This is a genomic window from Pantoea sp. RIT-PI-b (assembly GCF_001187905.1).
GTDB classification, from domain to species: Bacteria; Pseudomonadota; Gammaproteobacteria; order Enterobacterales; family Enterobacteriaceae; genus Pantoea; species Pantoea nemavictus.
The window spans coordinates 576,713-623,809 of the sequence record NZ_LGIS01000033.1 but is presented as its reverse complement, the minus strand read 5'-3'; the positions used below and the strand labels follow the sequence as shown (position 1 = coordinate 623,809).

Annotated in this window: 44 protein-coding genes (1 of these 44 running past the window's edge); 18 read left to right on the top strand and 26 right to left on the bottom strand. The window is 55.1% G+C overall.

Annotated elements, in window-relative coordinates; all coding sequences use genetic code 11:
* Nucleotides 1–284: 284 nt before the first annotated feature.
* Complete coding sequence (locus AC790_RS23630; RefSeq protein ID WP_049853453.1) at nt 285–794, bottom strand: GNAT family N-acetyltransferase; 510 nt, start codon at nt 792–794, stop codon at nt 285–287.
* Nucleotides 795–973: 179 nt separating this feature from the next.
* On the opposite strand from AC790_RS23630, the gene AC790_RS23625 reads away from it, so the two are divergent.
* Both AC790_RS23625 and AC790_RS23620 read left to right on the top strand, forming a co-directional pair.
* Complete coding sequence (locus AC790_RS23625) at nt 974–1,315, top strand: helix-turn-helix transcriptional regulator (RefSeq protein ID WP_049853452.1); 342 nt, start codon at nt 974–976, stop codon at nt 1,313–1,315.
* Nucleotides 1,312–2,586 carry a type II toxin-antitoxin system HipA family toxin gene (locus AC790_RS23620; protein WP_049853451.1) on the top strand — a complete coding sequence of 425 codons (1,275 nt, stop codon included), beginning with the start codon at nt 1,312–1,314 and terminating at the stop codon, nt 2,584–2,586. The genes AC790_RS23625 and AC790_RS23620 overlap by 4 nt, the downstream gene beginning before the upstream one ends.
* 57 nt (nt 2,587–2,643) lie before the next feature.
* On the opposite strand, the gene AC790_RS23615 is transcribed toward AC790_RS23620, so the two are convergent.
* From AC790_RS23615 to AC790_RS23565, 11 genes are all read right to left on the bottom strand, one after another.
* Nucleotides 2,644–3,339: a GntR family transcriptional regulator gene (locus AC790_RS23615; RefSeq protein ID WP_009127977.1), complete on the bottom strand. Its 696-nt coding sequence runs from the start codon at nt 3,337–3,339 to the stop codon at nt 2,644–2,646.
* A 47-nt stretch (nt 3,340–3,386) separates the two neighbouring features.
* Entirely contained in the window at nt 3,387–4,610 is a 1,224-nt protein-coding gene (locus tag AC790_RS23610; protein WP_049853450.1) for an amidohydrolase, read from the bottom strand.
* On the bottom strand, nt 4,603–6,093 hold the full coding sequence (locus AC790_RS23605; protein ID WP_049853449.1) for a chlorohydrolase family protein: 1,491 nt from the start codon (nt 6,091–6,093) through the stop codon (nt 4,603–4,605). Before AC790_RS23605 ends, AC790_RS23610 begins: the two co-directional genes overlap by 8 nt.
* On the bottom strand, nt 6,093–7,283 hold the full coding sequence (locus AC790_RS23600) for an amidohydrolase family protein (RefSeq protein WP_049853448.1): 1,191 nt from the start codon (nt 7,281–7,283) through the stop codon (nt 6,093–6,095). The genes AC790_RS23605 and AC790_RS23600 overlap by 1 nt, the downstream gene beginning before the upstream one ends.
* A gap of 17 nt (nt 7,284–7,300) precedes the next feature.
* Nucleotides 7,301–8,308: an ABC transporter ATP-binding protein gene (locus AC790_RS23595; RefSeq protein ID WP_049853447.1), complete on the bottom strand. Its 1,008-nt coding sequence runs from the start codon at nt 8,306–8,308 to the stop codon at nt 7,301–7,303.
* Nucleotides 8,305–9,300 carry an ABC transporter ATP-binding protein gene (locus AC790_RS23590; RefSeq protein WP_009127967.1) on the bottom strand — a complete coding sequence of 332 codons (996 nt, stop codon included), beginning with the start codon at nt 9,298–9,300 and terminating at the stop codon, nt 8,305–8,307. The genes AC790_RS23595 and AC790_RS23590 overlap by 4 nt, the downstream gene beginning before the upstream one ends.
* Before the next feature lie 9 nt (nt 9,301–9,309).
* A complete protein-coding gene (locus AC790_RS23585) occupies nt 9,310–10,278 on the bottom strand; it encodes an ABC transporter permease (protein ID WP_082204313.1) in 969 nt (322 codons plus the stop codon).
* 9 nt (nt 10,279–10,287) lie between these two features.
* Nucleotides 10,288–11,250 carry an ABC transporter permease gene (locus AC790_RS23580; RefSeq protein ID WP_049853446.1) on the bottom strand — a complete coding sequence of 321 codons (963 nt, stop codon included), beginning with the start codon at nt 11,248–11,250 and terminating at the stop codon, nt 10,288–10,290.
* Nucleotides 11,251–11,306: 56 nt separating this feature from the next.
* On the bottom strand, nt 11,307–12,893 hold the full coding sequence (locus AC790_RS23575) for an ABC transporter substrate-binding protein (RefSeq protein ID WP_049853445.1): 1,587 nt from the start codon (nt 12,891–12,893) through the stop codon (nt 11,307–11,309).
* Nucleotides 12,894–12,997: 104 nt separating this feature from the next.
* A complete protein-coding gene (locus tag AC790_RS23570; RefSeq protein ID WP_049853444.1) occupies nt 12,998–13,402 on the bottom strand; it encodes a nuclear transport factor 2 family protein in 405 nt (134 codons plus the stop codon).
* A complete protein-coding gene (locus tag AC790_RS23565) occupies nt 13,393–14,331 on the bottom strand; it encodes a polysaccharide deacetylase (protein WP_049853443.1) in 939 nt (312 codons plus the stop codon). Before AC790_RS23565 ends, AC790_RS23570 begins: the two co-directional genes overlap by 10 nt.
* A gap of 427 nt (nt 14,332–14,758) precedes the next feature.
* Here AC790_RS23565 and AC790_RS23560 point away from each other — a divergent pair, with 427 nt between their 5' ends.
* The 3 genes from AC790_RS23560 (at nt 14,759) to AC790_RS23550 (ending at nt 17,930) form a co-directional block, all read left to right on the top strand.
* Nucleotides 14,759–15,751, top strand: a complete 993-nt coding sequence (locus tag AC790_RS23560; protein WP_049853442.1) for a sugar phosphate isomerase/epimerase — start codon at nt 14,759–14,761, stop codon at nt 15,749–15,751.
* Between the two features lie 266 nt (nt 15,752–16,017).
* Nucleotides 16,018–16,941, top strand: coding sequence for a substrate-binding domain-containing protein (locus AC790_RS23555; RefSeq protein WP_049853441.1), 924 nt, complete (start codon nt 16,018–16,020; stop codon nt 16,939–16,941).
* A 164-nt stretch (nt 16,942–17,105) separates the two neighbouring features.
* The gene (locus tag AC790_RS23550; protein ID WP_049853440.1) at nt 17,106–17,930 is read left to right on the top strand and encodes a creatininase family protein; all 825 of its coding nucleotides are present in this window, start codon (nt 17,106–17,108) and stop codon (nt 17,928–17,930) included.
* Nucleotides 17,931–17,988: 58 nt separating this feature from the next.
* Here AC790_RS23550 and AC790_RS23545 read toward each other — a convergent pair whose 3' ends face one another.
* Entirely contained in the window at nt 17,989–18,888 is a 900-nt protein-coding gene (locus AC790_RS23545; RefSeq protein ID WP_009127948.1) for a LysR family transcriptional regulator, read from the bottom strand.
* Nucleotides 18,889–18,997: 109 nt separating this feature from the next.
* Here AC790_RS23545 and AC790_RS23540 point away from each other — a divergent pair, with 109 nt between their 5' ends.
* The 10 genes from AC790_RS23540 (at nt 18,998) to AC790_RS23495 (ending at nt 29,324) form a co-directional block, all read left to right on the top strand.
* Nucleotides 18,998–20,005 carry a BMP family protein gene (locus tag AC790_RS23540; RefSeq protein ID WP_235440772.1) on the top strand — a complete coding sequence of 336 codons (1,008 nt, stop codon included), beginning with the start codon at nt 18,998–19,000 and terminating at the stop codon, nt 20,003–20,005.
* Between the two features lie 16 nt (nt 20,006–20,021).
* Nucleotides 20,022–21,575, top strand: a complete 1,554-nt coding sequence (locus tag AC790_RS23535; RefSeq protein ID WP_049853438.1) for an ABC transporter ATP-binding protein — start codon at nt 20,022–20,024, stop codon at nt 21,573–21,575.
* The gene (locus tag AC790_RS23530; protein ID WP_049853437.1) at nt 21,559–22,674 is read left to right on the top strand and encodes an ABC transporter permease; all 1,116 of its coding nucleotides are present in this window, start codon (nt 21,559–21,561) and stop codon (nt 22,672–22,674) included. The genes AC790_RS23535 and AC790_RS23530 overlap by 17 nt, the downstream gene beginning before the upstream one ends.
* Nucleotides 22,671–23,609: an ABC transporter permease gene (locus AC790_RS23525; protein WP_009127939.1), complete on the top strand. Its 939-nt coding sequence runs from the start codon at nt 22,671–22,673 to the stop codon at nt 23,607–23,609. Before AC790_RS23530 ends, AC790_RS23525 begins: the two co-directional genes overlap by 4 nt.
* A 3-nt stretch (nt 23,610–23,612) precedes the next feature.
* Nucleotides 23,613–24,035, top strand: a complete 423-nt coding sequence (locus AC790_RS23520; protein WP_009127937.1) for a cupin domain-containing protein — start codon at nt 23,613–23,615, stop codon at nt 24,033–24,035.
* Nucleotide 24,036: 1 nt separating this feature from the next.
* Nucleotides 24,037–24,810: a cysteine hydrolase family protein gene (locus AC790_RS23515; protein WP_049853436.1), complete on the top strand. Its 774-nt coding sequence runs from the start codon at nt 24,037–24,039 to the stop codon at nt 24,808–24,810.
* Entirely contained in the window at nt 24,807–26,192 is a 1,386-nt protein-coding gene (locus AC790_RS23510) for an amidohydrolase family protein (RefSeq protein WP_049853435.1), read from the top strand. Before AC790_RS23515 ends, AC790_RS23510 begins: the two co-directional genes overlap by 4 nt.
* Before the next feature lie 179 nt (nt 26,193–26,371).
* Nucleotides 26,372–26,833 (top strand): helix-turn-helix domain-containing protein, encoded by a 462-nt coding sequence (locus tag AC790_RS23505; protein ID WP_049853434.1) that lies wholly within the window; start codon nt 26,372–26,374, stop codon nt 26,831–26,833.
* A gap of 9 nt (nt 26,834–26,842) precedes the next feature.
* Nucleotides 26,843–28,123, top strand: coding sequence for a type II toxin-antitoxin system HipA family toxin (locus AC790_RS23500; protein ID WP_049853433.1), 1,281 nt, complete (start codon nt 26,843–26,845; stop codon nt 28,121–28,123).
* A gap of 97 nt (nt 28,124–28,220) precedes the next feature.
* The gene (locus AC790_RS23495) at nt 28,221–29,324 is read left to right on the top strand and encodes an NADH:flavin oxidoreductase/NADH oxidase (RefSeq protein WP_049853432.1); all 1,104 of its coding nucleotides are present in this window, start codon (nt 28,221–28,223) and stop codon (nt 29,322–29,324) included.
* Between the two features lie 456 nt (nt 29,325–29,780).
* Here AC790_RS23495 and AC790_RS23490 read toward each other — a convergent pair whose 3' ends face one another.
* From AC790_RS23490 to AC790_RS23460, 7 genes are all read right to left on the bottom strand, one after another.
* A complete protein-coding gene (locus AC790_RS23490) occupies nt 29,781–31,424 on the bottom strand; it encodes a GMC family oxidoreductase (protein WP_049853431.1) in 1,644 nt (547 codons plus the stop codon).
* On the bottom strand, nt 31,421–31,939 hold the full coding sequence (locus AC790_RS23485) for a sugar dehydrogenase complex small subunit (protein WP_049853430.1): 519 nt from the start codon (nt 31,937–31,939) through the stop codon (nt 31,421–31,423). Before AC790_RS23485 ends, AC790_RS23490 begins: the two co-directional genes overlap by 4 nt.
* On the bottom strand, nt 31,929–33,338 hold the full coding sequence (locus AC790_RS23480; protein WP_049853429.1) for a cytochrome c: 1,410 nt from the start codon (nt 33,336–33,338) through the stop codon (nt 31,929–31,931). Before AC790_RS23480 ends, AC790_RS23485 begins: the two co-directional genes overlap by 11 nt.
* A gap of 116 nt (nt 33,339–33,454) precedes the next feature.
* Nucleotides 33,455–34,162, bottom strand: coding sequence for a hypothetical protein (locus tag AC790_RS23475; RefSeq protein WP_049853428.1), 708 nt, complete (start codon nt 34,160–34,162; stop codon nt 33,455–33,457).
* A gap of 84 nt (nt 34,163–34,246) precedes the next feature.
* Complete coding sequence (locus AC790_RS23470; RefSeq protein WP_049853427.1) at nt 34,247–35,395, bottom strand: beta-propeller fold lactonase family protein; 1,149 nt, start codon at nt 35,393–35,395, stop codon at nt 34,247–34,249.
* Nucleotides 35,396–35,431: 36 nt separating this feature from the next.
* On the bottom strand, nt 35,432–36,070 hold the full coding sequence (locus tag AC790_RS23465; protein WP_049853426.1) for an aldolase: 639 nt from the start codon (nt 36,068–36,070) through the stop codon (nt 35,432–35,434).
* Nucleotides 36,071–36,081: 11 nt separating this feature from the next.
* Nucleotides 36,082–37,389, bottom strand: coding sequence for an MFS transporter (locus AC790_RS23460; RefSeq protein ID WP_049853425.1), 1,308 nt, complete (start codon nt 37,387–37,389; stop codon nt 36,082–36,084).
* 263 nt (nt 37,390–37,652) lie between these two features.
* Between AC790_RS23460 and AC790_RS23455 the strand changes: the two genes are divergently transcribed.
* Nucleotides 37,653–38,687, top strand: coding sequence for a LacI family DNA-binding transcriptional regulator (locus tag AC790_RS23455; protein ID WP_049853424.1), 1,035 nt, complete (start codon nt 37,653–37,655; stop codon nt 38,685–38,687).
* Here AC790_RS23455 and AC790_RS23450 read toward each other — a convergent pair.
* Both AC790_RS23450 and AC790_RS23445 read right to left on the bottom strand, forming a co-directional pair.
* Nucleotides 38,684–39,373: a substrate-binding domain-containing protein gene (locus AC790_RS23450; RefSeq protein WP_049853423.1), complete on the bottom strand. Its 690-nt coding sequence runs from the start codon at nt 39,371–39,373 to the stop codon at nt 38,684–38,686. The two genes, AC790_RS23455 and AC790_RS23450, sit on opposite strands and share 4 nt — an antisense overlap.
* A 2-nt stretch (nt 39,374–39,375) precedes the next feature.
* Nucleotides 39,376–40,623, bottom strand: a complete 1,248-nt coding sequence (locus tag AC790_RS23445; protein WP_049853422.1) for an alpha-hydroxy acid oxidase — start codon at nt 40,621–40,623, stop codon at nt 39,376–39,378.
* A gap of 207 nt (nt 40,624–40,830) precedes the next feature.
* On the opposite strand from AC790_RS23445, the gene AC790_RS23440 reads away from it, so the two are divergent.
* Both AC790_RS23440 and otnK read left to right on the top strand, forming a co-directional pair.
* Nucleotides 40,831–41,496 carry an aspartate/glutamate racemase family protein gene (locus AC790_RS23440; protein WP_049853421.1) on the top strand — a complete coding sequence of 222 codons (666 nt, stop codon included), beginning with the start codon at nt 40,831–40,833 and terminating at the stop codon, nt 41,494–41,496.
* Nucleotides 41,490–42,770 carry a 3-oxo-tetronate kinase gene (gene otnK / locus AC790_RS23435; protein ID WP_049853420.1) on the top strand — a complete coding sequence of 427 codons (1,281 nt, stop codon included), beginning with the start codon at nt 41,490–41,492 and terminating at the stop codon, nt 42,768–42,770. The genes AC790_RS23440 and otnK overlap by 7 nt, the downstream gene beginning before the upstream one ends.
* Before the next feature lie 52 nt (nt 42,771–42,822).
* Here otnK and AC790_RS23430 read toward each other — a convergent pair whose 3' ends face one another.
* From AC790_RS23430 to AC790_RS23415, 4 genes are all read right to left on the bottom strand, one after another.
* Nucleotides 42,823–44,043, bottom strand: coding sequence for an aromatic amino acid transporter (locus AC790_RS23430; protein ID WP_049853419.1), 1,221 nt, complete (start codon nt 44,041–44,043; stop codon nt 42,823–42,825).
* A 128-nt stretch (nt 44,044–44,171) separates the two neighbouring features.
* Nucleotides 44,172–45,182, bottom strand: coding sequence for a Gfo/Idh/MocA family protein (locus tag AC790_RS23425; RefSeq protein ID WP_049853418.1), 1,011 nt, complete (start codon nt 45,180–45,182; stop codon nt 44,172–44,174).
* 21 nt (nt 45,183–45,203) lie between these two features.
* Nucleotides 45,204–46,025, bottom strand: a complete 822-nt coding sequence (locus AC790_RS23420; protein WP_049853417.1) for a TIM barrel protein — start codon at nt 46,023–46,025, stop codon at nt 45,204–45,206.
* Between the two features lie 132 nt (nt 46,026–46,157).
* Nucleotides 46,158–47,097 carry the 3' portion of a sugar porter family MFS transporter gene (locus AC790_RS23415; protein ID WP_049853416.1) on the bottom strand. 497 nt of this gene lie beyond the right edge of the window, so 940 of the gene's 1,437 nt are visible here — the last part of the coding sequence; the start codon falls outside the window, past its right edge; the stop codon is at nt 46,158–46,160.

The following is a 47,097-nucleotide window of genomic DNA, read 5'->3' as shown; positions in this document are numbered from 1 at the left end:
GCCGGTTAACTTCGTTCATCGTGAAAAACTCCGCACCAGAAGCCGTCATATCAGGATCCTCAGCAGGTAGCCCGAAGCGGCCAGGTAAGCTTAGCTCAGAACGGCCAGGTCAGCTTTGCTTCCATAAATCAAAGTGCATGTAATGTATATTATGTTAAATAAGATATCTAAACGCGTACTCTAAACTTGTTCAGTCCTATCACCTGCTCTTTTGAAAAATCGCATTGGTAAATGTTCAACTAGCCAGTAAGCCTGCTGGCTAGTTGAAATGGCCTTCAAGCGCCTCACTTTGTCATCTGCAACTCATACACCACGCAAGGTACATCGTAATGTCGCTCAATGCCTTTGTAGGTCATTCCCAGCCGCTGCATCACCTTGTGCGAAGCGCTGTTTTCTGGATCGGCAACGGCGACTAAATAGTTCACGCCGATATCCTCAACCGCAAACTTAACGATCGCCTGCGCCGCCTCTGTTGCATAGCCTTTGCCATGATGATTGGCATTGAGACGCCAGCCAATTTCCAGCGGTGCGCCATCCTGATTGGCCAGATGCTGAAGGCATGCTGCGCCAACTACCTCACCGGAGGCTTTTTCCCGCATTGCCCACCATGAAAATCCATACTGCTGCCAGCGTGCCTGCACGCGCTCAATCGTGGCTAATGTCTCTTCCGGTGTTTTTACCACGCCATTACTGATGTAACGCATGATCTCAGGATCGTTTTCCATCGCATGCAGGCCATCAAAATGGGCGAGTTGAAAAGGTTCCAGCCGCAGCCGAATGGTCTCTAATTCCATGGTTCCTCCAAAGAGCGTCGATAGCTTTAAAAGGTTTTTAAAACAACCTTATCATTGAATTGAGCTTATAAAGTTGCTTTAAACAGCTCTAATTTTATGCAGATCTTTCATGGTAATGCTACTATAATAGCTTAATTTGAAGCCCTTAAGATGGTAATTGAAACACAGGAGCTCTTTATATGTCCCTTAATCTATATTCAGAATCTGCTATGGTAGCTGCGCTGGGGCAACGCCTAAAAGATCATCGATTGCGACGTAACATGCTACAGAAAGAGTTGGCTCATAAGGCGGGAATTTCGGTGTCAGCACTAAAAAAGCTGGAAAATGACGGCAAGGTGACGCTGGAAAACTTTATGAAGGTGGTTTTTGCGTTACGTCTGGAGAGAGAGATGATGACCTTATTCTCTGCACCGGCGCTGAGCATAGCTCAGGTTGAGGCTCTCAATGCACCGATTCGTCAGCGGGCCGCACGGCCAAAAGCAAACTCCTTAACCCTCAATAAAGGTGATAAGGCGGAATGAGAAAATCAAACGTTAGCTTCGCGCCACTGCAACGAATGGAGGTCATCTATGAAGGCTGGGGTGAAAAGTGGTGTTTAGGCATACTCGCGGCGGGTAGACAACGCGGCGAGTGGTTATTCGAATTCTCAGAACAGAGCATTCAGCGCGGCATTGAGTTTTCGCCTGTGCTTCATCCACCGGCCAACACCACTTATAGCGATTTCGAGCGCCATCAGGAAGGTATCCCAGGATTTATTGCCGACTCTCTACCTGATGGTTGGGGACGTTTGTTGATGGATCGACTGCTGCGCCGCAATGATATTGAACCTGCTACCTTGTCTCCACTGGATCGGTTAGCGATGCTAGGCAGCAATACCATGGGTGCGCTTACTTACCGCCCGCTGTTGGACGTGCCAGGCCACGAAACGAATCCACATAGTATCAGCGACCTGATGGTGCTAGCTCGGGAAATTGAGATTGAGGTAGCGGGCCAGGACTCCGATGTGCTGCCTGAACTGGTACGCCTTGGCGGTTCGCCGCACGGTGCTCGACCCAAAGTCCTGGTGGAGTTTGATTCTGCTAGCGGACGCATAAATTCATCGGCCTTTTCCGGCAGCGATCCCTGGCTGATAAAATTCCCCGCAGCGCAGGAATCGGCTTGGGTCTGTGCTTTGGAAGAGGTTTATGCGCGTATGGCGAGACAAGCCGGTATTGAATTCCCGGAAAGCCGCTGGTTTCCGCTTGAAGATGGCCTCGCGGCCTTTGGCGTTAAACGTTTCGATCGCTATCAGGGAATGCGTGTGCCGACACTGAGTATGGCGGGCGTACTGCAGGCAGACTTTCGACTTCCCTGCCTCGATTACAGCGATATTTTGCAAGCGACAGCGATGGTCACGCGATCTGCCGTGGAGCGCGAGGTCCAGGCGCGTCGTATGGTATTCAATGTGATCATGAATAACCAGGACGATCATGCGAAGAACTTCGCGTTTACCCTTAACCAGAATGAAGAGTGGCAAGTTTCACCCGCCTACGATCTCACCTTACAAATGGGGCCTGGTGGGCAGCATCAGTCATCAGTCGCTGGTTACGGCACGAAAATCAGTCGTAAAGCACTCATAAAGGCCGGGAAATCCGCTGATATTAGCGAGAAAATCATTAATACCATTATTGAGGAAGTGTGCGACGTTGCCGCCACATTTACCACGATGACTAAAACATTAGACGATGCAATTCCTAAAGCGGCCATAAAGTCTACAGCTGCAAAAATTGAAGCTGCCATCAAGGCACTTTAATCGAAATATCACTTAGCGTGGCACGGGGAAAATTAAAGATTCCCCGCACAGGTTAAATCAATTGACCTTATGCAGCGCCTGCACCAGCGTCATGGCGTAAGGCGAGGCTTCTGAAATATCCAATTGCTGCTCAAGTTCAATAAGATGATCGCGCATCAGCTGCTGTGCATTGGCGGTATTACCGGCGTTGAGTTGATCAATGATGTGCTGATGCTCATCACATTGGCACACCGGCATCTCATTACGCTGATAAAGCATGACAATCAGCGAACTTAGCACCATCAAATTATGCAGAATATCTTCCAGCACTTTGTTATCGGCAATTTTGCCCAGCAGCAGATGAAACGCGCCAAGCTGATACACCACCCGTTGCCGCTCCTGGCTATGAATCGCCTCGTGTTCCTCTTTTTGCTGCTGTTGCAATTGCCAGGCAAATGCCGCCATTTTTTCCGGCGTTATGCAGGCAATAATCGCCGATTCAATGGCGTGGCGAGCGGTGAAGATTTCACGCGCTGTAGTGGCGGATGGCTGTGCAACAATCGCACCTACATTGGGCTCAATGGTGACAATATGCTGCAGCGCCATGCGCTGCAGTGCCGCCTGCACATGGTTGCGGTTTGCCGTAAGTGCATCAACAATCTGCGCTTCAATCAATCGCGTTCCCGGCCGTAGCTTATGCTGGGCAATGGCCATGGTAAGCGAATCATAAATGCGGGTGATCTCTTTTTGTCTGGGGGTTAATTTCGCGCCCATACTCAATCCTGTATCGGTCATGTCGGTCCCCCTGAAATATACATCATTTAGGCGCGGTAAACGCGTTGGCCGCGGAAGTAACTGGCTGAAATTGCTGGCAGACGCGCCACCGCTTCGGCTGAGCAGCTGGCGTTGAGCAGGATAAAATCAGCCGCGTCGCCCGTCATTGGCCAGACGCGTGCGCCCTGCTCATTCAGCGGCAGTATATCGCCGGTGGCAATCGCCAGCGCCCGGTTAAGCGCAAACTCGGTACCGCGCCCATAAAGTTGAGCCCACAAGTTGGCTTTTTCCAGCATGCTGCCGCTGCCAAATGGCGACCAATGATCAATCACGCTGTCGGTACCGGTCATCAGCTTTACGCCACATTGGCGCAACAACGGCAACGGCATAACGTTTTTCCCCAACGGTAAACCGGACGCCAGACTAACGCCCAGCGCCGCTATACGTTCACCCAGCGCCTGCACTTCAGCATCGCCAATTTGCGCCAGACAGTAAGCATGGCTCAGCGTCACTCGCCCTTGCAGGCTCGGCGCCTGTTCTACTCTGTCCAGCAGATAGCGAATACAGGCAATACCGCTGCTGGCATCTTCATGCAGATGAATATCCACGCCGCTGTGACTGTCGTGCGCCAGATCGAGCATGATGTCCAGAGAACGCTGCATATCGCCGTCAACTTTAGTGGGATCAAGCCCGCCGGTCCATTGGCAGCCGAGTGCCAGCGCCTCACGCATCAGCGAGGTTACGCCCGAGCGCAACAGACCGTGCTGCGGAAACGCCACAATTTCGCAGTTGATGACGCCATCAAACGCTTCCAGCGCCTGCAGCAGATGTTCAAGGCTGCACAGTCCGCTCACCGGATCGATATTGCAGTGGCTGCGTATTGTCGTCGTGCCGTTGCGCAGCAGCAGTGTGATCAACTGTTGTGCATGCTCCACCGAATCCGCTAACAGCGTCGGTAAAAGCTGTTGCTCCAGCGCGATCATCTGGAAAATATCCTGCTCGTTATTCGGCTTAGCGGCTCGCCACGGTCGGCCATAAAACGTCTTATCCAGATGGATATGCATATCGCGCAGTGTCGGCAACATCAGCAGGCCGCCCGCATCCACCTGCGGCAATGGGCTTGGTGCTTCGTGCTGCGGCGTGATGGCGACAATGCGGCCGTGGTTAATTTCAAGTGCAAACAGATCGCTACGCGTACCCTGAATATGACCGTTATTTTCAATAAATCCGGTCTCTAACCTGACGTTGGTCAGTAGATAGTGTTCACTCATGGGCTGCGCCTCGGGTTACGCGGGGAAATGACGATGTGACGATCTCTTCCACCGGCGGATGGCCCACGGTTCTCTCCGGATAAGTAGAAATGATGTGCGCAAAGACCTGTTGCGACTCGGCGTGTAACGCGGCGGCGCTCTGCCCGCTGTTCACCAACTCGCGATCCCACACCACTTTTCGTCCGGCGATAATCACGCCGGTGACATCCCGGCCGTTGCCGTTCAATACCAGCGACGTGATCGGATCGAAGATCTGTCCCAGCGCGGGTTGATCGAGATTGACCAGCATCATATCGGCCTGACATCCCGCCGCCAACCGCCCGAGGTCGTCGCGTCCCAGCGCCTGGGCACCGCCCAGCGTCGCCATGCGGTAATAATCTGCCGCGCTAGCAGCAGCGATATCGCCGGTAACCACGCGCGTAAGTACCACGCCCATCTGCATATTGGTAAACATATCAGCAGGAAAAGTATCGCTACCCAGCGCCAGATTGATGCCAGCCGCTTTGAGTGCCGGATAGTGCTCCAGATATTTGCCGTGGCGACCGGAAACCAGCGGACAGGCCACCACGGACGCGCCAGATTGTGCCAACCGGGCAATATCTTCAGCGACGCTTGCCGAACTGGGATTCACGCCGCCGAGGAACTGGCCATGCGGCAACAGCATATGGCGGTTAAGCAGGCCATTCTCATCGAGAACCTGCAGCGAGCTGCGCCCCTTATAGCGCCGGGCGATTTCACCCACCTCCAGCTCACTCTGGCAGCAGTGCAGCCGCGTCGGGCACGCTAATGACGTGACAACGTCACTCAGATCTTTTAACCACACGGCATCCCCACCCTCAATGCGATCGGGAGCCAGCATGCCGCTTAGTGTGAAAACGCCGCGCTGCTGCATGCGCTGGTAGAAATTAACCGCATCGTCTAATCCCTGCTGGGCGCGCTGACGATCGCCGTTCCATGAAAACTGCCCCTGATTATCGCTGGCGTAGTAGCCGGCCATAAACGCCGGTCCCAGCCATGCTCGCGCGCCTAAAGATTCAGCAACATCGGCGGCGTACAGGTATTCATCGAAATCTTCGGCCCATTCGCGGTAAAGAATAGAGGTGATAGGCGCAAAGCTGGTGATGCCGTTAAGCAGCAGATGGCTGTAGGCATAATGCTTGGCGAAGTTAAGCTGCTCGCGGCTGTAGAGATTGCGCCGGTGCCAGTCGGCGGCGACAATGCGCCCTTTTTTCCAGCCCGGCTGGTTGTCGAATGCCAGCACGGTGGTATCGAGATCGCCCAACGCATCAAGGTCAATAAATCCAGGACCGACCAGACAATTCCCGGCATTGATCTCTTCATCAACCTGGCCGGTGTAATCAAAGCCAACAAACAGAATGCGTTCGCCCTGCCACACCACTTCGCCATCCGGCAGCAGGCAGTGATCGCCATTGCGATAGCCCACTACCCAAGCGGCGCGCAGGCGAGTAACTTTCTCGCTCATCAGTACAGGCACTCCCCATTTGCGGCGATCAGTTTGCCGCCTTTGATCACTTTACGATCGCGTGGCAACTCCACTAGCGCTTCCACCATGCTGCGGCCGGGAATCAGCACCAGGTCGGCGCGATTGCCCGGCTGCAAACCATAATTATCCAGTTCCATTACGCGGGCACCGCCATAAGTAATGGTCTCGGCGGCGCGCATAATTTCCCGATCCTGACGCCAGCGATAACGCAGTCCCATGGTGACCGCGCGCTGCAGCATGTCGCCGCTGCCATACGGGCTCCAGGTATCGCGCACGCCGTCATTACCGGCGCAAAAGGCGACGCCCGCTGCGGTCAGCAATTCGTACGGCGGCACCGCGATATCCGCCGGCGCGGTCGTCGCCACTGACATGCCCAGCTCTGCCATCTCTTCGGCAAACTGTTGCTGGCGCGCCGGTTCAACCATGCCAAGACAGAAGCCGTGGCTCAGCGTAACGCGATTCTGCATCTGATAACGGCGGGTAAAGTCCAGCAGCAGCTCAAGGCTGAACGCGCCCAGTTCACCGCGTTCATGCAGATGAATATCCAGCTTTTTATCGTGGCGCACCGCCAGGTCAAAGATGATCTGCAGATGACGCACCGGATCTTTATCGTATGAGCAGGGATCTAAGCCGCCCACCAGCTCCGCGCCCATCGCCAGCGCACGATCCAGCAACGCTTCCGTTCCCGGACTTTGCAGAATGCCACTCTGAGGAAACGCGACAATCTCAATATCAACCTGGTTAGCCAGCCGACGACGCGTCTCCAGCACACCTTCCAGGTTTGCCAGGCCAATTTCGTTATCAATGTCGACATGGGTACGAATAAACGAGGTTCCCGCCGCAATCGCGCGCCGCGTAATGCGCTCTGACTGCAGCTGCGCATCGGGCTGCTGTTCGCGGCGATAATCACGCTCATTAGCAATAATCGCGGCAAGGTTGCGCGGCACTTCATTGCGATACCAGTCGCGTCCCAGCAAGGTTTTATCCAGATGAGCATGGCCATCTACCAGGCCAGGAAAAGCCTGCATGCCGCGCGCATCAATCAGGGTGGTGCCGGGTGCTGGCGGCAGATTAGCGCCACGCGCTGCAATCACGCCATTTTCCAGCAACAGGTCAACGGGTTGGCTTTCATCAAACGGCGTGACGTGTTGAATTAATAGACTTTCCATCAGCTCTCTCCTCATGATTAACAGGCCGCAGCGACCGCCGCCGGGAAATGACACTCAATCTGATGTTCTTCCGACAAGTTATGCACCGGCGGCATCATTTGCTGGCACAACGGTTGTGCGTGACTGCAGCGTGCCGCGAAGGCACATCCCGACGGAGGTGACATCGGATTGGGGGCTTCGCCGACGATCGGTTCGCGCTCTGTCGACGGGCTATCAAACTGTGGGATCGCCGCAATCAACAGACGCGTGTAGGGATGCGCGGGACGCGAGAAAATTTCCTCCACGCTGCCCTGTTCGACGATACGACCGAGGTACATGACACCAACCCGATCGGAAATATGGGAAATCACCGCCATGTTATGGCTGATGAAAAAGTAGGTTAGCCCGTGCGTCTGCTGTAAGCGGCGCATCAGGTTTAATACCTGCGCTTGCACCGAGACATCCAGCGCTGAGGTGGGCTCGTCGCAAATCAGAAAGCCCGGCTGGGTCGCCAGCGCACGAGCAATGGAAATGCGCTGGCGCTGACCGCCGGAAAATTCATGCGGAAACTTATCCAAATCGTTGGCGGAGAGCCCAACCTGTTCCAGCAGCTGACCACAATAGCTGCGCGCCTGACGCGTGCTGCCCACTTTTTTACTCAGCACCAACGGCTCGGCCAGCGAACGCCCAATACGCCAGCGCGGATTGAGGCTGGCATAGGGATCCTGGAAGATCATCTGGGTACCGTTCTGTGCCGCGCGCGTTTCGCTGGCGTCACCCTGCCAGGCGAACTTTATCGACCCTTCTGACGGCGTATACAACCCTGCCAGCGCCCGCGCGATAGTCGATTTACCGCAGCCGGATTCGCCAACAATGCTAAAGGTTTCCCCCTGACGAATGGAGAGATTGATGCCGCGCACCGCATGCAGCTCGCGCCTGGCGCCGCGACGAAACAGCGAGCTGCGTTTTTCACGCCCGAGCTGAAAACGAATGTGCAGATCGCGCACGTTCAACACTTCAGGCGGCAGCACTTTTTCACTTGTCATGGCGTCTCTCCGTAGGGGTAAAAGCAGGCGATTTGCGACAGATGGCTGAACTGCATGTCGGGCTGATGTTGGCGGCAGCGCTCGGTAACATGTGGGCAGCGTGGATGGAATGCGCAGCCGCCCGGCAGCGAATTGAGGCGCGGCATGGCGCCATCAATCTGCGACAGGAATTCATGGCGTTCGCGCATCGAGGGAATCGAGTTGATCAGACCGCGCGTGTAGGGGTGTTTAGGGGCACGAATCACCTCCGCGACCGGGCCCATCTCGACAATCCGTCCGGCATACAGCACCGCGACTCGCGAGCACACATCCGCCACTACGCCCATGTCATGGGTAATCAGCATCACCGCCGTGCCATGCTGCTGGCAGAGACGTTTAAGCACCCGTAATACCTGCGCCTGCACCGATACATCCAGCGCGGTCGTGGGTTCATCGGCGATCACTAGCTGCGGATCAACGCAGAGCGCCAGCGCGATGACGACGCGCTGACGCATCCCGCCGGAGAGCTGGTGAGGATACTGTTCCATGCGCTGCGCTGGGCTGCTCATGCCAACTTCGGTGAGTAGCGTAATCGCCCGTTCACGGGCCTCGGCGGCGGAGAGCGGCAAGTGCGTGCGGATGGTTTCGGTTAGCTGCTGGCCAATAGTCAGCACCGGATTGAGACTGGTGAGCGGATCCTGGAAAATACAGCTGATGGCTTTGCCGCGCAGCTTACGGCGCGCATCATCATCGAGGTTATCGATGCGCTGCCCCTGAAACCAAATCTCACCCTGTTTAACACGTCCTGGCTCTTGCAATAGCCCGCTGATGGCGGCGCCGGTCAGGGATTTCCCCGCGCCGGATTCACCCACCATGCCCAGCACTTCGCCCGGCTGCATGGTGAGCGAGAGGTTATGGATCGCCTGCAAATTTCCTTTACGGTGCAGAAATTCAATACTCAGATCGCGAACGTCAAGCAACGTCTCGCTGGCTGTCTGGCTCTGCTGTGCCATGGGGCGCTCCTAACGTAATTTCGGGTTAAGGGCGTCCAGCAACCAATCGCCCAACATGTTGAATGAGAGAGAAAGGATCACCAGCAGCGCGGCTGGGAAAGCCACAATCCACCACTGTCCGGAGAACAGATACTGATTGCCTTCGTTGATTAAGGTGCCCAGCGAAGGTTGATCCGGCGGCATCCCCACGCCGAGAAACGACAGCGTGGCCTCAGTCAGAATCGCTACGCCGAGGTGCAGCGTTGCCATCACCAGCACCGGACGCAGGACGTTCGGAACAATGTGGCGCAGCATGATGTGGATATGATGCGCACCGCTGATGCGCGAGGCCATAACATATTCCCGCCCTTTCTCCAGCATCGTCAGACCGCGCACCGTACGCGCATATTGCATCCAGCCGGTCAGCGCAATGGCGCCGGTGAGGATCGCCGGGGCAAAGTGCCCCATCAACTCTTTCGGGATCACCACCCGTGCCACGCCGCTGACCAGCAGCGTGAACATAATGGTGGGAATACTCAGCATGGCATCGGCAAAGCGCATGATCAGCGTATCGACTAAACCGCCGAAGTAACCGCTCAACACGCCGAGCGCCACGCCCAGCATCACCGACAGCAGCACGCTAATCCCGCCAATGATCAGCGAGATATTCAGGCCATACAGCATCAGCGAGAGAATATCGCGCCCCTGTACATCGGTACCCAGCCAGAAGCGCGCATCGCCGCCGCTCATCCACGATGGCGGTAACTCTGAATCCATCAGGTCGAAACTGGTGGTATCAAACACATTGTGCGGCGCAATCCAGTGGCTGGTGATTGAGCACAGCAGGATGATCAGGCAGCAGCTGAAGGCCACCACGGTACTTTTGCTGCGCCAGAACAGCCACAGCAGATCGCTGTCGGTGAAGGCTCGCCACTGCTGAGCCAGCCGGGTACGCCGCCGCACGGGCGCGACCGCAGGAGGAAAATTATCGTTAATCATGGCAACTCCTTACTGAGCCCGCATGCGCGGGTCGATCAGGTAATACAACAGATCAACCAGGGTGTTGATCACGATAAAAATCAGGGCGGTAAACAGTAGGTAGCCGGAAAGCACCGGCACATCGACGAAGTTAATCGACTGAATCAGCAGCAATCCCATTCCCGGCCACTGAAAAACCGTTTCGATCACGATGGCGAAGGCGATCAGTCCGCCAATCTGCAAACCAATCACCGTTACCACCGGTAATAAGGCGTTCCTCAGCGCATGGCGAAACCAGATGCGGTAGTTTTCAATGCCGCGAGCGCGGGCAAACTTGACGTAATCGGACTTCATTACCTCGAGCATTTCGGTGCGAATCAGTCGCATGATGATGGTCACCATCGACAGTCCCAGCGACAGCGCCGGCAGCACAATAGAGTGCCAACCCGAAGCAGTTAATAACCCGGTACGCCAGAAACCGAGCTTCACGACGTCGCCACGGCCGCTGGAAGGGAACCATCCCAGCCAGACGGAGAAGACGATAATCAGGATGATGCCGGTGAGAAACCACGGCAGAGAAACGCCAATCAGCGACAGGATCTGCACCCCTTCTTTCAGCAGTTTGTTACGGCTGATGGCAGACCAGACGCCAAGCGGAAAACCGATCGCCATCGCCAGCACCACCGAAACAAACACCAGCTCCAGCGTGGCGGGCAAGCGCTCCATAATCAGTTGAAATACCGAAACCTGGTTGTAGTAAGAGATGCCAAAATTGCCGTGCAGCAGGCGCGTAATGTAGTGCCAGAACTGCATAATTACCGGGTCGTTGAGACCGAGGCTGGTGCGCAATGCCGCACGTTCGACTTCGGTTGCGCTCTCGGGCAGCATGCTGGCAACCGGGTCGCCAAGGTACTGAAACAGAATAAAAGACAGCAGCGCGACGCCCGCCAGCAACATCAGCGCCTGCAGTATCTTGCGCACAAAAAAAACCATAACGGCCTCCTGACTTCAACGCGGCGCGATGCATTGCGCCGCTCCGATACGAGAAATTACTGGCTAACCTTGCCGTACCACAGGCGCTGAACGTTATCCGGCGTCTGTTTTAGCGTCAGCTTTTTGCTCATCGCCCAAACGGTGGGTTCAAAGTGCATCGGCAGATAAGGCAGGTCTTTATTTGCCAGCGCCACCGCCTGGCTCAGCATGGTGAGACGCTTCGCGTTATCCAGCTCGCCGACCGAGTCGTCGATCAGCTTGTCGGCCGCCGGATTGCTGTAGCGGGGAATATTGAAGGTGCCGAGACTTTTCCCGTTGCTGGTGTGCAGCAGCTGCACCGCCACGCTGTAGGGATCCATAATTGGCAGGTTGGCCCAGCCCAAAACGCCGACATCGGTACGACCATTCACCAGAATCGGGTCATAGACGCTGGCCGGATGCACGTTCAGCGCCGCTTTCACGCCAATTTTTGACCAGTAACTCTGCACCGCCTGGCACCATTGGGCGGCATTGATGTAGGTGCCTTCCGGGCAATCAAAGTTGAGGTTGAAACCTTGCGCATAGCCTGCTTCTGCCAGCAGCGCTTTGGCTTTAACCGGGTCATACGGGAAATCGACGCCGGCTTTCGCGTCGTAGCCCGGAATATCCGGCGCCAGATAGTTACTGGTTGGCTTGGTGAGACCGCGCATCACTTTCTGCGTGATCGCCTCACGATTGATGGCCATATAGAGCGCCTGGCGCACGCGGATATCTTTCAGCGGGTTGTCCGCTTTGGCGTTTTTAGCATTGAGCGTGTCACGCATGTTCAGCGTCAGATAATCGACGCGCAGCGATGGGCTGACCTGCATCTGCACCGCCGGGTTATTCTGCAATCTCTGAATGTCCTGCAGGGGAACCGAAGTCACCAGATCGTATTCACCCGCCAGCAGGCCTGAGAGCCGCGTGGCATCGGACGAGATTGGCTTAAAGATGATTTTGTCGATATTGGTGGTGCCCGCAGCGGCATTCCACCAGTTCGGATTTCGTACCAGCACCATCTGCGTATCGCGCTGACGGCTCTGCAAAATAAACGGCCCGGTGCCGTTGGTATTATTGGTGGCGTAACCTTCCGTACCCTGGCTGATATCGGTAGGTTTCAGGGCGTTGTGCTCGCTGAGCCACTTCTTATCCATGATCATCACGCCGGTCAGCTCGTTGATGGCGATACCGGTCTTTTTCACCAGATGAATATCCACGGTGTATTTGTCTACCGCTACCGCATCTTTAATGGTCGACGCGTTGGCACGAATCCCCGACGCCGGATCCGTCACCCTGGCGACCGAGGCCACCACGTCCTCAGACGTCAGCTCATCGCCATTATGAAACTTCACCCCTTCGCGCAGCTTGAAGCGCAATGTGGTGTCGTCCAGCTGCTGCCAGCTCAGCGCCAGCCACGGCTGAATCTTCAGGTCATTATCGCGCTGTACCAGCGACTCATAGATGTGGTTCTGGAAAGTCAGTGCCTTGGTGGAGGCGTACGCATCCGGGTCCAGCGTCGGGATGTCCGCATCGGTGGCCCAACGCACGACGTTCTCCGCCAGCGCAGCGTGACTGCTAAGGCCTAACGAACCTGCGACTAACAACGACAGCAAAAGTTGCTTCATTATTTATCTCTCATCAATATGCTAGAGTTATTGCTAGCAATGCATGCAAAGCCAGTGCCAGTTCATTTTGTGTTCTTCATATCACGGCGATTAGGTGTGAAAAGCTACGCCTGCTGATTGAGCTCCGGAGCCAGAATCCACTCGGCGCTGTCGTTCCAGACATCCATTTTGGTAATCTGCCCTGCAACCACCTCATAGCGATCGAGATAGCGATTAGCGGCGAACTCGCGGCCGTCCGGCCACACGCCATAGAGAAAGCCGGTACAGTAGACCACCACATGGCCCGGGCTTTTCTCCATCCAGTCAAACTCACCAAGCTGCTTCTTAACCCATTGATAACGCGCGGCGTTAAAGGCGGTGACGCCGTGAACCGTTGGCATCACCCGCTTACCGGTAAAGGTAATCAGCACCTCAGGCGACATCAGTGCTGCAGCGCGGTCTGGATCGGGCGCCATTGATGCTGCCAGAAACGCTTTCACAATCTCTACTTCTTCAGGTGCTACCGACATACTTGCTCTCCCGTGACAAAGGTATTGGCTGTTGCAGAAATATTGAGTGAATGGGCGGCAATCTCGCCCGGCGTGGTAAGCCATACGTCTTCACACTGCGCGATAATTTTTTGCAGCGTCTGCCGCAGATGGTGCAGGCGGAAAGGCTGACCAACAATGTAAGGATGCAGCGCAATGCCCATCACCTGCGGACGCTGCTCGGCACGCTGTTTCATCTCGATGAACTGGCTCTCGATCATGCTGCAAAAGGTTTCAATCGAGGTGCCGTTTGGAATGATGGTGGGGATATCATTGATCTCCTGCGGATAAGGCACCGAGAGCAGATCGCCGTGCGAGGTTTGCAGTGCGACGGGACGATCGTCATGCGCCCAGTTCAGCGTGTAACTGAAGCCGTTCTGTCGCAGCAGGTCTGGCGTGTCGTGGCTCTCTGAGATCCACGGCGATAACCACCCCGCTACCGGCCGTTGCTGATAAGCGCTCAGTCGCTGCTGGCAACGGGCGATCAGCGCATATTCATCTTCACGGCTAAGTTCGCCCTGGCGCTGCGAGTTGGTATGACCGTGCCCAATCAGCTCGCTACCAGGCAAGCTAACCCAGCGATCGAGCAACTGGGGGCAGTAATCGAGAATGGAGGTGTTAGCGATCACCGCCGGTGGAATACCGAGTTCGGCAAACAGATCGGCCAGATACCAGCCACCGACCCGATTACCGTAGTCGCGCCACGCGTAGTTCAGCACATCGAGACGATTTGCCCCTTGCGACAGCTTCGCGCCTTCCGGCATACCAAAGGCAAAATGCTCAAGATTCATAGCGATATACAGCGCCAAACCTTTACCCTGCGGCCACACGGGCAAAACCTGATGCTCAATGGAACTGTAGGCATAACGCTGATGGCTGGCGATATCCCACATAATCTGCGGCGATGACATTACGGCCTCCTGAATAAACACACCTGTAGCGATGGAAGGAGTAAAGCAAGCGGCATGCCACACTAGCCAAATTGCTAGCAATATTTCTGGTGCAGCAAGTAATGACGCGATTCAGGGTGGTAAACAGGCTTACAACAGATGAAGCAGATAGCCATTTTTAGCAGAGAACAATGATTGAAATGTGAGCTAATGGTGCACTCTTTGCCCTGAAAACGAGCAAGTGGAACCGAAGACCTGGCGTTGCTGTCGTGCCCCAACCCCTTTAAAGCGTCAAGGTGTTGGTCTTCCAGGCATGAAAATAATCTGTGATTAAACCTGCACTTTCACTATTGATTGCTGGTTAACTGCGCAGCACGAGGCGCAGAATGGAATATATAACCATGTATGAATATATATTCAACCATCAATCCTCTGAGGAGCAGGCCCTATGAGTAGCTATACGTATCCGAAATTCGGTGCCGGATTATGGCACTTTGCCAACTATATCGATCGCTACGCCGTTGACGGTTACGGGCCTGCACTGAGTACGCTCGATCAGATCAAACTCGCCGGCAGCGTTGAAGACCTCTCTTACGTGGATGTGCCCTATCCGTTTACCGAAGGCGTGACGGTCGCACAGGTTAAGCAAGCGTTAGCAGATGCCGGATTAAAAGCGATCGGCGTAACACCGGAGATCTATCTGCGCCGTTTCTCCCGCGGTGCCTTCACCAATCCCGATGCCGCCATCCGTAAACAGGCGTTTGATTTGATGCATGAAGCCGCCACTGTAGTGCGCGAACTGGGCGCCAACTACGTGAAAGTCTGGCCGGGACAGGATGGTTGGGATTATCCGTTCCAGGTCGATCATAAAAACCTGTGGAAAATGGCGGTGGACGGCATGCGCGAACTGGCGAGTGCGAATCCTGACGTCAAATTTGCCATTGAATATAAGCCCCGCGAACCACGGGTAAAAATGACGTGGGATTCTGCTGCGCGCACCCTGCTCGGCATTGAAGATATTGGGCTGGATAACGTCGGCGTGCTGCTCGATTTCGGCCACGCGCTGTTTGCGGGTGAATCTCCGGCTGACTCCGCGCAGTTGATCATCGATCGCGGTCGTCTGTTTGGAATGGATGTGAATGACAATCTGCGCGGCTGGGATGACGACTTGGTGGTCGGCACCGTTCATATGACGGAGATTTTTGAGTTCTTCTATGTGTTGAAGATCAACAATTGGGATGGCGTGTGGCAACTCGATCAATTCCCATTCCGTGAAGATCATGTCGAAGCCGCCAATCTATCGATTCGTTTCTTAAAACACATCTATCGCGCGCTGGATAAACTGGATATCGCCGCCTTACAGGATGCACAGCGTGAACAAAACCCATTGCAAGCCCAACGCATTATTCAAAACGCCCTGTTAACCAGCATCGAACAATAACCTGTTAGCCCGGCAAGTTTGTCGGGCTAACGGCTACTTTTGTAAAATTTGCACCCGGTTGCAAAAATGAATGCAGATCGTGATGATTTTGTGACCAGGGTGTTAACTTCGCGCTTTGCAGCGTTGACTAATATTCAACCGCATCCGAAAGTGGAAACGCTTAAACGGTAAGCCCTCGCATATCGAATCTCTCACGTTGGGCTTAATCTCATTAGTTTTGCACCCGGTTGCAATAACATAATAACCTTCCCCTACAGAGATAAAAAATGAAACTAATCAAAGTGGTATTAATAATCTGTGGTCTGCTTAGCGTGTTCACCGTCCAGGCGAAAACCTACATGGTCGGCGTCGCCCTCGCTAACCTCGATCTGAATTTTGTCTCCATCTTACGTAGTCAGATGGAAAAACAGTTAAAAGAGAAAGGTCTGAATAGCCAGTTCGCCGATGCCAAAGGGGATGTTTCGCTACAGATTCAGCAGGTGGATGATTTTATCAATCAGGGAGCTGACGCGATTATTATCAACCCGGTCGATACTCAGGGCGTGATGCCGGTGATTGCCGCTGCAAAAAAAGCCAACATCCCGCTGATTTTCGTTAACCGCAAACCCGAAGTGAAGTTGAGTGGCAAGATGGCCTACGTGGGATCTGACTCTGCATTGAGCGGCAAGATGGAGATCGAAGCGCTGGCAAAACGACTGGACAACAAAGGCAATATCGCGATTTTGATGGGCGCCCTCTCCACGGAGGAAGCGCGCCAGCGCACCAAAGCCGTTGAAGATTACGTAAAAGATCATCCCGGCCTGAAAGTGATCCAGAAGCAGAGCGCCAACTGGCAGCGTAACGAAGCGGTGGATAAAACCCTTTCGTGGCTGCAGGATGGCAATGACATCAATGCCATTATCGCTAACAACGATGAAATGGCGATTGGCGCGATCATGGCGCTGGATCAGCTGAAGAAAAGCAATGTGCTGGTGGCCGGTATCGACGGCACGCCGGATGGTTTGCAGTTCATCAAGAACGGCAAAATGGCCGTAACCATTTTCCAGGATGCAAAAGGTCAGGCAACTGGCGCAGTCGATGTGGCCAACAATATGCTTAACGGTAAGCAAACTGAAGCCTACAACTGGGTGCCTTATCAAACGGTTACGTTGCAGAACTATCAGGAATTTACCAGTCAAAATCAGAAGTAAGATCGGGTATTTTCAGAGGTGCTAGCGTTACGTCGGTGGCCTGCAATGGCCACCCTGCATTGAACCGGCAAATTTCCGATGCCTAAAACGCAACGCTCAGTACGAATTTTGTTGCTTCCATTGCACTGCCAACCCGCTATGTTGGGCAAAAAATGGAGGTAAACATGCTTAAACCGTCTTCGCCCTGGTGGTGGGATCTCTCTACGCGGGAATTCAGTGAGCTGGATATGGCGAATATCGTCGCCGTCCTGCCGATTGGTGCCGTTGAACAACATGGTCCGCATCTGCCGGTGCGCGTGGATGCGGCCATCAACGCTGGGATTATTCAGCGCGCCGTCGAACTGCTGCCTGACGATCTGCCACTGCTGGTGATGCCCGCCTTGCCGATCGGTAAATCGGACGAACATCTCGCCTATCCTGGCACCCTTTCCTTGCCTTATGACGTGTTAGGCAAAGTCTGGTTTGAAGTGGCGAAGAGCGCCTGGCGCGCCGGGATACGCAAGCTGATTTTCTGGAATTCGCACGGCGGACAGCAGCAGCTGATGGAAATCGTCTGTCGCCAATTGCGCATTGAACTCGGTATGTTTGCCGTCAGCGCCAGCTGGTTCCGCACCATTGATGCTTCTGATCTGTATAGCGCGCATGAACTCAATCACGGCATTCACGGCGGAGAGTCCGAGACCAGCATGATGCTGCATCTCCATCCAGAATTGGTGCAGATGCAGTATGCGGATGATTTTGTCTCTGCGTCGGTGGCGCTCGAAGCCAGCGGCGGTATTTTGACGCCCGAAGGCGGCATCGGCTTTGGCTGGATGGCACAGGACCTGCACCTTTCGGGCACCACCGGCAACGCCGCGGCCGCCGATGCCGAACGCGGGGCTATCGCCACCGATCGCGCCGCGCACGCCCTGCTGAAACTGGCGCGCGAGGTGCACAGTTTCGATCTCGATTTTCTTACTGAGCGAACCGCATACAAAGACGCGCGATAAATCGCGCCGCTACAAATATCGGCACATTCCGTAGCGGCGCAATTCATTGCGCGTCTTGTTAGCGCAATTCTGACATCATGCCTTTGATGGTTTCGGCGAATACGCTGCCAATCGCGCTGGTGCCGCGATCGTGGCCGATCAGCATCAGCGTTTGCGTGTGCTGCGCCAGTTCGCGCACCGGGATATAGATCAGTCGGCCGCTGCGCTGGTCGGATTCGATATCGATCGGCGTCAAAAATGTCAGCGTTTGATCCATCATCGCCGACTGGCGCATCACCTCGATCGAGTTAGTCTCGATAACCGCCTGCAGAGTGATCGAGGCGCGTGCAAACACTTCGTTCAGATACGGGCGGATCACCATCGATTTATCAGCAATCACCACCGGATAAGGCAGGCAATCACTCAGGCGCAAGCTGGATTTGTCCGCCAGCGGATGCCCTGCTCCCACTACCGCGCCCAATCGCACCGGCACGCTGGCAATATTGCGATGCACCGGCTGCAAATCGAAATCAAAACCAATCCCCAGATCTGCCTCGCCGCTGGCCACCGCGTTGGTAATATTTTCGCCGGTGGTGAGCTGTTGCAGCAGCAGTTTTACCCGCGGATTAGCGCGCCGAAATTCGGATGCGACGCGCGGGATTAGGTTAGCCGCCAATCCGCTCATCATCGCCACCGTCACTTCGCCGCGCCGTAGCCCTTTCAGCTCCTCGATCTTCATCTGCGCGATTTCAATCTCTTTAAAGCTCTGCCGCACGTGATGAATCAAGGCTTCACCGGCGGCGGTGAGGATCATTTTACGCGGCAGACGTTGAAACAGCGGCGTGCCTAACTCCTCCTCCAGCGCAATCAACTGACGGTTAATCGCCGAGGCGGAAATGTGTAAACGCTCGGCGGCTTTACGGATTGAGCCGCTGCGCGCCACCTGATCGATATAAACAAACAAACGGTGCTGAAGCATGTTTCATCCTGCGTTGCCTTTTAGGCATCGGTAAGTGCTAAAAATGATGCTTTTAAGATAATGCTCTTCCGGTGATTAATACATCAAAACCACACCAGGAGAACACATGATGGCAGACGTATCCCGCAGAAAGTTTGCGAAGTTAGTGGCTGGCGCGCTGTTATTACCCGCGCTGGCACCGATGTTGTCGCGCAAGGCGCTGGCGGCGAATAACAGCATAAAAATCGCCCTGCTATTGCCCGGTTCGGTCGCTGATGGCGGCTGGAGTTCGCTGGCCTATGCGGGATTGCAAAGCCTGCAAAAAGCCGGTTTTAGCGTGGCGCACAGCGAAAGCGTCTCGCAGGCGCAGATGGACCAGACTATTCGCGGCTACGCCGACGATGGTTACCAGCTTATCATCGGTCACAGCTTTGAATATGGTTCGGCATTCGCCGAAATCGCGCCGGAATATCCCGATACCTACTTCTTCGCGTCAACCTTCAAGCCAGGGGAAAAATCACCGGGCAACGTTGAGTACGTGAACCTCGCCTACCTGCAAGGCGCTTATGCCGCCGGCGCGCTGGCTGCGCTGATCTCAGACAAAGGTAAAGCGGTAGGATTTGTCGGCGGCGGCGATAACCCGACCCAGCAAGCGATGATGCGCGCCTTTATCCAGGCTGCAGAGAAAACCCGTCCGGGCATTAAAGGCATGGGCGTGGTGACTGGCGATTACGATAATGCGGCCAAAGGACGCGAAGCGGCGACCACCATGATTGGCAACGGTGCCGATGTGATTTGGCACGCCGCCGACGTAACCGGCCTCGGCGCGATGCAAGGCGCGGCGGCGGCGAAAGTGAAAGCCATCGGCTGTTATGTCGATCAACGCGACGTCGCGCCCGACTACGTGGCCTGCAGTTTCCGCCAGAACCTCGACTGGATGGTGGAACAGGTTGGCGAATCCGTGGCAAACAAAACCTTTAAAGGCGGCGACGAATGGCATCCCACCGTCGCTAAAGCTTGGTCAGTGGTCAACGGCAGCGAGCATTACAATGCCAAACTGGTGAGTGCCAGCGCCTGGGATAAATTCCAGCAGATTTGGCAGCAGTTGGACAGCGGCGCGCTGAAGCCAACGGTTTGATAAGCGGGATCGACTCATGACAGCAACGGCAAACATCCGCGTCGCGCTTAATAACATCACCAAACGCTTCGCACGCGTGGTGGCTAACGACGACGTCTCGCTCAGCATTAAAGCGGGTGAAATTCACGCGCTGCTGGGTGAAAACGGCGCTGGGAAAAGCACGCTGATGCAGATCCTTTATGGCCTGTATCAGGCTGATGAGGGCAGCATCGTGGTGGATGGCAAAGCGCAGCGTTTTCGCGATCCCAGCGATGCCATCGCCTGCGGTATTGGGATGGTGCATCAGGAATTTATGCTGGTACAGCCGATGAGCGTGGTGGAGAACGTGGTGCTGGGGCTGAAAGAGAGCGCCAGCGGCATGCTCAACCTGCATGCAGCGGCGGCACGCTTGCAGGCGCTGTCAGACAAGCACGGGCTGGCGATTGATCCCTGGGCCAAAGTGCAGCATCTACCTATTGGCGTGCAGCAGCGCGTGGAGATCCTCAAACTGCTGTATCGCGATGCGCAGGTGCTGATTCTCGACGAACCCACCGCGGTGCTCACGCCGCAAGAGAAAGCCGGGCTGTTCGCGACCCTGAAATCGCTGTGCGCCGAAGGCCGTTCGGTGGTGATCGTCACGCACAAACTGTATGAAATTATGGCTATCGCCGATCACGTTTCAGTGATGCGCGGCGGAAAAATGGTGGATTCGGTCGATATTAAAGAGACATCTGAACGCGATCTGGCACGCCGCATGGTGGGTCGCGATGTGGTGCTGCGCATGGAAAAAACGCCGTGCCAACCGGGTAAAACCGTGCTGCAGGTTGATAGCATCGCGGTGCGCGACGCCAGCGGACAGCAAAAAATCTGGCGCGTTTCGCTGAACGTGGCCGCTGGGGAAATCCTTGGCATTGCCGGCGTAGAAGGCAACGGGCAATCAGAGCTGGCGGAAGCGTTGCTCAATTTGCGCGAGCTGGAGGCTGGTCGCATTCTGCTTAACGGCGAAGATATCAGCGACGATTCACCCGCCACGCGGCGTCGTAAAGGCATCAGTTTTATTCCGGCCGATCGGCGCGGCGTAGGTTCGGTGACCGACCTTTCGATTACCGACAACGCCCTGCTCGGCCGCCAACGCAGCTTTACCCGCGCGGGCGGCTGGCTGCTCGACCGCCAGCGTATTAGCCAACATGCGCGCGATATCATCGCCCGATTTGCGGTGCGCACGCCGGATGCCGATTTTGAAGCGGGCAAGCTCTCCGGCGGCAATTTGCAGAAACTGATTCTGGGCCGTGAAGTCGCCAGCGATCCCTGCTTGCTGATTGTGGAGCAACCGACGCGCGGGCTGGATGTCGGCGCGATTGAGAGCGTGTGGCAAGGTTTGCTGGCCGCGCGCGATCGTGGCTGCGCCATTTTGATGATCTCCGCCGAGCTGGAGGAAATTATTAATCTCTCCGATCGCATTGCGGTGATGTACAGCGGTCAGATTGCCGGTGAGCTGGATGCCGCCGCCGCCACGCCGGAACGCCTCGGCGAACTGATGGCCGGGGCGCATCTGAAAAAAAGCGGAGGCAAACATGAAGAAGCTGCTTGAACGGCGTCTGGCCCCGGCGGAATCCACCGGGGCACTGGTGCTGACCAGTTCTTGCGGCATCGTTGCCGCGTTCATTATTGCCGGCTTGCTGTTTATTCCGTTTGGTGGCAATCCGCTCTCAGCCTACGGCTTCCTGTTTGACGCCGCTTTTGGTTCGCTACGCAGTTTCGGGCTGAGCCTGGTGCAGTCGACGCCGCTGATGCTGATCGCGCTGGCCACCATTGTGGTGTGGCGCGCCGGACTCGGCTATATCGGCTTTGAAGGCTGTTTTCTGTTAGGTGCCGCCGCCGCCAGCTGGATTGCGCTCTCCGGCACGCCGCAAGGTTTCCCGTGGGAAATTCCGGCGCCGCTCTACTGGCCGATGGTGCTGATCGCCGCCTTTCTCGCCGGGGCGATTTGGGCCGGCTGGGTCGGTGCATTGCGCGTTCGCTTCGGCGGCAACGATGTACTGATTTCGCTTATGGCCAACTATGTCGCGCTGTTCATCGTGCAATATCTGGTCTCCGGTCCGATGCGTGCGCCGGGCGATTTGCCGCAGACACCACGATTGCCGGTCGATAGCTGGCTGCCCTTTGTGATGACCGGCATGCGCGCACATTGGGGCATCGCTATCGCGCTGGTCGCCACCGTGTTTGTCTTCTGGCTCATGCGCGCCACGCCTGCCGGTTTCGAAATAAAAATCGCCGGTCTTAATCCGCGCGCGGCGCGCTACAGCGGCGTTGATGTCAATCGTCGCCAAATGAGCGCGGTATTGCTCGGCGGTGGCCTGGCGGCGCTGGCAGGATTGTGCGCGGTATTAGGCGTGCAGCATCGCCTGATGGAAGGCATCTCCGGCGGCGTGGGATTTATCGGCGTGGTGGTGGCGTTACTGGCACGTCTCAACCCGCTGCTGGTGATCCCGACCGCCATACTTTACGGCGGACTGGAAGTGGGCGGTAGCGCGATGCAGCGCCAAACCGGATTGCCGACGTCGGTGGTGCTGATTCTGGAAAGTTTGGTGGTACTGCTGATTCTGGCGGGCGATCTGCTGCGTTATTACCGCATCAATCTGCCCGGCAAGGGTAAAACCCGCAGCCAACTGGCGGAGGAGCAATCATGAGTCTGTGGATGAACCTGGATACCGCCTTTTTCGTCAGCTGGCTGGCGGCGGCGGTGCGTTTGGCCGGTCCGGTTTTACTGGCAGCGCTGGGTGAGATTTACGCCGAACGCTCAGGCGTTCTCAATATTGGCATTGAAGGTACCATTCTGCTTGGCGCACTCTCCAGCTATATGATGGCGGTTGCAAGCGGCTCGACCGCTCTGGGCTTTATCGCCGGTGGTGTCGGAGGCTTGCTGGTTGGCTGCGTGCTGGCCGCGCTCTATTTACGCGCCCATGCCAGCCAGATTGTGGTTGGCATCGTGTTCAATATTCTCGCTGCTGGACTCGCCACCTGGATTTACGCGCTGGTGATGGGCAATGAATCCTCTCCGACCATTCCGATGCTGGAACCCTGGCATGTGCCGCTGCTCTCTTCGCTGCCGTTTATCGGCCCGATTTTGTTCCAGCAGCCGCTGCCGCTCTATCTCACCTTGCTGCTGGCGGTGCTGGCGCACGTTGGCTTGTTTCACACCCGCTTTGGCTTGTCGCTGCGCGCCGTCGGCGAAAATCCCCGCGCGGCACATGCTGCTGGCCTTAACGTCTTAAAGATCCGCACCTGGGGCGTGCTGTTCTCCTGCGTGGGGGCGGGTTTAGCCGGCAGCTATCTGGTTACCGCGCAGATCGGTCTGTTCCGCGACAACATCGTCAGCGGCCAAGGCTTTATCGCGCTGGCGATTGTGATCTTTGGTCGCTGGAGCCCGCTTAAAGCGCTGATCGCTGCCTTTATTTTTGGTGCCGCAGATGCCTTACAACTGTCGCTGCAGCTGTTTGAAAACACGCTGCCGCCGCAGGTACTGCTGGCCCTGCCATATCTGCTCACCATTCTGGCGATGTCTGGCGTGGTGGGACGCACATTGCAACCCGGCGCGTTAACGCAGCCTTATCGAAAGGAATAACTTATGAAATCGTTTCGTTTCAACAATCTTGCCGATGTTAAGGCGTTTCGTATCACTCCGGATAGCAGCAACTACTTCGCCATCCTGTTCGACAAACCGTTAGACGGCATTGAAAACATCTTCGTGGTAGAGATCTTCAACGTTGGCGGCGCGACGCCGCCGAATGAACACGCCAGCGCGCACGAATTTTTCTATGTGCTGCATGGCGAAGGTATCGCGCGCTGCAACGATGCGGAACTGGCGATTAAAAAAGGCGATTCGTTGCTGCTGCATCCCGGCAACGACCACGCCATCCGCAATACCGGTGATAGCAAGCTGTATACGCTGACGGTGATGACACCGAATGAAGGCTTTTCGGAACTGATTCGTAGCGGTGACCCTGTCACGCTGGATGCAGAAGATCTGCGCATCTTAACGGGAGCCTGATATGCCGGAAAATGTTTTAGGCAGCAGTCGATATAATCAGTGGCGCGTCTCAGCGCAAGTAATCGACACGCAACGTCCGCATCCGGCCTCGCGTGCGGTGCAGCTGACGACGCGCGATCGTGCGGTAATTTTTGATTTAACGCGTACCGCCATCATCGTGGTGGATATGCAGAATGACTTCTGTCATCCCGACGGCTGGCTTGGGCATATCGGCGTTGATGTCACGCCGGCGCGCGCGCCAATTGCGCCGCTGCAAAGCTTGCTGCCAACGTTGCGCGCCGCCGACGTGCCGGTGATTTGGCTCAACTGGGGCAATCGCCCCGATAAGCTCAATCTCAGCCCGGCGTTGCTGCATGTCTACAACCCGCACGGTGATGGCGTGGGTTTAGGCGATCCGCTGCCGGTTTCCGGCGCGCCGGTGCTGCAGGCGGGCAGTTGGGCGGCGGAGGTGATCGATGAGCTGACGCCATGTGCAGAGGACATTCGCGTCAATAAATACCGCATGTCCGGTTTTCAGGACAGCGAGCTAGACAGCATCCTGCGCAATCTCAACATCACCACCCTGCTGTTTGCGGGGGTAAATGTCGATCAGTGCGTGCTCTGCACCCTGCAGGATGCCAACTTCCGCGGTTACGATTGCCTGCTGCTGGAAGATTGCAGCGCCACCACCTCGCCCGACTATTGCCGCGACGCCACGCTGTATAACGTGCAGCAGTGCTTTGGTTTTGTGGTGCAGGCGCGGGAACTACAACAGCAGCTGGAGCGTGAATCATGAGTTATTTATTGGCTGACGGCTGGATCATCACCATGAATGCTCAGCGCGAGATTCTGCAACAGGCCAGTTTGCTGATTGAAGGCCATCACATTGCTGCCATCGGTACGCGCGAGGATTTGCAACGGCGTTATCCGGAAGCAGAAATTATCGACTGTCGCGAGCGCATTATCATGCCTGGCATGGTTAACACCCACACGCATCTGTTCCAGACGCTGCTGAAAGGTCTCGGCGATGACATGGTGCTGAAAAAGTGGTTTACCTGCATGACCGGGCCGAGCGCCGTGGCGTTGACCGAAGAAGATGTGTATGCCGCCGCGCTGCACGGCTGTATGGAATCGCTGCGTTCTGGCGTCACCTCGCTGGTTGATTTTATGTATGCGCATCCGCGCCCAGGTTTGACCGCGAAAGTGATCGAAGCCTTTGAAATCAGCGGTATTCGTGGCCATGTTTGCCGTGGCTTCCTCACCAGCGGCGCTGAGCATGGTATTCCCGCCGAACTGATTGAGACGCCAGAGCAGGCGCTGGCCGATGCGCGCGCGGTGATTGAGCGCTATCACCAGGTGGATGGCCGGGTAAACGTCGGGCTCGCACCGAGCATGATTTGGGCGCTGGATGAAAAAGTGCTACGCGGCACGCGCGCGTTGGCGAATGAAACCGGTGTGCTGATCACCACCCACGTGGCCGAAACCGATTTTGAAATCGAGCAGGCAACATTGCGCTTTCAGGCAACCGATACCGAGTTCCTCAGCGATATCGGCTTCCTTGGCCCTGATGTGCTGGCGGTCCACTGTGTGCAGTGCAACTCACGCGATATCCGGGCGCTGAAGCATCACGACACGCGCGTCTCGCACAATCCTTGCAGCAATCTCTATCTCGCCTCGGGCGTGCCGCCGATTCCGGAAATGCTGGCCGCCGGATTAACCGTAGGTTTAGGGTCCGATGGTCCCGCCAGCAGCAACAATCACAATCTGTTCCAGGCGATGAAAGTGGCGGCGCTGCTGCAGAAAGGCGTGCATCGCGACCCGACGATTATGACGGCGGAAAAAGTGCTGGAGATGGCTACCATCGACGGCGCGCGGGCGATTGGTCTCGATCATCTGGTAGGCTCGCTGGAAGTGGGCAAGCGCGCTGATGTGGTGATTGTTGATACCTCACATCCAGCAATGACGCCGATCCATCATCCGGTCTCTTCGCTGGTCTATTCCGCGCTCGGCCACGAAGTGAGTGATGTGTTTGTCGACGGTGCCTATCTGCTGCGTGCCGGTGAATTTACCCAACTTAATCAACGGGAAGTGATGGCTAGATCGCAACACGCTGCCCATTCCCTGGCAGTGCGCACCGGCAATGATAAAGCGCGCGGTTGGCGTTCAGCGGCGTTTTGATCGGCGCGAATCGCAATATCGCAATATCGCTAAAGTGCTAATATTTTATCTTTTAAAGTCTTTAAATAATGATTTATTAGCACTGTATAATTTTTACTGAAATTCAAAATTGGAATGCACCTCGTAAAAGTGCTAATATTTTATCTATTAATATCATAAGCAGATAAAATAGTGACATTATGGCACAGCGAACTTCACCGCTTCTTCCCCATACCCGCGAAATGCTTGCCGCTTTTGGTGAGCGATTAAAACTCGCACGTAAAAGAAGAAAACTGACCGCCAAACAGGTTGCTGAGCGCGCGGGAATGACACCGATGACGTTGCGATCGCTTGAAGCGGGTGGCGCTGGCGTGACCATCGGCGCTTATCTGGCTGTAATGAAGGTTTTAGGACTTGAACAGGACCTCAATCTACTGGCTGCTGACGATACTTTAGGTCATCAACTTCAGGATGCACGTCTTACCTCTTCAACTAAATTATTGCCTGTCAAATCAGCTTATAAAGCAAAGGAGACGTACGCTGCTCATCAAGATCAGCCTTTGGTGGAAGGCGTCAATGAGCCCGAACCTGAGCAGAATAAAACGCAGGTTGTTACCTCTGCAGATCTTGCTTCACTGCTAAATTCAGGGATGAAAAAATAGGATCCGACAATGACCATGATAAGCGTCTACGCCGACTGGAATGGACTCACACACCCTAAACGTCTTGGATATCTGCATAGTCGTCGGAGCCGGGCACGTGAATCTTTTGAGTTTCAATTTGATCCTCAAGCGCTTGCCGATCCTGACCTGATGCTGATCTCACTGGATCCCAGCATCCACGCTTTCGCAGGGCCACAATATCCAGTAAAAAACCGCGCTGGATTTGGGGTGTTTGGTGATTCAAGCCCCGACAGATGGGGACGTTTATTAATGGAACGCCGCCTGGAGCGCGATATCCGAGCAGGGTTGTTTCCTGCAGGAACACGTATGTTGGAATCCGATTTTTTGCTCGGGGTTCATGACCTGTATCGCGTTGGTGCATTGCGTTATCGCCTTGAGGATCAGGGTGATTTTCTTGATAACAGAATGGAAACCGCAGCACCGCCTTTTACTGAAATAGCGGCACTTGAACGTGCAAGCCGCGCACTGGAAAGCGACCCTGATAATCGAGCTATTCAGGGAAACGAATGGCTCAGGATGTTGATCGCTCCTGGAGGTTCGTTAGGAGGCGCTCGGCCTAAAGCGAGTGTGGTTGATGAAAATGGTCAGCTATTTATCGCGAAATTCCCCAGCATCCGCGATGAATACGATGTAGGTGGATGGGAAATGGTTGTCAATGCTCTCGCAACCGCCTGTAAACTCAATGTTGCGTCCGCGATGGCGAAAAAGTTTGCCAGCGATTATCACTGCTTCATGGTGCGTCGTTTCGATCGTACCGCGGATGGAAAACGTCTGCACTTTGCCTCCGCAATGACTATGACCGGTCATATAGATGGCGAAGATGCCTCTACCGGTGTGAGTTATCTCGAATTAGCCGAAGTGCTTATCCGGCATGGTGCGCAAACCAATGCTGACTTACGTGAGCTATGGTCACGTATCGTATTTAATATGCTTGTTTCCAACACGGATGATCATCTGCGCAATCATGGATTTATTCTGGTTCCAGGAAAGGGCTGGCGTTTATCAGCAGCTTATGACCTTAATCCGGTGCCCTACGCGGATGGCCTTAAGTTGAATGTAACCGAAGCCGACAATGCACTTGATCTGGATTTGGCTCGTGAGGTAGCGCCCTATTTCCGTCTGAATTCATCCGCCGCAGAGACGATTATTGAAAACTTCAGCAACATTGTTGCGCAATGGCGCGTGGTTGCCGGACATTTGGGCTTGTCACAGCGCGAGCAACAAAAGATGTCCGATGCTTTTCGCCTGGCGGCGGCACATTCCGCTTAACTTACTTTTTGCTACAACATTCAAACTCATAGCCCTCTGCAAAATGCGCTTTTAGCCCTAAGCTTTAAGACATCCAGCCACTATTGATGAGGTTTCAATGAGTTTACTGTTTAGTGCTACGCAACTGGGTAAGTTAACACTCGATAATCGCATCGTGATCGCTCCGATGTGCCAATACTCCGCGCAGGATGGCAAAGCCACTGCCTGGCACCGCATCCATTTAGGCCAACTGGCGCTGTCGGGTGCTGGCTTACTGATCATTGAAGCGACCGCGATCGAAGCCGCAGGTCGTATTTCTCCGGGCGATTTAGGCTTGTGGGATGATGAAACAGAAGCCGCTCTGGCAAGCGTGCTGCAGGATATCCGCCACTACTCTGACATTCCGTTCGGTATTCAACTTGGTCACGCCGGACGCAAAGCGTCATGCGCCGCGCCGTGGTTAGGTGGTCAGCAGCTGTCACTGGATCAGGGCGGCTGGCAAACTGTTGCGCCTTCTGCGCAGGCATTTAATCCTGAAGATCGCGCGCCAGCGGCGCTGGATAAACAGGGTCTTGAGCGCCTGAAACAGGCTTACGTGGATAGCGCCCAGCGTGCGGCGAAACTGGGTATCCAGCTGATTGAGCTGCATGCCGCACATGGCTATTTGTTGCATCAATTCCTGTCACCATTAAGTAATCAGCGCGACGATGAGTACGGCGGTTCGCTGGAAAATCGCATGCGCTTCCCACTGGAAGTTTTCCATGCGGTGCGTGAAGCGTTGCCAGATTCCGTTGCGGTTGGCGTGCGTCTTTCGGCCACAGATTGGGTTGACGGCGGCTGGGATGTTGAGCAGTCGATTATCTTCAGCCAACAGCTGGAAGCCGCGGGCAGTGATTACGTGCACGTTTCCAGCGGCGGGCTTTCACCACAGCAAAAGATTACGGTTGGGCCTGGCTATCAACTGCCGTTTGCGCGTGACATCCGTAAACGGGTGAAGATTCCGGTGATTGGGGTGGGTTTGATTACCGAACCGCAGCAGGCTGAACAAGCGCTGCAGGTTGGCGATGCTGACCTGATTGCGCTGGCGCGCGCGGTGCTGTATGACCCGCGCTGGCCGTGGCATGCTGCCGCCGAGCTGGGCGCGCAAGCCAAAGCACCACCGCAGTATCTGCGTTCCGAACCGCACGGTTTGAAAGGCACATTGATTACAAATAAAGCGTAAAAAATGGCGCGATAATCGCGTAATGCCGATCAGTTAAGCAGCGCACTGGCTTAGTTGGGGTTCCCTGGTCGCCATGAATGGCGACCCTACAGGCGTTATAGCGATGACGAGTCAGTAAGACGCATTGATGCTGCAGCGTGGGGGCTGAGGCGACATCCCAGCCCGCTGAGCGAGTGAGGGATTCCAGGGCGAGCCGCAGGGATGCGGCGAGAGGCGGCGCTGAGCAGGAGCGAATCGCCGCCGGTCCGTCAGGAATCGCGATTGAGTGAAGGCACCGCGTAGCGGCGGGATGGGCTGGCGCAGGGCCGGGGAGTGAAGAGGGCGTGGCCCAGACGCCCTCTTCTCGGTCGCCGCACGACATAGCTGAAACTGCCCCAGCAGATGGCGAACGAAATTTGCTCAGTGCTTAACTGATCGGCATTACGCGATAATCGCGCCGATTTTAATTTTACTGTTTCAACTCGCCTGCATGGTCTGCAACATATGCTGCGCCAACCGCAAACTCAGGGCTGCTCCGGTTAATGTTGGATTCATGCAGGAAGCCGATGGCATGACGCTGGTACCAGCAATCCACATATTGGGATGATCGTGCGTGCGGCAATGGCTATCGACCACCGAGTTCTTTGGATCGTCGCCCATAATGGTGGTGCCCATAATGTGCTGGCGATCCTGGAATTTGGTATCGATCGACAATATCTCCGCATTCAGCAGTTCGGCAAATTTGTGGAAATCCTTAATGCCCTCTTCTTTCCCGGCATGCCAGTAATCCGTCACGCTATAGTAGATCTCCGGTAACGGGATACCGATGGCATCCTTCTTGGTTTTACTCGGCGTAACACGGTTTTCCGCCAGCGGTAAGGTCTCAAAATCAATGGCAAAGTTGAGCGAGCGTGCCGACTGCCGGCGAATTTCTGCATCAAGCTGAGAACCCAGCACCCCTTTCTCAATCAGCGAGGCAGCATAATCAGCGGTGGGCACGGTGTTGCGCACTTTAATCTTATAGCTGGGAAAATCCTTGCGGAACGCGCCATCGCGATTGTTGAGATACACCAGCAGCTCGGTCGGCCCCTGACCCGGCCAGACATCTTCAGACATCATCACGTTCATGCTGATGCCGGTATGGCCCATCAGGTTGCGCCCAACCTGATCCGACGAGTTGGCGATGCCGTTCGGATATTTCTCCGAAGTCGACATCAACAGCAGTTTGGGCGATTCGATGCCGTAGGCCGCCAGCACAAAGTAGTTAGCGGTTAAATGATGCTCAGAGCCGTCCGGTTTTTTATACAAAATGCCGGTGATCTTGCCGTCATCAGCCGCTTCGATACGATAAACCACCGCGTTATCCAGTAGTTTTGCGCCCAGTCGTTCCGCTTCATCAATATGCATTGAGCCATCATATTTAGCGGCGATAGGACAGACCGGATTGCAGTTATTATTGCCGCCGCACATCGGACGCTTGCCCCACGGCTTGGTCGCGCGCCCGTTCGGCTCCAGCACCGGGTTGTAGCCGCCTTTACCCAGCATTGCGGTTAAGCGGTCAAACAGATAACTGGTTGGCAATCCCGGCATTGGGAACGGCGTGGAACGCGGCGGCCAGGCTTTGCCGCCCTGTCCACTCTCATCCTGGCCATCGACACCCGATACGCCTAACTCATGCTCGGCTTTGCCATACCAGGACTCCAGCTCGTCGTAGCCAAATGGCCAATCCCGTCCACGTCCATACAACGTGTTGAGCTTAAAATCATTGGGAATCATGCGCCACAGTGCGGAACCGAAGTGCCACGTGGTTCCGCCCACCACGCGCAAATACTTGGTGGGATATTTTACCGGGCCTACCTGCTGCAAATAATCCCCGTAGGTGGACGGGATATGCGGCGGGTTGGGATAAGGCGAGCCAACGCCCTGCAATTTAATGTTGGTTAACGACATCTTGAACGGCGAGTTGCGGAAACGTTCGACGATCTCCTGGCGAGCGACGCGCGGGCCCGCTTCAAGAATGATCACCGATTTACCGGCTTTTGCCATTTGGCAGGCGATTAAACCGCCCATTACGCCCGAGCCAATAATGATGACATCGGCATCAACTTTTGGTGCACTCATGCGCCTTCTCCTGTGGTTGCCACTTTGCCATCTTGCGTCACTGCCCAATAGAACGGCCCGCCGCCATAGGTCGGTACCACCAGAATATCTTTGGTGGGCAGGTACATCATCGCTTCTGCATAGGCAATCAGCTCCAAATCGCTGCCGTCACCCACCACGCCGGTGTACCAGGCGGAGATAATGCGTTTAGCCGTTTGCCATTCAGGCTTATCTACTCCGAATGCAGCAAGAAAATCATCCACATGGGAAAAGTTGCGCTGCTGCAGTAACGAACGTAGCTGGGCGAGTTTCTCTGCGAAGGCTGCATCATGACGCAGCAAAGCGGCGAAATAGCGCTGGCCGAGGATCGGACCCACTGGGCGACTGACCAAAAACGTTGAAACATCAAGGAAGCCACTATCGGCTATCTGTTCCGCCGCGCGCGCGCGGGCTGGGAAGATTGAATTACACATCGCACCCAGTGACAAAATCCCCATGCCTTGCAGCAGACGACGTCGGGAAAGGTTATGCGCCATGTTTTTTCCCCCTGCGCGTAATGGCAAACAGCAGCACCAGTAAAATAATCACCCCTATCGCGCCTCCGCCCCAAACTGCAGGCTGCGCCAGACGTGCGATCAATGGACGCTCTCCGCCCTCACGCACCGTTTTCACCTGATCAGGCGTGACATTGAGTTCGGCATTGCCAAAGTTTTTCAGCACATAGTTACTGACGTCGGCGATTTGCCGATCGGTTAATCGATCGGTAAACAATCCATCCGGGCCAAAGCCTGGCATCGCAACATCTTTGCCATTTACCTGGCGATGTACGCCATAGACGATGGTGGCGATCAGGTTATCCGCCTGTGGCGCACCGGTTGCGGTGTTATGGAATAGCGAAGGATAGAATTGATTACCCGCACCGTCCGCCTGGTGGCAGTTGGCACAGGAACTGGCGTAAACCTGCCAGCCCGCGTCGGGATGGTTAAGCGCGCGCTGGGCCATTTCATCGCTTGCCGGTTTACCCATGCGATCCCGTGGTTGACGGGTCGGTTGGCCCACGGCGGGAACCTGGCGCAGGTAAGCAACCATCGCGTTGATATCATCATCCGACAGATGCTGCAGGCTGTGCTCTACCGCTTCTGCCATCGGACCCGCCGCCTGCGCTTTACCCGCTACATGGCCGGTTTTGAGATATTGCGCAATCTCCGCATCGCTCCAGTTGCCGATGCCTGCTTGATTGTCAGGCGTGATATTCGGCGCATACCAGCTGCCAAGGCTGCCGCCACTCAGCGCGCGATCGTTGTTTTGCCCCATCAGTGCATTACGTGGTGTGTGGCAGGTATCACAGTGCGCCAGAGCATTGACCAGATAATCGCCGCGATTAACCTGCACCGATTTATCCTGGGCCGGAATAAACGGTTTATCATCAGCAAACAGCATATTCCAGAAAAGCATGCTTGAACGAATATTAAACGGGAAAGGTAAATCCGTTTTTGGCGGCACATTATCGTCCGCTTTCACCCCGTGCATAAAATAAGCATACAGAGCGTGAATATCCGCATCTGAAATTTTAGCGTATGAGGTATAAGGCATCGCCGGATAAAGATGCTGTCCCTGCTTATTTATTCCACTGCGTACTGCTTTAGCAAAATCTTGTTCGGTGTAATTACCAATCCCCGCTGTTTTAGACGGAGTGATATTGCTGGCGACGATATTACCGAGTGGTGAAGAGATAATATAACCGCCGGACATTTCCCTGCCCTGATTCGGTGCGGTATGGCATGCGCCACAGTCCGCGGCAATAGCCAGATACTTGCCTTTCGCAATAAGAGTCGCAGCATCGTCCGCACTTTCAGCATGTGCTGAAAATGTTGCCGACATGAGAATGCTCAACGCGAAAGGCAGACAACTCTGTCTCACCTTTCTTGCTTTCATTGTAATTGCTTCCGGTAAATAATTATTAGTATGGTAAAAACAATAATGCACTTCTGCAGCAAGGCCACAGAAGTGCAGATTATCAGAACGCTTAGATTCACAAAATACAAACAGTGCTATAACAATTCATAATCATTGAAGATGATATTTTCGCCACTGGCGGCCGTTATATCGACCTTGCCAGGTTCGGTTAAAAACGCATCGCCGGGATGGACCCAAATTTCTTTTACCCGATTGGCGTGAGCCTGATCGGCAATCAGAACCCGCCCCTCAGTAAAGAACACGCGCACGCCGGGCCCGTGTTGCGTATATTCTCCGGTGCTGGCGCCCGGTTTCAGTGTGACCTTCCAGCCGCGGACGGTTTTCTTATCCAGTACCTGCTGGAAAGCATCACTGGCAGGCCGGGTGGCGTTACCAAAATGTTGCGGCCCGGGGATATTAATTTCAAAAGCGACCTGATGATTAACGGTGCTACCGGTATTGGTCACTTTATCGGTTTCTGACTTGCCCTGATGCGCGCCAAATTTAACATTACCGCTTTTCATTTCAGTGTTGTTAACGGGTTTATCCGGATATTCAATTTTCACCGGGCTGCCCTCAATATGTGTATTCACATAATCAAGATGCTGCTCATGAAACTGGGTTGATTGTCCCGGCTGAATCAACACGCGCATTACGGTGACGTATTTATTTTCCAAAATAACGTGATGTAGCGGTTCAAGATGAGTGGCGACGCCTTTTTCTGCAGCCTGCGCCTGCATTGCCACACTAAATAGGGTTGAGCAAAATAAGGTGCTCAGTAATGTCTTGCGAATAGTCGACATAAAAACTCCTTTACTGACAATATATATAACGCATCGAAAAAATAACGTTCATCAATTACACAGAGAAAATAATGAGTACTTTATTTACTCAACGATGGTGACCCAGTTCGCCCCATTTCCGGTGGGCACACGCTCAATTAATGTGAGTTTGCCGCTGTCTTGATCAATGGAGTAGAGCGACACCTGGGTTGACTTCTGACCCGATTCAATTAAATAGCGGCCAGAATTATCAATCGCAAATCCGCGCGGTTGTGCTTCTGTTTTGGTGCTATTAATCAGCGTTAAGCGGCCATCCTGCGGGGAAACGCGAAACGCCGTAATATTACTGCTGGTGCGTTCGGTGGAATACAGGAACCGGCCATTAGGGGTGAGGTGAATATCGGCTTGCCATAAGCGTGGTTTGGCCGATTTTGGCAAATCATCATCGCCAGTCAGTGGCCGCGCTTCACCGCGCTGCATGTTCGCCGCGATGAGCGGATCGAGTGATGGCGTCGCCTCATGCTCCGTCAGCGTGCCATCTTTATTCAGCGTGAGGCGCGAAATGTTGCCCGCCATTTCGGTCAGCAAATATAGATTCTGTTCACCTCGCCCATCACGCTGCGGTGCGAAGGCGAAATGGCGCGGCCCGGTGGCGGCTTCGCGTTGGATATTCACAAAGGCGGGGCTATTGGCCGTCACTTTTCCACTTTTGCTATCAAACCGATATTGCAGCAGCTGATCGGCGCCCAGCAACGGTACATATAAAAATTGATTGCTGGGATCGGTTTGGATCGCATGCGCCCGCTTGCCGGTATGCACGACTTGTACCGGCGCACTCTCTACTTTGCCATCGCTGGCGATGCGATTAATGCTGAAGAGATCCCCGCCGTAAGAGGAGGAGAGCAGAAAGCGCCCGCTTTTATCCAGCGCTAAATACGCCATCGCTTCAGGTAATGGGGTATCGGCAAAATGGCTCAGCGTCCCATCGGGCTGAATATGCCAGGCCGAAACATGGTATGGCTGGCTGCGGACCGAGACGTAAAGCGTTTTCTTATCCTGCGATACCACCATTGGCATACTTTTCAGGCCGCTGGGATATTCACCCACCGGCTTGAGCTGCTGCTGGGTCTTATTCAGCGCATAGGCCGTCACCGTGCCACTGTCGCCATTAGATACGTAGACAAATGACTTTTCCTGCGCCATTACCGCGGATGCAAACAGCATCATGCCGGCGGCCATTACCGTCTTGTTCATTGATAGGTCTCTTTTTTGTAGGGGACAGCGATCGAGTTACCAGCGCGTATTAAAGTGCTCACACAACTCCAATACCGCTTTCTCCGGCAGCGCGTCAGGCTTATCCACACAGTTCAGCCACAGTCGTGCGGTTTCTTCCAGCTCCTCAAGGGCAAAACTCACCGTCGAAACTGATTTGCCCCACATCACGGGCCCTAATCTTTCCAGCATCACGCCGCGCACCTTGTTTGCCAGTTCAGCAACCTGCTCTGCAACGTCGGCATGGCCCGGACGGCGATAATCGATCAACGGGATGCGCCCTACTTTCATCACCTGATACGGCGTGAGCGGCGGCAAAATACTGTCGCGTTGCCAAACGCCTGCCAGCGTAAGCTGTACCAGATGGGTGGAGTGGGTGTGCACCACGCCGTGCGCGTCCGGGTTGCGATCGTAAATCTGGCGATGCAGCAGCAGCGTTTTTGACGGTTTATCGCCCGAAACCCATTCGCCATCGCGATTGACCTTAGCAATGCGGCCCGGCTCCAGATGCCCCAGGCAGGCGTCGGTTGGCGTAATCAGCCAGCCATCCTCCAGGCGAGCACTGATGTTACCCGCCGTGCCGGTGGTATAGCCGCGATTAAACAGATCGGCTCCCACCTGGCAAATTTCCTCACGCAACGACTGTTCATTTTGCATCGAAATCACTCCTATTGGTTGGCGGTGGCAATCACGTTGGTATCACCTTTGGGGCTGATCGGTAAGGGTTCCAGCTTGCCGAGCACAAACATAAAGGTCAGCGCGCCCAGCACACAGATGCCGCCCGCAACCAGCAGCGGTACCACAAAAGAACCGTGGCTCAGGCTCAGCATCAAGCCGGTGAATGACGCGGTGACAATCCCAGCGAGGTTGCCGGCAAAGTTCTGAATACCGCCCAACGTGGCGACGTAATTACTGGCTGGCGCCACGTCCGCGGGCAGCGTCCAGATATTGGCGGCGGTAAACGCTAAACCGGCGTAAGTAATGGAGAACAGCGTCAGAATGACCGCAATGCTGTCGGTAAAGGCCGCGAAGGCAATGACGCTGGAGAGCAGCATGCCGCTAATCAGGCAGGTTTTGCGTGCTACGGTCAGGCTAAACCCTTTGCGGTACAGGGCATCTGAGACCACCCCGCCAAGCAGGCTGCCTGGAATCCCCATCAGAGCAGGAATGGCGCCCAGCGTACCCAGCTCTTTCAACGAAAAGCCGTGCGCAACGGTGAGATAGGTTGGGAACCAGGTGACAAAAAAGTAGGTGGCGAAATTCATGCAGAAGAAGCCAATCATCATGCCCCACACATTGCGATGGCGGAATAGCGACCACAACTCGACTTTCGCGTTGGCCTGCGTGGTGGGTAACGCGCGATCTTCCAGCAAATTCTGGCGCTCGGTTTCATCCAGGCCTTTCATCTCTTCCGGTTCGCGATAGAACACTAACCAGATCACCACCCAAATCAGCCCTAAAGCGCCAGTCACGATAAAGGAGGTTTCCCAGTTCCACACGCTAATCAACCAGGCTACCAGCGGCAGCGCCAGCGCACTGCCAGCACGCGGGCCGGCATCAAAAATACCGCTCGCCGTCGCACGCTGCTTTTTCGGGAACCAACTGTAAACCACTTTCACACAGCCCGGATTTCCGCCGGCCTCACCCAACCCTAATGCTAAGCGTGCCGCAAAAAGTGAAGTGAAACCTTTACCAAACGAGGTAAACACCGTAAACAACGACCACCAGCCCACCGCGATGGCCAGACCGGCGCGGGCACCGAGGCGATCGAGTAAGCGTCCAGCGGGGATTTGCATCAGCGCATAGGTCCAGAAAAAGGCGCCCAGAATCAGCCCCATGCTGGTGTCATCCAGCCCTAAATCGGCTTTGATATGCGGTGCAGCGATCGCAAGGTTAATACGATCGATGTAATTGATTGCGATAGCGAAAAAGCAGAACACGATCATCAGCCAGCGAATTCGTGGATATCTGCGCATGGTGAATTCCTTTATGATTTATTGAGAGGTAACAAAGGTTCTGCGGCCCTGCGACGCCCGCAGCCCGCGTTGTGGTTAAATTTGGGGGTGACAGGTCATAAATGTGTTAAAAAACGTGAGCAGGCACACCCAACCTGATAACATGATGTCAAAAGTAAGCGATTACAAAATTCAGTCAAGCCAAAAGTAAGCGCTTTCAAAATTGATAGTGAGTTGTCTGCAATTTTTGTGGGCAAGCTCACTCTTTCTGCAGGAGTGACTTGATGAGTGAGAAGCAAAATGGATCTGGCCGCGTATCACTGGATGATGTTGCGCGTCTCTCAGGGGTATCAACGGCGACGGTTTCGCGCGTACTCAACGGCAGCACCACGGTAAAGGCGTCGCGTCGTGAAGCCGTGGAGAGAGCCTGCGAGGAGTTGGGATATGTCATCAACCGCGCCGCTCGCACCCTCGCCTCACGCCGCAGTATGACCATTGGCGCGGTGGTGCCGACGCTGGCGACCGAAACCTTTTCGCGCCCGTTGGCGGCTTTTCAGCAATTGATTCACGAAGCCGGTTATACGCTGCTATTGGCCAACTCAAATTTCGATCCGGAAACCGAGCTGAAAGAAGTTAATAAGTTGATTGAATACGGCATTGATGGCCTGATGCTGGTGGGAAATACCCACCATCCGAAGCTTTGGGAGCGCATTGTTCAGCAGGGGATCGCCTGCGTGCAGACCTTTTCGCAAGACAGCGAAAGACCTTGCGTTGGCTATGACAGCGAGGGTGCAGCGGAGAGCATGGCGCAGCATTTGCTGGGCTTAGGGCACCAGCATTTTGCGGTGATTGTCGGCACGCCGCCGTCGAATGATCGTATTTCCGAACGTCTTAACGGTACGCGCCGCGCTTTGCAGCAGCGCGGATTAACGCTGCCGGACACGCATCTCATTGATAACGCCTTCAGCATGAATGATGCGCGCCGAGCGGTGTTCCGCCTACTCGATGGCCCGCAGCCGCCTACCGCCATCATTTGCGGTAACGATCTGCTGGCGTTTGGGGCGATGCGCGCGGCCAGCGAGCGCTATCTGCGCATCCCTAATGATATCTCCATTGTCGGCTTCAACGACTACGAATATGCCGAGCATCTGGAGCATCCGCTCACCACCATGCGCGTCGATTTAGCCTCAATTGGCGAACATGCAGCCAATTATTTGTTGAACACGCTTAACAATCTGCCGGCACAAACGCATACGCAGATTGGTACCGAACTGATTGTACGGGGCAGCAGCGGCTCGGTGCCCCGTCAGGAGCGTTAATCGCGGCTGACCATGCCAAACCGGCTGAACACGTCCGTCACCGGCGGCGTTTTCAGCCAGGTGAGAAAGGTTTGCGCCCGCTCTGGCTGCTGAGCACGGCTCAACACCGCCGCAGAGAGCGAAATGGCCTGCTGCGTGCCGGGCGGCAGCGGCCCAACCACATCAATGCCCTCAACCATTAACAATTCACTAATCTGCTGTATCGCCAGATCGGCCTTGCCGTTCACCAGTTGTTCCGCAGTAAATCCTGCCGGAATCACCGTACCGCGCGCGCGCAGTTCTGTATCAATATTGAGCTGTTTTAACAGCTGCGAAAACCATACGCCGCTGGCCCCCGCTTCTGACCAGGCTACCGAGCGTGCCGCCAGCAGCGCCTTGACCAGGTTGTCACGATTGCTGATATCCGGCTGTGCCGCGCCTGCCCGCACCGCGACACCGATCGGCGAATCAACCAGTTCAATCCGCGTGCGCGCATCGGCGATACCCGATTGCGTTAGGCGATCGAGCGTTTCAACGGTCGCAATCACCACCTCGGCCTGCGCGCCCGCATTGAGCTCCTTTTCAATAATGGTGCTGGGATGCCAGCGAATCGCCAGCGGTGTCGCAGGCTGTTGCGCCTGCCATGCGGGAATCAGCGTAGTAAAGGGCGCACTCAGTGCCAGCGCGCTGTAGATCGGCAGTTCCATGCTTAAGCCTCCCGCGCGAAAAGCGGTGCGCGACGCAGCAGCGCAGCGTCAAGTTGGTCAGGACGCGTCACGCCAATCAGCGCTAAGTCGCGGTCAATTTCATCACGCAGGATATGCATAGCGTGCTCAATACCCGCCTGCGCGCCAATCACTGCGCCATACAGGAATGGGCGTCCCAGAAACACGAAGTCGGCGCCCAGCGCCATGGCTTTCATTACATCGGTACCACGGCGAATACCGCTGTCGATAATCACCTTCATATCGCCCTTCGCGGCAGCAATTTCCGCCAGCGTATGCAGCGGCGGCACGGTGTGATCAAGCTGGCGGCCGCCGTGATTGGAAAGAATCACCGCATCCGCCCCGAGATCGCGCGCAATGAACGCATCATCCGGTGACATCAAGCCCTTGATCACCAGATTACCTTTCCATTTTTTGCGGATCGCTTCGACATGTTTCCAGCTCAGCTGGTCGCGGGCATTGGTGTTGCGCACTTTACTCGACATCATCGGCGGGCCGCGTTCGGCATCGGTATTTTCAAAGTGCGGCGCACCATGGCGCAGGAAGGTTTGTGCCACCGTACCCAGCAGCCAACGTGGGCTCATCGCGCTTTGCCACATCACTTTTGGCGTGAGTTTTATCGGCATACTGAAGCCGCTGCGGGTGTTGTGTTCACGATTACCCAGCATTGGCGTATCGCCGGTGACCACTAATGTTTTGTAGCCCGCGCGTTCAACGCGATCGACTAAACGATTGATACGCGGTTGATCGCCCGCCAGATAAGCCTGGAACCAGGCTTCCGGATTGGCAGCAATCACCTCTTCCAGCGGAATCAATGACGATGCGCTGAGGATCATCGGGACATTCATCGCTCTTGCCGCTTTCGCCAGCATCAGATCTGCGCGGTAACTGACAAACGACGCGCCGCCCAGCGGAGCAACGCCAAACGGATGCGACCAGTCCTGACCCAGCAAATTAACCCGCTGATCGCGCCCCGACACGTCACGAAACATGCGCGGCACAAACACATATTGCTGGTAAGCCTCATAGGCGGCAGCCAATCCTCTGCCGGTTTCCACGCCGCCTTTGACGTACTGATAAATCATATTGGGTAACCGCTTGCGCGCGTGACGTTCAAAATCCTCCAGCGCCAGCAAGTCACGAAAATGGCGTGGCACCGTATTCGCAGGACGCACCTGCGCTTCGGGTGTCACGTTTACGTTAATAGCGGTGGTTTCTCCACGAATGGTCATAGTGCGTTCTCAGTGTTATCCAATAAGTAAGCGATTTCAAAATAGTCATTCTGACGAATGCTGCCAATCTATATCCTGCCAGATACACAGTTTTTTTATGTGACAGCCGTCACTATATCAAGACAAATGTAAGCCCTTACATTTTCATCTCAGATTAAGTATGGTGTGCTGTAATTCACTTGTGTATCGCTGGTGACGGAGAGAATGATGAGCCAACGCATAGTTTTATTGCATGCCACCCCGGTGGCGATGTCCCCTATTCAGGAAGCGTTTAACGATCTTTGGCCTGAAGCCGAAGTGGTGAACTTACTGGATGATGGTTTGACCCTCGATCGCGCCAAAGAGGAGCAGCTGTCGCGCCCGCTGATCGATCGCTTTGTGGCGTTTGGCCGTTACGGTTATGCGATGAATGCGCAGGGCATTCTGGTGACCTGTTCCGCTTTTGGCCCGGCGATTGATGAGCTCGCTGCGACACTGCCGGTGCCGGTGCTGAAACCCAATGAAGCGATGTTTGAAGCGGCACTGCAGCAAGGTGAGCGAATTGGCATGTTGGCCACGTTTGGACCGTCACTGGTAACCATGTGCGATGAGTTTAACCACTATGCCGCGCAGATTGGCTCAAACGCGACGCTGGAAACCGTGCTGGTTCCGGACGCTATCGATCTGCTGCGTAAAGGTGATGTCATCAGCCACAACCGTTTAGTGGCGGAGTTCGCGCCGCAGCTGAGCCACTGCGATGTAATTATGCTGGCGCACTTCTCAACGTCGCGTGCCGCAGCCGCCGTGCGTGAGCAGGTGGCGATTCCCGTGTTAACCGCGCCGCACGCGGCAGTGAAAAAAATGCAGTTGGCCATCGGAGGTGCAACATGCTGATTGGCGTGATTGCCGATGATTTTACCGGTGCCAGCGATATTGCCGTGACGTTATCGAAAGGATTGGCGGGTGAAGGCGGTTTACATACCACGCAATATCTCGGCATACCGCAACAGCCTGCAACGGCAGACGTTGAGGCCGGCGTTATCGCCCTGAAGTCGCGCTCCCTGCCCGCCGCAGAAGCGGTGCAGCAATCATTGGCCGCCTGCGAATGGTTATTGGATCAGGGCTGTACGCAGATCGTGTTTAAATACTGCTCCACCTTTGACTCCACCGACGACGGCAATATTGGCCCGGTGCTCGACGCACTCGCCGCACGTTTAGAAGCGCGGCGCGTCATTGTTTGCCCTGCGTTCCCCGCCATGGGACGCACGGTTTATCAGGGCAATCTGTTTGTCCACAATCGCCCACTGAATGAGTCCGGGATGGAACATCATCCGCTCACGCCGATGAAAGATGCTGATATCCGCCGCTTACTGGCGCGTCAGGCTCGCACGCGCGTCAGCCACATTCGCTGGCAGCAGGTGGTACAAGGCAGTGAACAACTGCGTGAGACGTTGCAAGCCCATAGCGAAGATGAGCCGCAATTACTGGTTGTCGACGCGCTGAGCGACCACGACCTGACGATTATCGGCGTCGCGGCGGCGGAAGCGCGGCTGATCAGCGGGGGTTCGGGCATTGCCCTGGCGTTACCGCACAACTTTATCAGTGCCGGTAAGGCACAGGGAGATAGCCGTAAATTCCCCGCAATCGCCGGCCCCAGTGCGATTCTGGTTGGCAGCTGTTCTGGCGCTACGCGCGGGCAGATTGAGGAGCACCAAAAACACCATGCGGTGCTGGCGATAGAGATTCAGGATGTGATGGCGCAACGCATTCACGCCGATGACGTGGTGAACTTTATCCTTGCGCATCAGGATGATTGCCCGCTGGTTTACTCATCTGGCGATCCGACCAGCGTGAAGCAAGCGCAGCAGCAGTTTGGTCAGCACAACATCTCACAACGTCTTGATCAGCTGTTTGGAGATAGCGCACGCAAGCTGGTGTATGAAGCGGGCATTCAGCGTTTGGTGGTGGGCGGCGGAGAAACGTCGGGTGCGGTCGTCAGTGCGCTTGATTTAGGTTGTTTGCAGGTTGGCCGCGAAATCGATCCCGGCGTACCGGCGCTGTTTGCTCAGCGCGATCGGCCGCTGGCGCTGGCGCTGAAATCGGGTAATTTTGGCCGGCGCGATTTCTTCTCCCATGCACTTAAGGTTTTAGCCGCTTCAGGCGATTAACTCCCGCAAAAAACAGAAGACAACCTCTAGATGACGTTGTCTTCTGTTTTCGTTAGCGCCCACCGAACGCCGGCAGCAGCTGAAACCAGCTCAGCAGCCAGGCGAGAATATTCAGCGCACCAAATATCAGCAGTAATATTACCGCCAGCGAACAGCGCTGCTGTGACTTCCATGCCAGCAGCGCCGGAATAAACACCGCCCACAAAGTCGCAAAAAGTCCGGCAAAACCAATCGCCGCGACAAATCCGTGCGGCCATAGGATCGAAGCCATCAGCGGCGGCAAGAATGTCAGACACGCCGTTTGCAGGCGTGCACCCGGTGAATTGCCGAGGCTAAGGCGATCGGCGATGAAATCAAACAGTCCGGCGGTGACGCCCAGAAATGAGGCGATTACTGCAAAATGCGAGAAGATCGACATCATGAGCGATAGCGCATTGACGTGCAGATGTTCACGCAGCGCCGCCATCAGCGCAGCGATATCGCCGCCCTGCTTCACGATTGCGGGAAACGCCGCGCGCGGCAGATTACCCATGGTGCTGGTTAGCCAAAACAGATACAGCGCCAGTGACATCAGCGTGCCCAACACCAAAGCGCGCGTGATGTGTTTTTTATTGCCGGCGTAATAGCTGACTAGCCCGGTGATATTGCTGTGATAGCCAAACGAGGCGAGACAAAACGGCAGTACGCCCAGCGCATACGGCCAGTAACGTTCCCCGGCCGCTGGCGCGCTCAGCAGCGATGACACATTCACCTGCGTCAGCAAGCCGCCGAATAGCAGAATGAGCAGCAGAATTTTGGCCAGTACGCAGAAGGTCATTAAACGACTGACGCCGGTGGTACCGAGCCACACCACCGCCGCCACACACACGGTCAGCAAAATTTTCGCCTCAGCGCTGGAGATGGGCAATCCCGCCTGGTTAAGTGAATGTTGATAGACCGGGCCGCTGGCGGAAATGTAGGCGTAAGTGAGAATGCCGAGTACAAACAAGATGCTGAGGCCATTGAGCGCTGCCCATCCGCGCCCCAGCAGATCTTTGGTCAAGGTATCGTAGCCCGCGCCCGGCGGATAGGTCAGGCTCACGCGCATAAACAGTAAGCCGGATAGCAGCATGCCGCCCCAGCTGATCAGCAGCAGCACCATTCCCCAGCCAAACCACGCACCCGCCATCACCACCGGTAGCGTAAACATGCCGGCGCCCACCACGGTGCCGCAAATAATCATCGCGCCCCACCAAACGGAAGGCTGGCGGCGGGACAATGTCATCTCCGTCATCACTTATTCCCTACAAAACAGCTTAAAGGCGGCGATGATACACGGGATAACGCTAAGAAGAGAGTTTGAAACCAGATAAAACGCGCGTCAGCTGAATCTGAACGCGCGTTTGGCGAGAGGAGTGTAACTCAGTAATAGAACGCAGGTTTTGCCGGCATGGTAACCGGCACGATGTCACCGGAGGTTTGCGCCGCCACGCAGGCATCGGCGGCGACCGCCGCCGCGTAACCGTCCCACGCCGATGGACCGGTCATCTCACCGGACAACACGTTGTTAATGAAGTCCTGCAATTCCACGTCATAGGCATCGATGAAACGCTTTTTCCAGTCGGTGAGAATGCGGGTAGAGAGCTTCGCTGCGCTGCGTGTTTGCACGGACATCGGCTCAGGAAGCCGCGCAATACCGCTTTCGCCCACCACTTCACACTGGATATCGTAGCCGTAAGCACAGTTGACGAAGATTTCAACGTCGATGCGCACACCTTTGGCGGTTTCCAGCAACACGATTTGTGGATCTTTCAGATGCGCAGAGGCTTTACGGGTTGTGCGTGGATAGATCACCTGCGCGCTGACATAATCGTCTTTTAGCAACCAGCGCAGCACATCGAGCTCATGAATCAGCGTATCGGTGATCGCCATATCGGTAGTGTATGAATCGCCCACCTCGGGATTACGGTGCGCGCAGTGCAGCATCAATGGTTCGCCAATCTCGCCACTGTCAATTACCGCTTTCAGCGCGCGATAGCCGCTGTCGTACGGTCGCATAAAGCCAACCTGCACCAACTGCTTACCGGCTGCCATTTCGGCTTCAACAATGTTCATGCAACCTTGCGCAGTGACCGCCAAGGGTTTTTCACAGAACACCGCTTTACCCGCGTTGATCGCCGCGAGCACGAACTCTTCATGCGTCGGCCCCCACGAGGTAACCAGAATTGCCTGCACCTCGGGCGCGTTAATCAGGTCGTGTGCGTTGTCGTAGATCTCGGCCTGAATGGCAAGATCCTTGATGATCTGTTCGCAGTTAGCGCGGTTGATGTCATTCAGCGCCACCACGCGTGAATGCTGCAGCACCTGGCTACAACGACGAATGTGTTCGCGGCCGATCGCGCCCGTGCCAATTACACCAATATTGAGCGTCATGGAGTGTTCCTTAGGGGTACGTTAGTCATTCAGGTAAGCAATGCTGGATTTAATTTGCTGAGCAATCTCTTCTTCGCTCCATGCCTCCATCACCGAAGAAAAAGGTTCAAAGGCATAAATACCGCGATAACCCCTCTCTTCCAGACGCTGCACCTGCTGTTTTGAATTCAGCAAGTCATCAGCACTCAGCATGATGCGCTCTTCGTCGGTGAGCTGAAGCGTTGGACGCGCGTCGGTCACACCTGACAAGTGCACCAGCCCGATGTTGCTCACCTCAATACCACCAGCGAAATCCTGCTCAGCGCCTTCGTACAAGTGGTGATGAAAGGTATCCAGTACGATTTTGAACGGTGCACCAGCTTGCTTAATCAACTGTTGTGCCAGCGCGGCAGAACGCAGTGAGCTTTGTGGGAAGCCGAGCGGCTCAACCAGACCCGCAATGCCATATTCGGCAAACAGCGGCGCAAGGGTTTTCAACGCGTCTATGGTTTGCTGCTGGGAAATAGCGGTGCCGTCATTCAATGGACAAAGTACCAATGCTTTAGCACCGGTTGCTTGCGCATCTTTTAATAAGCCGCGCGTTTTTTCCAGTACCTCATCGGTTAATTGATTAAACGGATAAACTGCATTAATCGTTTCGATGGTGAAAGCATGTTGAGTCGCGAGATCACGCACTTCCTCAGCGGATAAATTATCGGTCACGCGGCCACTTTTCATATCATTGCGGATTTCAACTTTATTTAAACCCAGCTGTTCAACCAGCGAGAAAAAACGCTCAATGCTGAGGTTAGGGGCAATTTTACGATTAACGCACAGTCGGTCATGGCTTATTTTGTAGGTCATGGTGTGTTCTATCCTGAAATAATGATGTTGTTTTAATTTCTGTTTTGTTGTGACGCGACGACATCTGGCGATAGTAAGCTATCTTTTAATGCTGCTCTGCCAGAACGTTGATGGATTTACATCAGCGCAACATCATTTATACAACTCATGGAAATAGTGCTCGACCTGCTCCAGGCTGCGTCCCTTGGTTTCCGGAATCGTGCGCAGCACGAACATCGAACCGCCAATGCCAATCACGGCAAAGGTTAAGAACGCGCCTGCCAGACCAAATGCCGCCAGCAGCAGCGGGAACGCCATCGATATGGCAAAGTTAGCCATCCACAGTGCAAACACCGCGCCGCCCATGCAGATACCACGCATGCACGCGGGGAAAATCTCCGACAGCAGCAGCCAGGTGACCGGCGACAGCGCACCCTGCTGGAAGCACAGGAACATCAACATGCCCGCTAACACCAGATAAGCACGCAGCAGATTGACCTCACCCGCCTGATGATATTCCGGCATGAAGAAGCACACGGCAGTGATTAAAAACAGGCAAGCGGTGCAGCCCATCTGACCGACCAGCACCAGCGGGCGACGGCCAATTTTGCCAATAAGCCAGATACCAACCAGCGTCATCACGACAGAAATCACGCCGTTGGCGATAGTGGCAAACAGCGCTGCATCGTTGCTCAGGCCGGTTGCCGTGAGCATGGTCGGCGCGTAATACATGATGGTATTGACGCCGGTAAGTTGCTGGATCGCGGCAATACCAATCCCGAGCAGGAATACTTTGCGCAGCCACGGTGTGCGCAGATCGCGCAAGCGGCCTTTGCCCTGCTGCCGGTTCTCTTCGAGGGTCTCTTCAATCTCCTCCAGTTCCCAATCGACATCATCGGCCGCACGCGTTTTCTCCAGAACTTTGCGGGCTTCGCTGGTATTACCGCGCATCACATGCCAGCGCGGGCTCTCCGGCATGAAGATCATGCCAAACCACAGCAGTACCGCTGGCACGGTGGAGAGGGCAATCATCCAGCGCCAGGTGTGTTCGCCGCCCCAGATTTCATTAAAGGTGGCGTTGGAAACGTAAGCC

What these genes read in the sequence shown, in the direction of transcription:
- AC790_RS23445 (WP_049853422.1), bottom strand. Translation starts at nt 40,623, where the DNA reads ATGACCATTCGTGGAGAAACCACCGCTATTAACGTAAACGTGACACCC.
- AC790_RS23490 (WP_049853431.1), bottom strand. Translation starts at nt 31,424, where the DNA reads ATGAGTGCACCAAAAGTTGATGCCGATGTCATCATTATTGGCTCGGGC.
- AC790_RS23580 (WP_049853446.1), bottom strand. Translation starts at nt 11,250, where the DNA reads ATGGTTTTTTTTGTGCGCAAGATACTGCAGGCGCTGATGTTGCTGGCG.
- AC790_RS23540 (WP_235440772.1), top strand. Translation starts at nt 18,998, where the DNA reads ATGGCAGACGTATCCCGCAGAAAGTTTGCGAAGTTAGTGGCTGGCGCG.
- AC790_RS23475 (WP_049853428.1), bottom strand. Translation starts at nt 34,162, where the DNA reads ATGTCGACTATTCGCAAGACATTACTGAGCACCTTATTTTGCTCAACC.
- AC790_RS23440 (WP_049853421.1), top strand. Translation starts at nt 40,831, where the DNA reads ATGAGCCAACGCATAGTTTTATTGCATGCCACCCCGGTGGCGATGTCC.
- AC790_RS23605 (WP_049853449.1), bottom strand. Translation starts at nt 6,093, where the DNA reads ATGAGCGAGAAAGTTACTCGCCTGCGCGCCGCTTGGGTAGTGGGCTAT.
- AC790_RS23430 (WP_049853419.1), bottom strand. Translation starts at nt 44,043, where the DNA reads ATGACGGAGATGACATTGTCCCGCCGCCAGCCTTCCGTTTGGTGGGGC.
- AC790_RS23600 (WP_049853448.1), bottom strand. Translation starts at nt 7,283, where the DNA reads ATGGAAAGTCTATTAATTCAACACGTCACGCCGTTTGATGAAAGCCAA.
- AC790_RS23550 (WP_049853440.1), top strand. Translation starts at nt 17,106, where the DNA reads ATGCTTAAACCGTCTTCGCCCTGGTGGTGGGATCTCTCTACGCGGGAA.
- AC790_RS23555 (WP_049853441.1), top strand. Translation starts at nt 16,018, where the DNA reads ATGAAACTAATCAAAGTGGTATTAATAATCTGTGGTCTGCTTAGCGTG.
- AC790_RS23625 (WP_049853452.1), top strand. Translation starts at nt 974, where the DNA reads ATGTCCCTTAATCTATATTCAGAATCTGCTATGGTAGCTGCGCTGGGG.
- AC790_RS23500 (WP_049853433.1), top strand. Translation starts at nt 26,843, where the DNA reads ATGACCATGATAAGCGTCTACGCCGACTGGAATGGACTCACACACCCT.
- AC790_RS23560 (WP_049853442.1), top strand. Translation starts at nt 14,759, where the DNA reads ATGAGTAGCTATACGTATCCGAAATTCGGTGCCGGATTATGGCACTTT.
- AC790_RS23450 (WP_049853423.1), bottom strand. Translation starts at nt 39,373, where the DNA reads ATGGAACTGCCGATCTACAGCGCGCTGGCACTGAGTGCGCCCTTTACT.
- AC790_RS23590 (WP_009127967.1), bottom strand. Translation starts at nt 9,300, where the DNA reads ATGGCACAGCAGAGCCAGACAGCCAGCGAGACGTTGCTTGACGTTCGC.
- otnK (WP_049853420.1), top strand. Translation starts at nt 41,490, where the DNA reads ATGCTGATTGGCGTGATTGCCGATGATTTTACCGGTGCCAGCGATATT.
- AC790_RS23525 (WP_009127939.1), top strand. Translation starts at nt 22,671, where the DNA reads ATGAGTCTGTGGATGAACCTGGATACCGCCTTTTTCGTCAGCTGGCTG.
- AC790_RS23505 (WP_049853434.1), top strand. Translation starts at nt 26,372, where the DNA reads ATGGCACAGCGAACTTCACCGCTTCTTCCCCATACCCGCGAAATGCTT.
- AC790_RS23615 (WP_009127977.1), bottom strand. Translation starts at nt 3,339, where the DNA reads ATGGGCGCGAAATTAACCCCCAGACAAAAAGAGATCACCCGCATTTAT.
- AC790_RS23630 (WP_049853453.1), bottom strand. Translation starts at nt 794, where the DNA reads ATGGAATTAGAGACCATTCGGCTGCGGCTGGAACCTTTTCAACTCGCC.
- AC790_RS23575 (WP_049853445.1), bottom strand. Translation starts at nt 12,893, where the DNA reads ATGAAGCAACTTTTGCTGTCGTTGTTAGTCGCAGGTTCGTTAGGCCTT.
- AC790_RS23515 (WP_049853436.1), top strand. Translation starts at nt 24,037, where the DNA reads ATGCCGGAAAATGTTTTAGGCAGCAGTCGATATAATCAGTGGCGCGTC.
- AC790_RS23510 (WP_049853435.1), top strand. Translation starts at nt 24,807, where the DNA reads ATGAGTTATTTATTGGCTGACGGCTGGATCATCACCATGAATGCTCAG.
- AC790_RS23535 (WP_049853438.1), top strand. Translation starts at nt 20,022, where the DNA reads ATGACAGCAACGGCAAACATCCGCGTCGCGCTTAATAACATCACCAAA.
- AC790_RS23495 (WP_049853432.1), top strand. Translation starts at nt 28,221, where the DNA reads ATGAGTTTACTGTTTAGTGCTACGCAACTGGGTAAGTTAACACTCGAT.
- AC790_RS23585 (WP_082204313.1), bottom strand. Translation starts at nt 10,278, where the DNA reads ATGATTAACGATAATTTTCCTCCTGCGGTCGCGCCCGTGCGGCGGCGT.
- AC790_RS23520 (WP_009127937.1), top strand. Translation starts at nt 23,613, where the DNA reads ATGAAATCGTTTCGTTTCAACAATCTTGCCGATGTTAAGGCGTTTCGT.
- AC790_RS23470 (WP_049853427.1), bottom strand. Translation starts at nt 35,395, where the DNA reads ATGAACAAGACGGTAATGGCCGCCGGCATGATGCTGTTTGCATCCGCG.
- AC790_RS23485 (WP_049853430.1), bottom strand. Translation starts at nt 31,939, where the DNA reads ATGGCGCATAACCTTTCCCGACGTCGTCTGCTGCAAGGCATGGGGATT.
- AC790_RS23455 (WP_049853424.1), top strand. Translation starts at nt 37,653, where the DNA reads ATGAGTGAGAAGCAAAATGGATCTGGCCGCGTATCACTGGATGATGTT.
- AC790_RS23530 (WP_049853437.1), top strand. Translation starts at nt 21,559, where the DNA reads ATGAAGAAGCTGCTTGAACGGCGTCTGGCCCCGGCGGAATCCACCGGG.
- AC790_RS23610 (WP_049853450.1), bottom strand. Translation starts at nt 4,610, where the DNA reads ATGAGTGAACACTATCTACTGACCAACGTCAGGTTAGAGACCGGATTT.
- AC790_RS23425 (WP_049853418.1), bottom strand. Translation starts at nt 45,182, where the DNA reads ATGACGCTCAATATTGGTGTAATTGGCACGGGCGCGATCGGCCGCGAA.
- AC790_RS23565 (WP_049853443.1), bottom strand. Translation starts at nt 14,331, where the DNA reads ATGTCATCGCCGCAGATTATGTGGGATATCGCCAGCCATCAGCGTTAT.
- AC790_RS23545 (WP_009127948.1), bottom strand. Translation starts at nt 18,888, where the DNA reads ATGCTTCAGCACCGTTTGTTTGTTTATATCGATCAGGTGGCGCGCAGC.
- AC790_RS23620 (WP_049853451.1), top strand. Translation starts at nt 1,312, where the DNA reads ATGAGAAAATCAAACGTTAGCTTCGCGCCACTGCAACGAATGGAGGTC.
- AC790_RS23595 (WP_049853447.1), bottom strand. Translation starts at nt 8,308, where the DNA reads ATGACAAGTGAAAAAGTGCTGCCGCCTGAAGTGTTGAACGTGCGCGAT.
- AC790_RS23460 (WP_049853425.1), bottom strand. Translation starts at nt 37,389, where the DNA reads ATGCGCAGATATCCACGAATTCGCTGGCTGATGATCGTGTTCTGCTTT.
- AC790_RS23465 (WP_049853426.1), bottom strand. Translation starts at nt 36,070, where the DNA reads ATGCAAAATGAACAGTCGTTGCGTGAGGAAATTTGCCAGGTGGGAGCC.
- AC790_RS23420 (WP_049853417.1), bottom strand. Translation starts at nt 46,025, where the DNA reads ATGACCTACAAAATAAGCCATGACCGACTGTGCGTTAATCGTAAAATT.
- AC790_RS23480 (WP_049853429.1), bottom strand. Translation starts at nt 33,338, where the DNA reads ATGAAAGCAAGAAAGGTGAGACAGAGTTGTCTGCCTTTCGCGTTGAGC.
- AC790_RS23570 (WP_049853444.1), bottom strand. Translation starts at nt 13,402, where the DNA reads ATGTCGGTAGCACCTGAAGAAGTAGAGATTGTGAAAGCGTTTCTGGCA.